The following is a 55,513-nucleotide window of genomic DNA, read 5'->3' on the forward strand; positions in this document are numbered from 1 at the left end:
CGGTCCCCGGCGGCGCGGCGGCGCGCGGCGGCGTCGGCCCGGTGGGGGGCGCGGGCGGACCGCAGGGCTTCGGCATGTACCCGCCGATGGCCCCCGGCGCCCGCGAGGAGGACGGCGAGCACCGCAACCGCTACGACAACGGCCTCGACCTGCTCGACGACCTGCCGCCCGCCTTCCCGCCGGTGCTGGGCGAATGAGCGACGGCTTCCCCGCCGACCGGTCCGGCGACGGCTTTTCCGCCGCCGACCGGCCCGGTGCCGCCGCGTCCGCCGCCGGCCTCCCCGGTGGCGGTGGCGGTGGGTTCTCGGCGGACCCCGCCGCCCTGGCGGCCTTCGCCGGCCGGCTCGACGAGGCCGCGGACGAGGTGCGCGCCGCCGCGGCGCTGCTCGCCGAGCCCGTCGGCGACCTCGGCCCCGAAGGTGTGACCGAAGCCGTCGAGCACCTCGTCGCGGAGTGGTCACGGGTGCTGTCGGGCCTCGACCTCGCGGCGGACGCGGACGAGGTGCGCGCGGCCGGCGAGACCTACCGCCGGGCCGATGAGCTGCGCCATGACTGACTACGCCGGGCTCGGCTTCGACCCCGTCCCCGGCAGCGCGGGCGCCGTCGCGGCGGCCTCCGAACGCTGCTCGGCGGCGTTCGCGGTGCCCGACGGACCACCCGGGCAGTGGCAGGGTGCGGCGGCGGACGGGTTCAGGACGCGGTTGGAGGCGGTGGTGTCGGAGTTGACGGCGGTGCGGCGCGCGATGAGGGCGGCGGCCGAGGTCCTCGACGGCTGGGCCACCACGCTGCTCGGCAACCAGCGGCGCGCCGAGGAGCTGGACCGGCGCGCGCTGCGGCTGCGCCGGGCGCTGGCCGAGGCCGCCGACGAGCTGGACCAGACCGGCGCCCTGGCCCGCTTCACCCCCGCGCACGCCGAGGCGCACGCCCGCGCCACCGCCCGGCACGACGAGCTGCGCGGCCTGCTGGACGAGGTCCTCGACGAGGCGCGCCTGCTGGAGCGGGACCACCGCGCCGAGGCGCGCCGGGTCGCCCAGCGGCTGCGCGCCGAGGAACCGTCCACGCTGGTCGCCGATACCCTCACCGGGTTCTCGGCGTTCACCGCGGAGCTGGCGTCGGTGCTGCTCGGCCCACCTCGACCGGCGTCCGGCAGGGGCGCGGCGGCGGCGTTCCGGGCGGGCCTGGGGTGAGACTCGCACCCGTGCCGGGGGTGACCCCGGTGCCGCTGGGCACGCCCGAACGCACCGCGGCCGAGCTGCTGACCGTCCTGCGCCGCGTCAAGGGCACGCTCGACCCCGGCCTGGAGGTCTCCGCGACGCAGGCCGCCGAGATGGCGCACCGGCACGGCGCGGGCCTGCTGGCCGTGGTCGAGCACCCGGACGCGGACCCGGCGCTGCTGGTCGCGGCCGTGGTGCCGGTCGACCGGCCCGCCGACCCCGTCGAGCTGGGCACGCACCTCGACGGTCCGGAGATCCGCGACGTGACCCGGGGCGAGACGGCGACCGGCTACCCGGTGGTGATCGTGGAGCGCATCCCGGCGACCGGGCCGGGCGCGCAGCTCCAGGTCGTGGTGACCGACCCGGACCACCCGCGCGTCGCGGTGTTCACGCTGCACTCGCCGACCGGGCGCGGCTGGCTCGACGTGGCGGGCCTCGCGGGCCGGTTCGTCTCCGGGGTCGAGTTCGCCCCGCCCGCCGTCACCGCGCCCGGTACTCGCTCGGCGTCGACCCCACGACCTGGCGGAACGTCCGGGAGAAGTGCGCCGCGCTGACGAACCCGCAGTCCCGGGCGATCTCGCCGATGCCCCTGCCCGCCTTCGCCGGGTCGGCCAGCAGCGCCTTCGCCCGGTCGATCCGCAGTCCCCGGATGCGCTCCGACACGCCCTGCCCGTCGTCGAACAGCTGGTAGAGCCGCCGCCGGGAGATGAACAGCGCCTCGGCGACCCGGTCCGCGCCCAGCTCCGGGTCGGCCAGGTGCTCCCGGATGTACTCCAGCGCCTCGCGGCGGCGCGCGGCCAGCGCGTCCACCCGGTCCAGCTCGGCGCGCAGGGCGCTGCGCAGCACCAGCTCGGCCAGCCCCACGAGGTGGTGGGCCAGGCCGTGCGGGTCGAGCACGTGCGCGGCGGCCAGCACGTGCGCCACCGCGCCGGAGAACACCGAGCGCAGCGCCGGGTCCACCGGCACCGGCTGGAACATCAGCGGCTTCAGCTCGCCGAACCCGACCGTCAGCCGCGCCTCGGCCACGGTCAGCATCACCACGCCCGCCGGCAGCACGTGCAGCGAGCAGTCGGGGAACCGGAGCTGCGCGCCCCGCGCCCCGTCCCGGACGCCGGCGGGCACCGCGCAGCGCAGCAGCAGCTGGATGTGCTCGGGTGTCGTCGCGCCCCCGGTGAGCGCCGCTTTCGCGGCGGCGGCGCCGGAGGCGCGGACGGTCAGCACCCCACCGGCGACGTCCACGTGCGGCAGCCTAACCACCGGTTGTGCCCAACCCGCCGCGCGAACGCGGCCGGGCCACTACCTTCTGGCAGCATGGCGCGACGTTCGACCACCGCGGTGGTGCTGTCCCACCTGGAGTTCGACCTGCTGTGGGAGGACTTCGGCGAGGGCGACCCGCCGTACCCGCTGGAGGTGCCCTCGCACGGCGGGACCGAGGACGAGCGCGACGAGCTGGGCGCGGCCGTGCTGCGCACCCTCACCGAGGCGGGCCTGGCCGACGGCGACGACGTCTCGCCCGAGCTGGAGGACCTGTTCGGCCTGCTGGCGCACGGGTCGCCGAGCATCGACGCCCTCGTGTTCCGCCCGACGCCGTGGCGCGTGCTGGCGACCACCCGGGGTGCGCGCGGCGTGCTGGCCGTGCTCAACGACAGCGAGGTGGCCCTGGAACCCGTCGCCGACCCGGTGGCCGCCGTCCTCAGGGTCGTGGGCGACGCCGCGCCCGGCCCCGGCGACCCGGTCTCCCTGCCGCGCCCGGCGTTCTCCGCCGCGGTGGACGCCTACGCCACGCAGGGGCACGCGGCCCTCGAACGCACCCTCGCCCGAGCGGGCGTCACCGGCCGCGCGACCCGGGCGATCACCACCCTGGTCGACGCGCCCCGGGTCGCCACCGGCCAGCTCGCCGCCACCGGTCGCACCGGCCGTTCCCCGGTCCTGAGCTGGACCGACACCGCCGCCGGCCGCTACGCGCTGACCACCGAGCGCTCGGGCGCCGAGCAGTGGGTCCGGATCTCCCCGGCCGACACCGCCTGGCTGACCCGCCACCTGGCCGGCCTGGTCGACGCGGTGCGCTGAGGCGACGGCCCGACCGGCGGGGTGACGGCCCGGTGCGCTGGGACGACGGTCCGGTGCGTAGGGGTGACGGCCCGGCGCGGGGGCGGCCGTCCACTAGCATCTGCGCATCTGCCGGGGAGGTGCCGCGTGACGGGGGAGCAGGAGTCGCCGACGGGGTTCGCCCGCCGGCTGGACCGCCTCTTCCGCGCCGTGCACCCGGCGGGCCGCGAGCACACCTACGAGGAGGTCGCCGCGGCCATCCGCGCCGACGGCGTCACGATCTCCCACACCTACGTGTGGCAGCTGCGCAAGGGGCTGCGGGACAACCCGACCAAGCGGCACATGGAGGGGCTCGCCAAGTTCTTCGGCGTGCCCACGTCCTACTTCCTGGACGAGGACACGTCGGACGTGGACGCCCAGCTCGAACTGCTGGTCGCCCTGCGCGACAACTCGGTCCGCGCGGTGGCGCTGCGGGCGGCGGGCCTGTCCGAGGTCAGCCTCAGGGCGATCATGGGCATGGTCGAGCACGCCCGGTCGATCGAGGGGCTGCCGCCGGTGGACGACGAGGGCGGCCCGGGCTGAGGGCCGCGCGGGGGGACCGGGCGAGGCGGCGCCGGCTGCGCCGCGACTGCCGGGCGAGGCTCGCCGGCGTCGCGGTGCCGCGCCCCTTCACGGTGGAGGCGCTGTGCGCCGAGGTGGCTCGCCTGCGGGGGCGCGCCCTGCACCTGCACCCGCTGCCGTTCGCCGCCGCGCCCGGCGTGCCGTGCGGCCTGTGGGTCGCCACCCGCGACGCCGACCACGTCTTCCACGCCCGCGGCGCGAGCGCGCTGCACCAGCGCAACACCATCCTGCACGAGATCGGCCACGTGCTCTGCGACCACGGCCTGGAGGGCGGTCCCGCCGGCCTGCTGACCGACCTGGACCCCGAGGTGGTGCGGCGCGTCCTGGGCCGCACCACCTACTCCACGCCGCAGGAGGAGGAAGCGGAGATGGTGGCCGCGCTGCTGCTGGAGCGGGCGGGGTGGTCGACCGCGGACGACCGGCCGCCCGGTGTCCTCGGCCACCTGTCCGACGTGTTCGTCCACGGGAACCGCTGATCCCCGGTGGTCTTCGTCGAGATCGCCGTGCCGGGCGTGCTGTGGCTGCTCGCCGTGCTCCGCCTGCCGTGGCTGCGCGGCCCGGCGCGGCACCGGGCGACCGCCCGGCTGTTCCTGGCGCTGGCCCTGGCGGGCACCCTGGTGGACCGGACCGCGCGCCGGGTCGTGGACTCGGCGGCGGGCGTGCCCGACCTGGCGATCCTGCTCGGGCACCTGTCCGCCCTGGTGGCCCTGCACGCCGCGGTGCGGCTCACCTCGGAGGGCACGCGGTCCACGCGGCCCGCCGGCGCGGCGCTGCTCGTGGCGGCGGTGTGCATGACGGGGTTGTTCACCGCGCTGCCCCGGCGGCACGACCGGCCGGACTTCGGCCTGTGGCACGCAGGCGACCCGCGCGTGATCGCCTACCAGGGCCTGTTCCAGGCGTGCCTGGCCGTCGGCCTGCTCGCGACCGCACTGTTCCTGGCGCCGAGGTGGCGGGCGGCGCCGCGCGGCCCGCTGCGCACGGCGCTGCTGCTGCTGTGGGGCGGTGCGGCCGTCGGCCTGGTCTACGTGGCCGGCCGCCTCTGGTACGTCGTCACGCACGGCCTGGGCGTCCGGACGCCGATCTCCGGCCCGGTCTACGGCGCGGTCATGTCGCTGCTGCTCGGCGTGGCGCTGCTGAGCGCGGCGGCGGCCGGCCTGGTGCGGTTCGGCCTGCGCCTCCACCGGCACCGCGCCCACCGCGCGCTGCGTCCGCTGTGGGAGCGCCTCACGGCCGCCGTCCCCGGCGCGGTCCTCGAACGGCCGCCGCACCGGCTGGTCGAGCTGCTCCCGTCCGGGTCGACGGACCTGCGGCTCTACCGGCGGGTCGTGGAGATCCGCGACGCGCAGCTGGAGCTGATCGGCCGCGTCCCGGCCGACCTCCGCGCCGCCGCTCGCGCGGTGTCGGGGGACGGGCGCGCGCTGGACGCCTGCCTGCTGCGGATCGCGCTGTCGCCGGACCTCGTCGCCGTGCCGCCGGGGGAGAACCCCGGCGCGTCGGCGTGGCAGGCGGACGCGGGGCTCGACGCCGAGGTCCGCGACCTGCTGGCGCTGGCCCGGCTGTTCGACGACCCCGGTGTCGTCGCGGCGGCCGGAGCGGTCGTGGCCGGTGCCGCGGTGGCCGATGCCGGGTGACCGACGCCGGGGTGGCCGACGCCGGGTGACCGACGCCGGGATGGCGCGCACCCCCCGCTAGAAGAGGTCCGACTCGTGCACGTACCCGGTGAGGTTCTTGTGGACGTTGTCGTGGTCGAGCACCAGCGCCCACCACGTGTTCTCGAAGAACCGGCTCTCCAGGTACGCGAGGTCGTGCCCGGCCTGCATGACGCCGTAGCCGCACTGCATCAGCGGGCAGCTGTGCGCCCACAGGTCGTAGGCGGGCCGGTTCGGCCCCCGGCCGACGGTGTCGCACGAGTTCGAGACGTCGTAGAGGTTCAGGGCGTTCGCGTCCACGAAGCCGGCGATCGGCACCGAGGAGTTGAACGGGTGGGTGGCGACCACCATGTTCCACCAGATGCCCTAGTTGGAGGTGGAGCAGTGGACGCCGACCTGCTGACCCGCCGGGATGGAGTGGTAGCCGCAGCTCAGGGTGGCGCACTGGCGCACCCACGTGGTCGTCAGGGTGGTGGCCCAGAAGAGCGGGCCGTCCATGGCGGCCGACGCGGACGCCGGGGCGCCGGGCGCCGGGGCCGGGACGCCGGAGGAGGGGGCCGGGGCGGCGGTGGCCCCGGCCGTGGGCGCGAGGACGAGCGCCAGTGCCGCCGCCAGGGCGCCCGTCAACAACCTGAACCTGCGCATCAGCCGTTCCTCCGAGGAAGCGCGGCGCCGGGGGGCCCAACGCCGAGTTGATGTGAACTGGAGACTCGTAAATCTGAGTTGATACGAGTCCACATCGTGTCGGCGCGGTCCCGCCGCCGTCAACGCGCTTGTCCCGCCGGGCGGGCACGGCCACCCGCGCCGGCTACCTCCCCGGCAGGCCCTCCGGCAGGCCCTCCGGCACGACCTCGGCGACCAGGGCGGCGCCCTCCGCCAGCGCCCTCCCCGCGGCCTCGGCGGCCAGGCGCTCCACGGTGCCCGCCAGCTCACCGGGCCGCACGGCCAGCGCGTGCCGCTCGAAGGTCAGGCCGACGAGCTTGCCGTGCAGGTCGACCACCACCGCCACGCCGTCCGCCGCCGCCTCGCCGCGCACCGCGTCCAACCGCTCGCTCAACCCCACGTCACACCCGCCACGTCTCGGGAGTCGTGTCCTCGACCGACTCGACCATGCGCTCCTGCACCGACATCCCCAGCGCGGACAGGTCGCCCAGCGCCCGCTGCGCCCGGGCGTTCGCCCGCGCGGTCGCGGTGTCGACCAGCGCCAGGACCGCCCCGGCCAACGCGGTGGGCCCGAGCCGCAGCGACCGGGCGTCGAGGGTCAGGCCGCGCAGGCCGCCGCCCGGCCCCACCTCGACCGCGATGCCGGTGTCCGGGTCGTGCGCGTTCGCCGTGATCACGGGTGCACCCCTCCGTAGAACGTGGCCGAGCTGAGCCGGTGCGTGTTGCGGCGCACCGCGTCACCGGAGTTGCCCTCGATCAGCGTCACCGTGCCGCCGGAGACCTTCTCCACGATCCCGATGTGCTTGCTGGTCGCCGGGCTCGACGGCCCCGAGCCGAACAGCAGCACGTCACCGGGCTTCACGGCGCTCAGCGACGTGTACGCCTTGCCGTTGCGCTGCCCCCAGCGGAACACGTCGCCGGTGAACGGCAGCACCGGGATGTCCACGCCCGCCTTGCGCCACATGGACGTGGCGAACGACGAGCACCACGCGGCCGTCGGGCCGTACGGGTTGCGGTTGCTGCCGGGCGGGCTCTCGCGCGTGCCCAGCTCGCGCCGGGCGGCCGAGACGATGGTGCGCGCCTTGCCCTTGCCCCGGGCGTTCGACGGCCGGGTGCGGCCACCGGCGCCGCCCCGGGTCCGCTCGGCCCGGCCGTCGGCGACCCCGTCGTGCTCGACGTCCTTCTCCAGCGCCCGCAGCTTCCGCGCCGCGTCCTTCAGCTCGCCGCGCACGTGCCGCACGGCCGCCGCGGTCTCCTTGGTGTACGCGGGCTCCAGGTCCGCCGCCCGGCCGACGGCCTTGAGCAGCGCGGCCTGCGTGCCCACCTTCAGACCCGTGTCCAGGATGCCGGTGGCCTTGTCCAGGTACTCGTCCACGGCCCGCCGCGCCCGCGCGTGCCCCATGGTCAGCGCGCTCGTGACGCCCGCGACGATCCTCTCCGCGTCCCGCGCGGCCTCGGCGGTGGTCCGCAGCTGCCTGCCGAGCCTTGCCGAGCGCCGCTCGAACCCCTCGGAGTTGTCGCCCCGCCAGTGCTCCAGCACGGTCCTGGTGGCCTTGTCCTGCTCCTCGACCTGGTCGGTGAGCCCGGCCGCGGTCCGGTTCAGCGCGTACTGCGCCTTCACCGCGTCCTCGGCCTTGCCCGCCAACGAGTTCCGGTGCCCGATCATGCTCCCGGCGAAGTGCCGGGCCATCGCGCGCGCGTCCATCACCCCTCGCCCCCGCCCGTGAGCCCGCCGCGGAACGAGCGCGCGACGTCGTCCTCCTGCTCCCGGTAGGCCCGCGCCGAGCGCCGGGCCGACGTGGCCAGCGCGTCGGTGTTGTGCGCGACCGCCTTGACCTGCTTGCGCAGCGCCGCGCCGAAGTCGTCCAGCGCGTCCGCGAACCCCGACTGCTTCCCGATCCGCCCGAAGCTGTCGTCGGCGATCTCCCGGACCTCCCGCACGTGCCGCCTGCCGAGCGCGGTCAGGTCGTCGGCGGAGTTCCCCGTGCGGCGGGCGTAGTCGCGCAGCACGCCCAGGTCGACGGAGAACCCGCCGCCCTCGCGCCCACCACGGCCACCGCCACCACCACCGCCGCCGCGCCCGCCACCGCCGGACCCGCCACTGCCGGACCCGCCGCCGCGCTTCAGCGCCTCCACGCCGCGCCGCGCCTCGTCCAGGTGCTTCTTGTACGCGCCGTTGGTGTACGTGCTCCACGGCGTCCAGTCGCGACCGTCACCGGAGATCCTGTTGGCGGCCCGCGCGTTCTCCGCCGGGTCGAACAGCTCGCGGTTCGCGTCCAGGCCGAACTCGCGCCGCCGCGCCGGGCCGAGCGCGCCCAGCATGTTGACCTGCCACAGGCCGTAGGAGTTGTCCGGCGGCGTGGCGTTGTGCGCGCGGGGGTCGCCACCGGACTCGGCCAGCGCGACCGCCACGGCGATCGTGAGGTCCTGGCCGCGGAACCCCGCGTCGTGGGCGTGCCGGGCTATCCGCTCCGGGCTCAACGTGCTCATGGCGCCCACCCTGCACCCGCCGCCACCTGCGGCGGAACCGCCGTTGCACACGTGGACAGCGGCAGTGCACAGGACGGCTACAGTCGAACGCGTGGACGAGGGGCTGTACGACGAGGGCTTGTTCGGCGCGACCGACGAGGAGCGCGCGGAGCGCATCGCCGCCAACGCGCCGCTGGCCGTGCGGATGCGCCCGCGCACCCTCGACGAGGTCGTCGGCCAGGACCACCTGCTCGGGCCGGGCGCGCCGCTGCGGCGGCTCGTGGAGGGCTCGTCACCGGCGTCCGTGATGCTCTACGGCCCGCCCGGCACCGGCAAGACGACGCTGGCCACGCTCGTGTCGCAGGCCACCGGCCGCCGGTTCGCCGCGCTGTCGGCGCTGTCGGCGGGCGTGAAGGAGGTGCGCGCGGTCATCGACGAGGCGCGCCGCCGCCTGGTGCGCTCCGGCGAGTCGACCGTGCTGTTCATCGACGAGGTGCACCGGTTCTCCAAGACCCAGCAGGACGCGCTGCTCGGCGCGGTCGAGGACCGGATCGTGCTGCTGGTCGCGGCGACCACGGAGAACCCGTTCTTCTCGGTCGTCTCACCGCTGCTGTCGCGGTCGCTGGTGCTCCAGCTGCGGCCGTTGACCGACGACGCGGTCCGGGTGCTGGTCCGGCGCGCGATCGAGGACGAACGCGGCCTGAACGGCGCCATCACCGTCGAACCCGAGGCCGAGGACCACCTGGTCCGGCTGGCCGGCGGCGACGCCCGGCGCGCGTTGACCGCCCTGGAGGCCGCCGCCGACGCCGTCGACGGGGGCGGTGTCCTCACGTTGGCCACCCTGGAGGCCACGGTCGACCGGGCGGCCGTGCGCTACGACCGGCAGGGCGACCAGCACTACGACGTGACCAGCGCGTTCATCAAGTCGATCCGCGGGTCGGACGTGGACGCGGCGCTGCACTACCTGGCCCGGATGATCGAGGCGGGGGAGGACCCGAGGTTCATCGCCCGGCGGCTCGTGATCCACGCCAGCGAGGACGTCGGCATGGCCGACCCGACCGCGCTGCCGGTGTGCGTGGCCGCCGCGCAGGCCGTGCAGCTGATCGGGCTGCCGGAGTGCGCGCTGAACCTGGCGCAGGCCACCGTCCACCTGGCGACCGCGCCCAAGTCGAACGCGGTGACCACGGCGATCGGCGCCGCCATGGCCGACGTCCGCAAGGGCGCGGTCGGCTCGGTGCCCGCGCACCTGCGGGACGGCCACTACGCGGGCGCGGCGAAGCTCGGCAACGCCCAGGGCTACCGCTACCCGCACGACGTGCCCGAGGGCGTGCTGACGCAGCAGTACCCGCCGGACGACCTCGTCGGCCGCGACTACTACGAGCCGACCGGCCGGGGCAACGAACGGGTGCTCGCCGAACGCGTGCCGAGGCTGCGCCGCGTCGTGCGGGGGCAGGAGCGGTAAACCCGTTTCCGGAACAATCGGCTCTCTGCCACGGTGTGGTCGTGACGGAAGTACCGCTGAACGGCCACGCCCTGCTCGACTTCAACTCCCCGCTCTCCGACGCCAAGGCGTACGGCCTGATCGGCGGCCTGCGCCTGGCCCCCGGGCAGTTGGTCGTGGACTACGGCTGCGGCTGGGCGGAGCTGCTGCTCAGGGCGGTCGAGCACCAGCCGGGCGTCCTCGGCATCGGTGTCGACAGCGACGAGCACGCCATCGCCCGGGGCCGCGCGAACGTCGAGTCCCGCGGCCTGGCCGACCGCGTCACCCTGGCCCTGGCCGACGTGACGGCCTTCGACACCGACCCGGCGGACGTGGCCGTCTCCATCGGCTCCTCGCACGCGTGGGGTGACGCGAAGGCCACCCTGGAGGCCGTGCACGCCCGCCTGAAGCCCGGCGGCACCCTCCTGCTGGGCGACGGCTTCTGGGAGCGCGAACCCAACGCGACCGCCCGCGAGATCTTCGGCGACGCGGTGCCCACCTCCCTGCCGGGCCTGGTCGACCTGGCTCTGACCAGCGGCTACCGCCTCCTGAACCTCACCACCGCCACCCTCGACGAGTGGGACGACTTCGAGTCCCGCTGGTGCGCCTCCCGCGAGCACTGGCTGCTGGCCAACCCCGACCACCCGGAGGCCGCCGCCGTCCGCGAGGTGGTCGACGACCACCGCGAGGGCTGGCTCAAGGGCTACCGCGCCACCCTCGGCTTCGCCTACCTCACCCTGGCCCGCCCCTAGGGCCCTCCGCCTGCCCGCCCGGCCGGGGATACCGGGCGGGCACCCACCCCCCCCGAGAGTCCAACGCTCAGGTCTCGAGAGTCCAACGCTCAGGACCCCTGAGTTCTCCGTTCCGCATACCGACCGGTCGGCCCGAACGAAGAACTCACCGGGCCTGAGCGTTGGACTCTCGAGGCCCGGGCGTTGGACTCTCGCGGGGTCAGGGGGTGTCGGGTGGGGGGATGGAGGGGGCGGTGTGGAGGGGGTTGGGGAGGGTGCCGGTCTTCGGGACCGGGGGGCGGGCGGTCAGGTCCCGGTAGCCCAGGGTGATGCGGTAGCTGTTGAGCGGGAAGCGGAGGAACTCCGGGGCGGTCAGGGAGCCCGCGTCCATGCGGTCCGCCAGGTCCGGGAAGCGGGCGCGGTAGGCGTCGACCTCGCCGCGGACCATGCCCCAGAAGGTGCCGGGCGGCAGGTCGAGCAGGGTGGACAGGGGGCGGAACACGCCGACCAGCAGGGCGTCCACGACGTACTGGCGCAGCACCGGCCACGGTTTGCGCGGCAGCACCGGGTCGTCGGTGTCCGGGTCCAGGCCGCGGGCCGGCACGCGGTCGACTGACACGTTCACGTCGTCCACCAGGTCCAGGATCGCCACGCGGACGGGCAGGTGGGACTCGTCCGTGATCACCACGACGTTCTCCCCGTGCGGGTTGAACGTGATCCCGTACGTGTAGAGGAAGTGCACCAACGGGCGGAACAACGCCCGCAGCAGGGCCGCGAACCAGGCCGCGGGATCACCCGAACCGATGAACTCGCGCACCAGCGGCTGGCCGGAGCGGTCCACGTGCAGCAGCGCCGCCAACGACCACGAGCGCTCACCGGGGCGCAGCGCCACCGGCGAGCGCCAGATGCAGCCCAGCGTCTCCAGCCACTGGTACGGCACCGCGCCCGCCCGCGACAGCCGCGGGTGCCGCACGGTCACCGACGCCACCTCGCCGAGCAGCGCCGTGCCCCACGACCGGATCAGCTCGTCGGACTCCCACAGGCCGGTCAGCCACTCCGTGACGACCGGCGCGGCCAGCGTGCAGTGCGGCGGGATGCCCCGGTACACCGAGGTGTTCAGCACCCGCAGCGGCAGCTTCACCTGGTAGCGGTCGGGCGAGTCCACGTTGGACAGCGTCCGGATCGCCTGCGTCGGCAGGTACCGGTCCGGCGCCTCGCCCAGCTCCACGATCCGCCCGGTCGCCAGCTCCGGCGCCCACAGCGTGCGCACGACGTGGTCGAGCTGCCACGGGTGCACGGGCAGCCACGCGTACGCCGCCGGGTCCGCCCCGGCCCCCCGCAGCACGTCGGTGAACCGCTCCACCACCTCCGGCCCCAGCTCGTGCGCCCGCACGGCCGCCTCCGACAGCGACGACGTGCCCCGGAACTCGGCCAGCCCCCGGTGCACGGCCAGCCACGGCACCCGCAGCGGCGTGCGCGACTCGGGCGCGTACCGGGCGACGTCGTCCGCCGAGAACCCGACCCGCCCCTTGTTCGCGATCAGCCACGGGTGCCCGGTCAGGTGCCCGTCCAGCTCCGCGTGCGGCAGGGCGACCAGCTCGGGGACCGGGCGGGCGGTCGCCGCCAGCGCCACGTCGGCGGTCAGCGTCGCGGTCACCTCGGCGAGGAACCCGGCGGTGGTGGCCGGGTCCACCCCCAGCGACCGGAACGCGTCCACCACGAACCGCTGCACGTCGTCGCACGGCTCGACCACGTCGTCGCCGAGGATGCCCGCCGCGCCCCGCCGCACCGACCCGGGCTCCACGACCCAGCCGCCGAACGCGGTCCGCGTCGCCGAGAACGCGTACACCGCGTCGTCGAACCGCAGCTCGTAGCCGGGTTCGGGCTCCAGCAGGCCCTCGAAGCACAGCTCGCCGATGGTCTTGGCGAGCAACGCGGCCGAGCACTCGCGCCACAGGTCAGTCAACGTCGTCCCCCGGTGCGGTGAAACTGGTGTAGGCGGTGTGCTCGGGCAGCGGGTACACCTCGCGGCCGGTCACCGCGTTGAGGATCGTGGCGTTGCGCACCGCCCCGATGCCCAGGTCGGGCGCCGCGACGCCGTGGCTGTGCAGGTCGGCGTTGGCCACGAACACCCGGCCGGTGACCGACGGGTCCAGCGCGATCGAGTGGTCCAGCGCCACCACGTACCGGCCGGCGTCGTCCCGGCGCACGAGCGGCTCCAGCGGCGCGAGGAACGGGGTCGCCGCCTGCCGGTACCCGGTCGCGGCCACCACCAGGTCGGTGACGTGCGTGAACGTCCGCCCGGTGTCGCGGTGCGCGCACGTCAGCTCCACGCCGGACGCCGTCACCCGCGACGACACCACGGCCACCCCGGGCCGCAGCTCCACGGGCGCCAGGCCGCGCTCCCACTCCCGCCGGTACAGCAGGTCGTGCAGCTCCTCGATGGTCTCCGAGGAGATCGCCCGGTAGTGGCGCCACTGCTCGGCGCGCACCGCGTCCCGCCGCTCCCGCGGCAGCGAGTGGAAGTGCCGCACGTACGCCGGCGTGGTCATCTCCAGCACCAGCTTGGTGTAGTCGAGCGGCGCGAACACCGGGGTGCGGGTCAGCCACGTCACGGCGGGCCCGCCGGTGGACAGGTTGCGCCGCAGCAGGTCCAGCACGACCTCCGCCCCGGACTGCCCGGACCCGACCACGGTCACCCGCGCCGCGCCCACGTCCCGGTGCAGGTACTCGGAGGTGTGCACGACGTCCACCCCGTCCAGCGCGGCCGGCACGTGCGGCTCCGTGCCCACGCCCAGCACCAGGTGCCGGGCTTCGAGGGAGAAGCTCTCGCCGGACGCCGGAGACCCGGACGCCGGAGACCCGGACGCCGGAGACCCGGACGCCGCGGACCCGGACACCACGAACCGGTCGTCCTCCCACCGCACCGAGGTCACCGGGTGCGAGAACCGCACGGGCAGCCGCGACGCCGCCCACCGCAGGTAGTCCTCGTACTCCCGGCGCGTCGGGTGGAACCTCTCCCGCACGTAGAACGGGTAGAGCCGGTCGGCGTCGCGCAGGTACTCCAGGAACGACAGCGGGTGCGTCGGCGCGACCATCGTCACCAGGTCGGCCAGGAAGCTGACCTGCAGCACCGCGTCGTCGAACATCATCCCGGAGTGCCAGCGCAGCTCCGGCCGCGCCTCCAGCACCACCACGTCCACGTCGTCCACCGTCGACGCGAGCGCCGCCAGCCCCAGGTTGAACGGCCCGCAGCCGATCGCGAGCACGTCCACCGACTCGCGGGCGGTCACCGCGTGCGCACCATCAGCAGGGCCACCTTGTCCGGCAGCAGCACCTCGCCGACCGGCGCGAACCCGCCCGCGGTGAACGAGCTGATCGCCCGCCGGTTGCGCACGTCGGGCTCCAGCACCACCCGCGTGCACCGCGGGTCGGCGGCGAACAGCGCGTCGGCCAGCACCGGCAGCAGCGACCGCACGAGACCCCGGTCGGTCATCGCCAGGTCCCCGACGGCGAGGTGCACGCCGAGGTCGTGCGGCCGGGCCGGGTACGCGGTCGCGACGACGTCCCGCGCCGCCCGGTACACCTCCACGTACAGCAGCGGGTCGTCGTCGCGGCCGACCAGCAGCGGCAGCGAGTGCACGCCGGCCAGCTGCCCGCGCAGCTCGGCGTCCCACCGCTCGCGGGGCCACGCCTGGTGCCAGAACGCGACCACGTGCGGCGCCTGCATCCAGCGGTGCACGAGGTTGAGGTCCCGGTCGGGGTCCACGGCCCGCGCGCGCCACCCGTCGGCGAGCACCGGCAGCGGGGGACCGGGCACCCCGGACAGGTCGTCGGTCGGCCGGTAGGCGTCGAGGTGGGTCACCGGGCGCACCTGCCCTCCCGCAGCGGGTTGGGGGCGTCGAAGTACACCGACTGGGCGTCCAGCGGCGCGAGCACCTCGTCGATGCCCCGGAGCCTGGTCATCAGGTTCGCCTTGCACGGCAGCGAGTCCGCCGTCAGCCACCGCCGCGCCAGCCGGTCGCCGTCGGGGCCGGCCTCGGCGAGCGCGGGCAGCGCCGACTCCAACCGGGACGCCACCACGGCCAGCAGGGCGCGCTCGTCGGCCAGCCCCTCCACACCCAGGCAGCCGACCACGGCCAGCGCCTGGTTGCGCAGCAGGTAGTAGGTGAGCCGGTCGTCCACGACCGCGTCGTCCACCACGGCCAGCGCGGAGGACGCGACGCCCAGCCGCTCCAGCACGTCCGGCAGGCGCGAGGACGCCAGGTAGTAGCCCTGGTTGTCCCGGTACCGGCCGCCGACGACGCGTCCGGCCGGGTCGAGCCGCACCAGCGTGTTCTGCTGGTGCGCCTCCAGCCCGATGCCGGTCTCGGCGTAGAGCCGCAGCATCGGCACCAGCACGTGGTCGGTGTAGGAGGCGACCCACTCGGCGGCGTCGAGCCGCATCACCAGCTCGCCCAGCAGGCTGCGCCCGATGCCCGGCCGGGGCGCGACGAGACCGGCGAGGCAGCGCGAGTCGCCGATGCCGTCGGGCACCTCGCGCACCGCCACGTCCAGGCCGGTGACCTCGCCGCCCTCGTCGACCGCGAGCCACGACGGGTCGCGCACGACCGAGAACTCCGGGTGCGCCTTCTCCGTGCCGGCCGCGTACCCGGACTCCAGCAGCAGGTGGACCTCCGACCCGCGGCGCAGCTCGGTGGACGTCGACTCGCGCCGCGAGTTGGTGATCCGCAGGCCCAGCGACAGCTTCAGCATCACCGGCGCGCCCGTGCGGTACACCGTGCGCAGGCTCGACGTGGGCGACCAGGCGGGCCCGAACTCGCCCAGCGGCTCCAGCAGGCCCCGCGACACCAGCGAGGCGGTGCGCGGCCGGCGCAGCAGGTCGTGCGCCTGCCACGGGTGCGCGGGCACCAGCACACGACCCGGTTCGGGGGCGCGGCCGGCGAGCGCCGACATCAACGACGGCGCGTCCGGCCCGGCGACCGAGCCGTGCGACACGACTTCCTCGGCCGCGGCGAACCAGAACAGCGGGAACGAGCCGCGCAGCTCCGGCGCGAACCGGGCGTTGTCGGCCTCCGACAGCCCGTCGCGGCTCTTGGGCGCGGGGTGGTGCAGGTGGCCCAGCATGAGGCGCTGCTCGGCGTCGAGGAACCGGTCGGCGGGACCGACCGGCGTGCGCCTGCGGTGCGCCACGAACCCGGCCACCCGGCGCACGGACTCGGCGGTGCGCTCCACCAGGTCGGCGACCTCGCCACCGGCCCCGTCGCCCGCCAGCTCGGCGGCGACCAGCGCGACCGCCACCACCGGGTCGGCGGGGCGGCCCGCGAGCGTCACCGGGCCGAACCGGTGCCACCCGGTCGCCGAGCGGTACCGGACGTCGGCCTCCAGCGGCACGCCCAGCGCCTCGATCCGCACCCGGTCGCCCACCGGCACGCCCCGCTCGCGCACCCAGCAGCGCAGCAGGGCCTCCAGGTGGGCGTGCTCGGCGGTCGACCGCGGGTCGTCGCCCTCCAGCGGGTCAGGTCTCATGCCACTCCCTCCAACAGCCGTTCGGCGGCGGAGCCGGCCTCGCGGACCAGCGCCAGCAGCGCCGCCAGGTCCGCCTCCCGGGCGTTCGGGTTGAGCAGGGTGAACTTCAGGCAGGTCGCCTTGTCGACCTCGGTGCGGCCGATCAGCGCCTGGCCCGAGCGCAGCAGCCGCCGGCGCAGCCGCGCGTTCACCTCGTCCGACCGCGACTCGTCCGCCGGTCGGTAGCGGAACACCACGGTGGTCAGCGTCGCCCCGCCGACCAGCTCGAACGCCGGGTCGGCGGCGATCAGCGCGGCGGCGTGGCGGGCCAGCTCGTGGCAGCGGTCCACCAGCGCGCCCAGGCCGGTGCGCCCCAGCGCGAGCAGCGTGGCGGCGACCTTCACCGCGTCGGGGCGGCGCGTGGTCTGCAACGTGCGGCCCAGCGTGCCGTCGTAGCCCTCGGCGCGGTCGTCCTCGGGGTTGAGGTAGGCCACGGACCGCTCCAGCGCGTCGAACGACGCCGCCGACCGCACCAGCAGCAGGCTCGCCGCGGCGGGCTGCCAGCCGATCTTGTGCAGGTCGGCGGTGACCGAGTCGGCCAGCGCCAGGCCGTCGACGAGCCCGGCGAGCTTCGCGGAGAACACCGCGCCGAAGCCGTAGGCGGCGTCCACGTGCAGCCACGCGCCGTGCTCGCGCGCCACCTCGGCCACCTCGTGCAGCGGGTCGACGGAGCCGAAGTCCGTGGTGCCCGCGGTGGCGACCACGGCGACCGGCGTGCCGCCCGAGCGCAGCTGCGAGGCCAGCGCGTCGGGGCGCATCCGCCGGTTCGAGTCCACCGCCACCTGCCGCACGGCCCGCTCGCCGATGCCCAGGGCCGCGCAGGCCCGCTGCACGGAGAAGTGCGCCGCCTCGGAGCAGAGCACCACCGGGTCGGGCAGGGCGGCCACGCCGTCGGAGCGCACGTCCACGCCGATCCGGGCGGCGGCGGCGTCCCGGGCCAGGAGCAGCGCGGTCAGGTTGGACAGCGTGCCGCCGGGGGTGAACACGCCGTCCGCGCCCGCCCCGAACCCGGCCAGCCGGGCCAGCGCCGCCACGACCCACCGCTCGACGGCGATGGCGCCGGGCCCGGAGTCGTAGGTGTCGAGCGAGGCGTTGCCCGCGGCGGCCAGCGCGTCGGCCGCGACGGCCACGGCCAGCGGCGGCGGTTGCAGGTGGGCGGCGGCGAACGGGTGGGTGAGGTCCACGCCGTGCTCGACCAGCACCTCGGTGATCACGGCCAGCGCCGCGTCGGCGCCCAGGCCGTGCTCGGGCAGGTCGCCGAGGCGGGCCGCCGCGGCGGCGAGCACGTCGTCGGGGCGGCCGGGCGGGATCGGTCGTCCGGAGGGACTGGCGGCGAACACGGCACCTCCGACGATTGGCTAAGGCTAGCCTTACCTCATCTACTCGGCGTGGTGTGTGTCAAGCGCTCCGACGGACATGACGATCACTCCGGTGTCACGCTAGCCGCCGGGCGCACGATCGAATCGACCGCCAAATGGGGGGTCTTGGCCGGCCGTCCCACCCCGTGGCACGACGTGCGGGCGATCTCGTTCGGACCCCCCGGACCGCGCGCGGTAGCCTTGGCCCCCACCCGAGTCTTGTCAGAGCCACCAGGAGGGCCCGTGTCGCCAGGGCAGATCGCCGCGCTGGTCGCCGCCGGCGCGTTCGTGCTGCTTGTGCTGCTGCTGGCGATCCCGTTGATCAAGCTGGGCCGGACGCTGGACGAGGCCACGATCGCCATCCGCAAGGCCCACCAGAACAGCGACCCGATCTTCACCGGCGCGAACACGACGATCACGCACGTCAACACGCAGCTGGAGCGGGTGGACGGGATCACCGCCAACGCCCGCGCGGTCACCGGGAACGTCTCCGCGCTCACCTCGCTGTTCACCGCCACCCTCGGCGGCCCGCTGGTCAAGGCCGCCGCGCTGTCCTACGGCGTGAGCAAGGCCGTCCGCGCCCGCCGCGCCGCCAAGGAAGTCCCCGGCAAGCACCTCCGGCGCAGGGGCGGGCGATGAAGCGGATCTTCTGGTTCGGCCTCGGCATCGCCGCCGGCGTCTTCGCCACCCGCAAGGCCGGGCAGGCCGCGCACGCCGCCACGCCCGCCGGCATCGGCGAGAACGTCGGCCAGGGGCTGCGCGAGCTGGCGGGCGCCCTCGGGTCCTTCGGCGCCGACGTGCGCGCCGGCATGTCCGAGCGCGAGCAGGAGCTGCACGACACCGTGGAGCGGCAGACGGGCCACACCACCGGTCGGCGAGCGCGCAGGGCGAACGACTGAACGAGGGTCGTTCGCCTCGCCACGCCCACCCACCACGCACTTCGTAAGGAAAGCCCGTGCAGACCCACGAGATCGTCAAGCGCTTCCGCGAGCACTTCGAGAACGCCGGCCACACCGTGGTCCCCAGCGCGTCGCTGCTGCTCGACGACCCCAACCTGCTGTTCGTCAACGCCGGCATGGTGCCGTTCAAGCCGTACTTCCTCGGCGAGGCCCCGCCGCCGTACGAGCGCGCCACCAGCGTCCAGAAGTGCGTGCGCACCCCCGACATCGACGAGGTCGGCAAGACCACCCGCCACCTCACGTTCTTCCAGATGGCGGGCAACTTCAGCTTCGGCGACTACTTCAAGGAAGACGCCATCCGGCTGGCCTGGGAGCTGGTCACCGGGTCCCAGGACGACGGCGGCTACGGGTTCGACCCGGAGCGCCTGTGGGTGACCGTCTACCTCGACGACGACGAGGCCGCCGAGCTGTGGCAGAAGGTCGCCGGCCTGCCGCCGGAGCGCATCCAGCGCCGCGGCGTCGAGGACAACTACTGGTCGATGGGCGTGCCCGGCCCGTGCGGCCCCTGCTCGGAGATCTACTACGACCGCGGCCCCGAGTACGGCGCCGAGGGCGGCCCGGTCGTCGACGAGGACCGGTACCTGGAGATCTGGAACCTCGTCTTCATGCAGAACGAGCGGGGTGCGGGCGGGGCCAAGAAGGACTACCCGATCCTCGGCGAGCTGCCCGCCAAGAACATCGACACCGGCATGGGCGTCGAGCGGGTGGCGTTCCTGCTCCAGGGCGTCGACAACGTCTACGAGACCGACCTCGTGCGCGCCGTCATCACCGCCGCCGAGGAGCTGTCCGGCCGCCGCTACGGCGACAACGAGGTCGACGACGTGCGCTTCCGCGTCATCGCCGACCACGCCCGCTCCGGCGTGCTGCTCGTCGGCGACGGCGTCACCCCCGGCAACGAGGCCCGCGGCTACGTCCTGCGCCGCCTGCTGCGCCGCATCATCCGCTCCTCGCGCCTGCTCGGCGTCACCGAACCCGTGCTCAACCGGTTCGCCGCCGTCGTCCGCGACACCATGGGCCCGACCTACCCCGAGCTGGTCAGCGGCTTCGCCCGCATCGAGCAGGTGCTCAAGGCCGAGGAGGAGACCTTCCTCCGCACGCTCGACGCCGGCTCGCGGATCTTCGAGACCGCCGCCGGCGCGGTGAAGGCCGAGGGCCGCGCCACCCTGCCCGGCGACAAGGCGTTCCAGCTGCACGACACCTACGGCTTCCCCATCGACCTCACCCTGGAGATGGCCGCCGAGGCGGGCCTCACCGTGGACGAGGCCGGCTTCCGCAAGCTGATGGCCGAGCAGCGCGCCCGCGCCAAGGCCGACGCCGCCGGCAAGAAGACCGGCCACGGCGACCAGACCGTGTACCGCGAGCTGCTGGAGCTCGGCGCCACCGAGTTCACCGGCTACTCCGAGCTGGCCAGCGAGGCCACCGTGCGCGGCATCGTCAGCGGCGGCAAGCGCGTGCGCACGGCGAAGGAGGGCGACATCGTCGAGGTCGTCCTCGACCGCACCCCCCTCTACGCCGAGTCCGGCGGCCAGGAGAGCGACGCGGGCACCATCGTCACCGGCGGCGCCGAGCTGGAGGTCGTCGACGTCCAGAAGGTCGCCCGCAAGCTGTGGGTGCACCAGGTGCGCGTGGTCAGCGGCGAGATCGCCGAGGGCGAGCACGTCGAGGCCCGCGTCGACCCCGAGTGGCGCGTCGGCGCCCGCCAGGGCCACTCCGGCACGCACGTCGTGCACGCCGCCCTGCGCCAGGTGCTCGGCCCGTCCGCCCTCCAGAGCGGCTCCTACAACAAGCCCGGCTACCTGCGGCTCGACTTCGCCTGGACCGGCGGCCTGTCCGACGCCACGCGCAGCGAGATCGAGGAGGTCTCCAACCTCGCGGTCCGCAAGGACCTGCCGGTGCAGGTCGTCTACACCGACATGGGCGGCGCCCAGGAGATGGGCGCGGTCGCCCTGTTCGGCGAGACCTACGACGAGACGGTGCGCGTCGTCGAGATCGGCGGCCCCTGGTCGCGCGAGCTGTGCGGTGGCACGCACGTCGAGCACTCGTCCCAGATCGGCCCGATCACGGTCATCGGCGAGTCGTCCGTCGGCTCCGGCGTGCGCCGGCTGGAGGCGTACGTCGGCATCGAGGCGTTCCAGTACCTGGCCCGCGAGCGGGCCCTCGTGCAGAACGTCGCCACGCTGCTGAAGGTGCCCGACGCCGAGGTGCCCGCCCGGGTCGAGGCCCTGGTCGAGCGCCTGCGCGCGGCCGAGAAGGAGCTGGAGAAGGTCCGCGCCGCCCAGTTGCTGTCCTCCGCCGGGTCCCTGGCCGAGCAGGCCCTGGACGTGCGCGGGCTGTCCCTCGTCGCGCTGGCCCTGCCCGAGGGCACGACCGCCGCCGACGTGCGGTCGCTGGCCGGCGAGGTGCGCAACCGGCTCGGCGCCAAGCCCGGCGTCGTCGGCCTGTTCGCCCCGGACGGCGACAAGGTCAGCTTCGTGGTGGCCACCACGGCCGCCGCCCGCGACCTGGGCCTCGCCGCCGGCAAGCTGGTGCCCGCGTTCGCCCCGGCCGTCGGCGGTCGCGGCGGCGGCAAGCCGGACCTGGCCCAGGGCGGCGGCACGAACCCGGCCGGCGTGCAGGAGGCCGTGGCCGCCCTGCGGGCCGAGGTGGATCGCGCCCTTGAGCAGCGGTGACCGCGCCGGCGTCGACGACCCCGGCCTCGGGCGGAGGCTGGGCGTCGACGTCGGAGCGGTGCGGGTCGGGGTCGCCCTGAGCGATCCCGGGGCCTTCCTGGCGACGCCCCTGGTTACCCTGTCCCGTGACGAGAAGGCCGGTCGGGACCTCAGCGACCTGGTCGGCCTCGTCGCCGAGCACGACGTGGTCGAGGTCGTGGTCGGGCTGCCCCGCACGCTCGCGGGCAGGCACGGGCCGGCGGCGGAGAAGGCGGCGGCGTACGCTGCGGCGTTGGCCGAGCGCGTCGCCCCGGTGCCGGTGCGGCTCACCGACGAGCGGCTGACCACCGTCACGGCGAGCCGGGTGCTCGCCGAACGCGGTGTGCGAGGCAAGAAGCAACGTGCTGTCGTGGACCAGGCTGCCGCGGTCGAGATCCTGCAGTCCTGGCTGGACGCACGAGCGCGACACGTGGCCCGTTCCGCCGACGAGGGACGAGCCCCCGGAGCTAAGGACGGCTCGTGAACGACGACCTCGGGTTGTTCGCCGATCCCGACGCGCGCGCTGACGAGCGGACGCGCGGCAAGAAGAGCGCCGCCGCCGCGGCGGCCCGCCGGGCCAGGGCCAAGCGCAAGCGCACGATCCTCTGGGTCGTCGTGGCGCTGGTGCTCGCGGGCGGCGCCGGTGGCGCCTACTACGGCTACCGGGTGCTGAGCGGCATCGGCTCCTACGAGGACTACAGCGGCACCGGCGAGGCCGACGTGGTGGTCGAGGTCAAGGACGGCGACTTCGTGTCCTCGATCGCCACCACCCTCCAGGAGCAGGGCGTCGTGGCGAGCGCGCGGGCGTTCACCGAGGCGGGCGCGCAGGACGACCGGCTCACCGCCATCCAGCCCGGCTTCTACCTGATGAAGACCAAGATGTCGGGGGCCGCCGCGGTCAGCCGCATGGTCGACTCGACGTCGAAGATCACGCCGCTGGAGGTCAAGGGCGGCAACGTCCTGCACGACCTCACCGCGCCGGACGGCTCCACCACCAAGGGCATCCTCTCGATGCTGTCCGACGCCTCGTGCGTCGAGCTGGACGGCACCAAGAAGTGCGTGCCGGTGGAGCAGTTGCGCGACGTCGCCGACAACGCCGACCCGCAGGCCCTGGGCATCCCCGACTGGGCGATCCCGGCGGTCAACGCCGCGCCCCGGGAGAACCGCCTCGAAGGGCTCATCGTCCCCGGCCTGTACCACCTCGACCCGGGCGCGAGCGCCGCCGACCTGCTGCGCGCCGTCATCACCACGTCGCTGGGCCGCCTCCAGAGCTACGGCATCCCCTCCGGCTCGGGCGCGACCGGCTTCAAGCCCTACGAGGTGCTGGTCGTCGCGTCGCTGGTCGAGAAGGAGGGCAAGACCAAGGACTTCGGCAAGATCGCCCGGGTCGTCTACAACCGGCTCGCCAAGGGGCAGATCCTCGAACTCGACTCCACGGTCAACTACAAGCTCGACCGGCCCATCATCACCACCAGCGACGAGGACCGCGCGCGGTCCGGGCCGTACAACACCTACAGCGCCGACACGAAGGGCCTGCCGCCCACGCCGATCGGGTCGCCGGGCATGGAGGCGGTGAAGGCCGCCATCAACCCCGAGGCGGGGGAGTGGCTGTTCTTCGTCAAGTGCGAGACGGACGGCACGACGTGCTTCAACGTCACGTTCGACGAGCACGACGCCGCGGTGTCCGAGGCCAGGCGGAAGGGCGTCTTCTGACGTGACCCGCCGTGCGGCGGTCATCGGCTCGCCGGTGGCCCACTCGCTGTCGCCCGTGCTGCACAACGCCGCGTTCGCCGCGCTCGGCCTCGACTGGGCGTACACGCGCGTCGAGTGCGTCGCCGACGAGGTGCCCGCCCTGGTCGGGGGTTTGCCGGCGGAGTGGGTCGGCCTGTCCGTGACCATGCCGAACAAGCGCGCCGCGCTGGCCGCCGCGACGTCCGCGACGTCCCGCGCGACCCTCGTGGGCGCCGCGAACACCCTGGTCCGCGCCGAGGACGGCTGGCGCGCCGACTGCACCGACGTGGACGGCGTGCTGGGCGCGCTGAGCGCGGCGTGCGGCTTCACCTCCGGCACGCGCGCCGTGCTGCTCGGTGCGGGCGGCACGGCGACGGCCGCGCTGGTCGCCCTCGCCTCGGTGGGCGTGCGCGCGGTGACCCTCGTCGTGCGGTCGGTGTCGCGGGCGGCCGAGGCCGAGTCCTGCGCGTCCCGCCTCGGCGTGGCGCTGGAGGTCGTGACCTGGGACGACGCCGACTTCGCCGCCCTGGCCGCCGCCTCGGACGTGCTGATCAGCACCGTGCCGCCGGACGCGACGGAGCCGATCGCGCCCGCGCTGGCCGAGTCGCCGTGCGTCCTGGACGTCATCTACCACCCCTGGCCGACGCCGCTGTCGTACGAGGTGGAGAAGCACGGCCGCACCCTGGCCACCGGGCTGGACATGCTGCTGCACCAGGCGTTCGGCCAGTGCGAGCAGTTCACCGGCCACCCCGCGCCGCGCGAGGAGATGCGCCGCGCGCTGCGCGAGGCGACCGGCGGCATCCTCCCCCTGCCCCTCTAGGGGGAGCCCCGGTCGGCCCGGGCGCGTTCCGGGTCGCTCACCTCGGCGGAGACCCGGCCCGCCCGGGGCAGCTCGCGCAACCGCCGCTGCCGGAACGCCTCGGCCGGCACGAGGAGCACCGCCTGCCGCAGGTCGGCCGGCAGCGGTGCGACCAGCTCCGGCCGCAGGTCCGGCCCGGTGGGCTCGGCGACCGAGTCGGTGTCGTCCGACCAGCGCCGAGGTGCCCACAGCGCCATCAGCCCACACGGCCATCTGCCCACACTGCCGTCACGCTCACGCCGCCGTCCCCCGCACGCGCCGCGGGGCCCTGCTCGCGCGAGGTGCGAGCAGGGCCCCGTGACGGGTGGGTGGGATCAGCCCCCGTCGTGGTCCGTGGCGATGATCCCCGCGATGGCCTCCAGCGCGGCGTCCGCGCCGTCGCCCTCCGCGGTGAGCACGACCTCGTCGCCGTGCATCGCGCCGAGCGTCATCAGGCCCAGCACGCTCGCCGCCTCGACCGGCTGGCCGTCGTCCTTGCGGATGGTGACCGTGACCGGCTGCTCCTTCGCCGCCTTGGCCAGCAGTGCCGCCGGGCGCGCGTGCAGCCCGACCTTGCTCGCCACCGTGACCCGTCGCTCAGGCATTCCCGTGTTCTCCGTCGTGCTCGTCGTTCGGGGTGCGGTCGCGGCGGGGCCGTTCGCCCGCCGCCCCGGCGGTCGCCGGCTCGACCGCGCTCTGGTCGGCCTCCGGGTCCTCGTCGGCGTCGCGGCCCGGCGTCTTCAGGTTCCACTTGGTGATGACGAAGCGGAACAGGAAGTAGTAGATCGCCGCGTAGATCACGCCCAGCACGAGGATCAGCAGCGGCTTGGTCGCGATGTTGAAGTTCAGCAGGTAGTCGATCGCGCCCGCGGAGAACCCGAAGCCGTCGTGGATGCCCAGCGCGTTGCTGACGGCCAGCGAGGTGCCGGTGAGGAACGCGTGGATCAGGTACAGCGGCCACGCCACGAACATGAACGCGAACTCCAGCGGCTCCGTGACGCCCGTGATGAACGCGGTCAGGGCCGCCGAGCCCATGATGCCGGCGATGATCTTCTTCTGGCCCGGCCGGGCGGTGTGCACGATGGCCAGCGCCGCCGCCGGGAGGGCGAACATGAAGATCGGGAAGAAGCCGGTCTGGAACGTGCCGGCGGTCGGGTCCCCGGCGAGGAAGCGGGGGATGTCGCCGGTCTTGCCCTCGAACTCGCCGAACTGGAACCACAGCACGTTGTTGACGATGTGGTGCAGGCCGAGCGGGATCAGCAGCCGGTTGACGAAGCCGTAGAGGCCCGCGCCGATGATCGTGCTCCCGGTGATCGCCTCGCCGACGTTCTCCAGGCCCGCCGCGAAGACCGGGTACACCAGGCCCATCAGCACGCCGATGACGACCACGACGCCCGCGACCAGGATCGGCACGAACCGCCGCCCGCCGAAGAACGCCAGGTACGGGGGCAGCTTGATGCGGTGGTACTTCTGCCACAGCACGGCGGTGAGCAGACCCACGACGATGCCGCCGAGGACCTTGTAGTCGATCAGGTTCGCCTTGGCGGCCGGGTCGTCCGGCTGGTCGAGGACCAGCGGCGACATCGCCTTGAACACCCCCTGGAGCACGACGTAGCCGACCACCGCGGCCAGACCGGTGGAGCCGTCGCCGCGCCGGGCGAAACCGACCGCGATGCCGACCGCGAACAGCAGCGGCAGGTTGGCGAACAGCGCGTCACCCGCGTTGCCGATGACCGCCGCGACCTTGTTCCAGCCGAGGCCGTCCTCGCCCAGCATGTCGGCCTGGCCGAGTCGCAGCAGGAGAGCGGCCGCGGGCAGCACGGCGATCGGCAGCATGAGGCTGCGACCGAAGCGCTGCAAAGCGGCCAGTCCCTTGATCTCACGACCGCCGGTCGCCTGGGGGGCGCTGGCGCTCATGGGGTACCTCCCTCGTGGGAACGGTGCGGTCCGGACTCCGGGTCGGTCCGGTCCAATTGCATGGTCACCTGGTAGAGATCGCCCCGGTACCAGGACGTCATGTCCTCGACGGGCGTGCCCCGGGAACCGGCCACCCTGCGGAAGACGAGCAGCGGGGAGCCCGTGCGGACGCCCAGCAGCTTCGCGGTCTCGGGGTCCGCGCCCTCGGCCCACACCGTCTGGCCGGCGTGGTCGAGCCGGACCCCGTAGGCGTCGGCGATCAACGCGTAGAGCGAGGTCGTCAGGTCGTGGGTGGGCAGCCCCGGCACGACCCGGGGGCTGTACCAGCCGCGTTCGACGGCCAGCGGCACGCCGTCGGCGCGGCGCAGGCGGACGAGCCGGTACGCGGGCTCGCCCTGGTCGAGGCCCAGGGCGGCGGACGCCGCCGCCGGCGGTTCCCCCTCGCCGCACGACAGCACCTCGGTCGCCGGGCTCAGCCCGCGCTTGTGCATGTCGTCGGTGAAGGACTCCAGGTGCGGCCGCACGTCCACGCGGCGGCGGGCGGTGAACGTGCCGCGCCCCTTCGCCCTGGTCAGCAGGCCCTCGGCGACGAGCTGCCCGACGGCGGCGCGGACCGTGATGCGGGACACCCGGTACCGCTGGGCCAGGTCGCGCTCGGACGGGATCGGCGAGCCGGGCGGCAGTTCCCGCTCCGCCGCGCGCCGCAGGATGTCGCGGAGCTGGGCGTGCTTGGGCTTCGGCCCGTCGACGATCTCCGTGCGGTCCACTCACCCTCCCCCGGCGCTCGCGGGTCAGGACCGAGATTGGTACTTTCCGGTCTAGACCAGTTGGTGCGGGGAGGATGCTCCGCGCGCCGACCGGGTGTCAACCGCCGTTACGGGACCGTGCCCGAGCGGTGGCACCCTCAGGGCCGGATGCCCTCGGGGCAGGTGTCGAGAGAGGACTTGAAGTGGCGGACGACAAGGCTGAGAAGATCCTCGCCGCGCTCGGCGGCGCGGACAACATCGTGGAGATCGAGCCCTGCATCACGCGCCTGCGCTGTGAGCTGGAGGACGGTTCCCTGGTGGACGAGAAGGCGCTGAAGGGCCTGGGCGCGCACGGCGTGATGCGGTCCGGCAACGTCGTCCAGGTCGTCGTGGGCCCGGAGGCGGACACGATCGCCAGCGATATCGAGGACCTGCTGTGACGCTGCGCGTGACGAGCCCGGTCAGCGGGCGCGCGGTGCCGCTGAGCGAGGTGCCCGACCCGGTGTTCTCCCAGGCCATGGTCGGACCGGGCGTCGCGGTCGAGCCCGACCGGGTGCGCGCGGACGTGGTGTCCCCGGTGGACGGCGTGGTCGTGACGCTGCACCCGCACGCGTTCGTCGTGGCGACGGACGGGGGCGCCGCGGTGCTGGTGCACCTGGGCATCGACACGGTGAAGCGCAAGGGCGAGGGCTTCACGCTGCACGTGGTCAAGGGCGAGACCGTGCGGGCCGGTCAGCCCGTCGTCACCTGGGACCCGGCCGAGGTCGAGGCCGCCGGGTTCGCCCCGATCTGCCCGGTCATCGCGCTCGACGCGGCGGCCGAGGTGCTCCGGGACCAGGCGGGCGGTCCGGTGACGGCCGGCGACCACCTGTTCTCCTGGCCGCGCTGAGCCGGGGTCCCGGTCGCGTCGGGGTCCTCGCGGGACCGGTGCGGGTGAATGGTCCATTCACCCGCACCTCTCCTTGAACCGCCACCGCACCCCGCGCACGCTGGACCCATGACCCCGACCACGCCCGGTTCCCGTGTTTCCGCACCACATGACCGTTTCCTCCGCCCCGCCCGGCGGGCGACGGAGGTCCACCGGCCCGCCTGCGCCGCGCTCACGGTCGCGCTCTGGTGGCCGACCGCGCTCCTGGTGCCGCCCCGGTGGCTGCCCGTCGCCCTGCTCGTGGCCTGGCTGGGCGTGCTGCTGTCCATGCTGGACTTCCGCCACCGCCGCCTGCCCGACGCCGTGACGCTGCCCGCGTACCCGCTGCTCGGCCTCGCCCTGTGGTGGGCGGGCGCCGACCCGGGGCGCGTCCTGGCGGGCGCGGCGGTGTTCTTCGCCTTCCACCTGGCCGTGCGGCTGCTCGCGCCGTCCGCGATGGGCGGCGGCGACGTGAAGCTGGCGGGCGCGCTGGGCGCGGTGCTCGCGCCGGTGTCGTGGTGGGCGCTGCCCGCGGCGCTCGTGCTGTCCTGCGCCGTCACCCTGGCCCTGGCGCCGTGGTTCCGCACCGGCGGCGTCCCCCACGGCCCGGGACTGCTGACCGCGACGTGGCTGGTGGTGGTGTCAGCCGCCTGACGCCGCCGAGGAAGCCGAGCGGCATCCCGGGCGCGTTCACGACGGGTTGCCGCGGGAGCGGCTGGTCGGTGCTGCGCGTGCTCAGCGGCGGCCGGGATGCCGCAGGCGAGCAGCGTGCCCGCCAGGTCGGCGAGCAGGTCGCCGCGGTGGACTTCAGCTCGCCGGTCGGCGCGCCGCGGGGCGCGGTCGCGATCTGATCGTCCACCTGTCGGGACGCGGCCACCGTCGCTGACCTGCGCACACCCCCGCACCCCCGCTGTGGAAGGATTCACGCGTGCTGCGCTGGATCACCGCTGGTGAGTCTCACGGGCCCGCTCTCGTCGCCGTGCTGGAAGGCATGGTCGCCGGGGTCGAGGTCACCACTGCCGACCTGACCGCTCAACTGGAGCGCCGCCGACTGGGGTTCGGGCGGAGCCCCCGCATGGGGTTCGAGGCCGACGAGGTGGAGATCCTCGGCGGTGTCCGCCACGGCCTCACCCAGGGCGGTCCGATCGCGGTCCGGATCGGCAACACCGAGTGGCCGAAGTGGCAGAAGGTGATGTCCGCCGACCCCGTCGACCCGTCCGAGCTGAAGCCCACCGGCCGCAACGAGGCGCTGACCAGGCCCCGGCCCGGCCACGCCGACCTGCCCGGCATGCAGAAGTTCGGCTTCGACGAGGCGCGTCCCGTGCTGGAGCGCGCCAGCGCCCGCGAGACGGCGGCCCGCACCGCGCTGGGCACCGTCGCCCGCCACTTCCTCAAGCAGGTGTTCGACGTGGACGTGATCAGCCACGTCGTGTCGATCGGCGGGGCGAGGACGCCCGAGGACGCCGCCGTGCCCGGTCCCGGCGACCTGGCCGCGGTCGACGCGAGCCCGGTCCGCGCGTTCGACCGGCGGGGCACGGACGCGATGGTCGCCGAGGTCGAGGCGGTCAAGGAGGCCGGCGACACGGTCGGCGGCGTCATCGAGGTCATCTCCTACGGCCTGCCGCCGGGCCTCGGCTCGCACGTGCACTGGGACCGCCGCCTCGACGCGCGGCTCGCGGGCGCGCTGATGGGCGTGCAGGCGATGAAGGGCGTGGAGGTCGGCGACGGGTTCACCACCGCCCAGCGGTGGGGCAGCCAGGCGCACGACGAGATCGACCGCGGCACCGGCCCGAAGGGCGTCACCCGGCGCTCCAACCGGGCGGGCGGCCTGGAGGGCGGCATCACCAACGGCGAGCCGCTGCGCGTGCGCGTCGCCATGAAGCCGATCTCGACCGTGCCGCGCGCCCTGTCCACGGTGGACGTCCGCACGGGGGAGCCCGCCGTGGCCATCCACCAGCGCTCGGACGTGTGCGCCGTGCCGCGCGCGGGCGTGGTGCTGGAGTCGGTGGTGGCGCTGGTGCTCGCCGAGGCGGCGCTGGAGAAGTTCGGCGGCGACTCGATCGCCGAGACCAAGCGCAACGTCGCCTCCTACCTGGAGGCCCTCGAAGCCCGGTGGGCGGGGCTGTGAGCCCGAGGTTCGTCGTCCTCGGCCCGCCCGGAGCGGGCAAGACGACGGTGGGGCCGCTGCTCGCCGAACGCCTCGGCGTGGCCTTCCGGGACACCGACGACGACGTCGTCGCCACCGCGGGCAAGCCGATCTCCGACATCTTCACCACCGACGGCGAACCCGCGTTCCGGGCGCTGGAGGAGCGGGCCGTCGCGGACGGGCTGGCGGACCACGACGGCGTGCTCGCCCTCGGCGGCGGCGCGGTGCTGTCCGCGGCCACCCGGGAACGCCTCGCCGGGCACACCGTCGTGTTCCTCAACGTCGGCACGGCCGAGGGCGTGCGGCGGACCGGCCTGTCCACCGCCCGGCCGCTGCTGGCCGGGGTGAGCCCGCGGTCGACGTTCAAGGCCCTGCTCGAAGCGCGGCTGCCGCTGTACCGGGAGGTGGCCACGATCGAGGTGCTCACCGACGACCTGGACCCGGCGGGTGTGGTCGACGCCGTGCTCGCCCGGGTCACCTGAACCCGGGCCTGCCGAACCCGGGCCGGCCGAACCGGTGCCGCGAGCGGTCGTGGTCGAATGGTGAGCGACGAAGGGGAGTGGTGATGGGCGAGCCGGTGCGCATCCGCGTGGCCGCGGAACGACCGTACGACGTGGTGGTGGGGCGAGGTCTGCTCGGCGACCTGGTCGAGACCCTGCGGGGCACGGCGAAGGCGGCGATCGTCCACACGCCCACGCTCGCGGAGACCGCCGAGGCGGTCCGCGAGGAGTTGGCGGCAGCGGGCGTCGAGGCGCACCGCGTGGAGGTGCCCGACGCGGAGGACGGCAAGGACCTGCGGGTCGCCGGCTACTGCTGGGACGTGTTCGGGCGCATCGGCCTGGGCCGCGCGGACACCGTCATCGGCCTCGGCGGCGGCGCGGTGACCGACCTCGCCGGGTTCGTCGCCTCCACGTGGATGCGCGGCGTGCGCCTCGTGCACGTGCCGACGACGCTGCTCGGCATGGTCGACGCCGCGATCGGCGGCAAGACCGGCATCAACACCGACGCGGGCAAGAACCTCGTCGGCACGTTCTACGAGCCCACCGCCGTGCTGGTCGACCTGGCCACGCTGGAGACGCTGCCCCGCAACGAGCTGGTCGCGGGCATGGCCGAGGTGGTCAAGGGCGGGTTCATCGCGGACCCGGCGATCCTCGACCTGATCGAGGCCGACCCGGCCGCCGCGCTCGACCCGGCGGGCGACGTCATCGAGGAGCTGGTCCGCCGCAAGATCCAGGTCAAGGCCGACGTGGTGTCCACCGACCTGCGCGAGTCCGACCTGCGCGAGATCCTCAACTACGGCCACACCCTCGGTCACGCCATCGAGCGCCGCGAGCGCTACCGCTGGCGGCACGGCGCCGCGGTCAGCGTCGGCCTGGTGTTCGCCGCCGAGCTGGCCCGCCTGGCCGGCCGGCTGGACGACGCCACCGCCGACCGCCACCGGTCGGTCCTGTCCTCGCTGGGCCTGCCCACGAGCTACGACCCGGACGCCCTGGGGCAGCTCATGGAGGGGATGCGCAGCGACAAGAAGAACCGCGCGGGCGTGCTGCGCTTCGTCGTGCTCGACGGCCTGGCCAAGCCCGGTCGCCTGGAGGGCCCGGACCCGTCGCTGATCGCCGCCGCGTACTCCGCCGTCGCGTCCGAGGGGCGCAAGCCGGGCGGGAGCGTGCTGCTGTGAAGGTCCTGGTGCTCAACGGGCCCAACCTCGGTCGCCTGGGCACGCGCGAGCCGGACGTCTACGGCCGCACCACCTACGCCGACCTCGTGGCGCTGTGCGAGGCGACGGGGCGCGAGCTGGGCGTCGAGGTCGAGGTCCGGCAGACCGACTTCGAGGGCGAGATGCTCGGCTGGCTGCACCGGGCCGCCGACGAGGCCCTGCCGGTGGTGCTCAACCCGGCGGCGTGGACGCACTACTCGGTGGCGGTGCGCGACGCGTGCTCCCAGCTCACCGCGCCGCTGGTCGAGGTGCACATCTCGAACGTGCACAAGCGCGAGGAGTTCCGCCGGCACAGCTACATCTCCGAGGTCGCCGAGGGCGTCATCGCCGGCCTGGGCATCGGCGGCTACGCGCTGGCCATCCGCCACCTGGCCGCCAAGGGGTGAGCGCGGGCGAGGTGCCGGCGGGCGCGCTGCACCACGTCGAGCTGTGGGTGCCCGACCGGGCCGGGGTCGACCGCCTGGTCGCCGAGTCGGTCGACCACGGGTGGTCGCCGCTGTTCGCCGACGCTTACCCCCACGCGGGTGGACCCGACCACTACGCGGGCTACCTGGAGAACACGGACGGTTTCGAGGTCGAGCTGGTGGCCACGGACCGGTGACACCCGTACGCAGTACGGGCTCTCTACACTGAACCGGAGCCGGGTGCCGCGCGTCTTCCCCGGTACACGCCCCCGTGCCAGAAGTGGAGACCCGCCCCGCATGCGCAGTCCCGTCGTGGGAGCGAGGCTGTTCGGCTCCGCGCTCGTCGTCGCGCTGCTGGTCGCCTGCGCGCCGAGCGCCGCCGACCCCGCGCCGGTCACCTCCGCCACCAGCGAGGACGCGCCGGTCGGCACGACCGCGGCGGCGCCCGAGGCCGACCCGACCCCGGTCGCGCTCGCCACCGACCGCGGCAGGCAGGGCCCCGGCGTGGTCGCCTCCGGCGGCGACTCGCCCTACAACTACGGCCCGACGGTCATGCTCGACGGCGGCCGGCACCGCATGTGGTGGTGCGGCCAGCTCCTGGCCGCCGCCCCCGCGGGCGACGACGTCCTCTACGCCGAGGGCCCGTCCGCGGACGGCCCGTTCGGCGCGCCCGGCGGCGGCCCCGCCACCCCCGTGCTCTCGGGCAGCGTCGGCGGCTTCGACGGCGTGCACACGTGCGACCCGTCCGTGATCAAGGTCGCCGGCACCTACTACCTCTACTACACCGGCGCGGCCGGCGACCACGCGCACGGCAACGCCATCGGCGTCGCCACCAGCACCGACGGCCTCACGTGGACCCGCGCCGCGGGCGGCGCCCCGATCCTGAGCCCGTCCTACGACAACACGCGCGAGAACACCTACGGCGCGGGCCAGCCCTCGGCGCTGTGGCTGGACGGCTGGTTCTACCTGATGTTCACCGACACCACCGGCGCCGCCGCCGGGTGGAACGGCGCGGGCCAGTTCGTGCTGCGGTCCAAGGACCCGGTGTTCGCCTCGGGCGTGCAGGCGCTGGGCGAGAAGGGCTTCACCCCCGTCGCGGGCACCCGCGAGCCGCGCACCCGGTCCGTCGTGGACGCGTTCAGCGCCGACCTCGTGTACGTCGACGCGCTGCGGGCGTTCGCCATCGCCCACGAGACCGAGCACGGCACCACCCTGACCTTCTGGGACCGCGGGTTCACCACCAACCCGCACCCGCCGGTGCTCGTCCCCGGCCCGTGGCGCGAGGGCCCCGGCCTGGTCCGCACCACGATCGGCCACGTGCCGGTCGTGCCCGAGGACCCGTGCGGGCGCATCCCGTTCGACCTGGTGCGCGCCACCGCGATCGACGGCCGCTCCGCCGCGCCGACCGACCTCGCCCACTTCGGCCTCGACCTCGCGAACGCGCCCGGCTGCGCCACGAAGGACGCGGCCCGGGTGCTGGAGGGGTTCGCCGTGCCGTCCCCGGAGAACACCGTCGACCTGGTGCTGGGCGGCAAGGTGGTGCGCGTCGAGCGGCGCTCGGTGACGGACCGGCTCGCCACCCGCGTGCTGGACCGCCGCCCGGCGGTGGTGGACGAGCTGGAGGTCGTCGCGCGCATCCCGGCGGGCGTGGAGGCGCTGCGCGCGCCGGACGGCCGCGTCGGGCTGCTGCTGGCCGACGACCGGCTGTGGGTCGTCCGCGCGGCCGAGGTCGCGGCGCTCAACTCCTCGCCGGTCACCGACGTCTCGCAGACCGCCTGGGACGCCCACGAGAAGGTCAACGACCCGAAGCGCTAGCCCGCCCTCCGCCGGCGGAGGGGTCCCGCGGTCAAGAGGCTTCGCGGGGCTGCGGCAGCGCGCCGCCGAGGGCCGCGCCGACCGCCGCGACCGCCATCACCAGCAGCGCGGTGAACGCCGCGCCCCCGGTCAGCGCCGGCCCGAGCGCTTCCAGCCCCGTCCGGTCCACCCACGACCGGCCCACCACGCCGACCAGCCCCGCCAGCGGCCCGGCGACCAGCCCGGCGAAGAACCACGCCATGCCCCGCCCCTCCAGCCCGCGCCACGCGTCGAGCGCGGCCCACAGCAGACCGGCCGCGACGAGCAGGCCGAGCGCGATGTACCGCACCGAGGGCGCCGCGCCGGGGCTGTGCACGGCGATCGCCGAGGTGCCGACCTGCACCCCGCCGTGGAACAACCCCGTCCAGGACCCCCGGGTCAGCCACACGCGCATGGGCCCAGCGTAGGCCGACCCGTTCGGCCCATCGAGCGGTCCGGTGGAGCGCCGCCGGTGGCCCTAGGCTGCGGGTCGTGCCCCACACCACCCGCCGGGCCGCGCTGCGCGCCGCGCTCCGGGAGCGCGAGCTGGACGCGCTGCTGGTGACCAGCCTGCCCAACGTCCGCTACCTGACCGGCTTCACCGGGTCGAACGCCGCGCTGCTGGTGCGCGCCGACCCCGACGAGGACGCGGTGTTCTGCACCGACGGCCGCTACCGCACCCAGGCCGCGGCGCAGGTCCCGGACCTGGAGCGGGTCGTCGACCGGTCCTGCGGCACGGCCCTGCTCACGCGGGTCCGGGGCGCGGACCGGATCGGGTTCGAGAGCCACCGCGTCACCGTCGACGACCTCGACGCGCTGACCGACGCCCTGGCCGGCGCGGCGGGCGACGCCCGGCTGGTGCGGGCGTCCGGCCTGGTCGAGGAGCTGCGGCTGGTCAAGGACGACACCGAGGTCGAGGCGCTGCGGATGGCGTGCGCCGCCGCCGACCGGGCGCTGGCCGGGCTGGTCGAGCACGGCGGCCTGCGGCCCGGCCGCACCGAGCGGGAGATCGCGCGCGAGCTGGAGGGCCGCATGCTCGACCACGGCGCGGCCGGTCCCTCGTTCGAGTCGATCGTGGCGGCGGGAGCGAACTCGGCCGTGCCGCACCACCGGCCGACCGACGCCCCGGTCAGGGCGGGCGACCTGGTCAAGCTCGACTTCGGCGCGCTCGTCGACGGCTACCACTCCGACATGACGCGCACCCTCGTCGTCGGCCGGGCCGCGGACTGGCAGCGGGAGCTGTACGAGCTGGTGGCGGCCTCGCAGGCGGCCGGCCGGGCGGCGCTGGCGGTCGGCGCGCGGCCGGCCGACGTGGACGCGGCGGCGCGCGGCGTGGTCGAGCGCGCGGGGTACGGCGAGCAGTTCCCGCACGGCCTCGGCCACGGCGTCGGCCTGGAGATCCACGAGGCTCCAGCGCTGTCGAAGGCGGGTGACGGTACACTTCTGCCCGGTATGGCGGTCACCGTCGAGCCCGGTGTGTACCTGGCCGGGAGGGGTGGTGTCCGCATCGAGGACACGCTCGTGGTGCGCGCAGGCGCCCCGGAGCTCCTCACCCTGACCACGAAAGAGCTCGTGGTCGTCTGATGTCGGATCGCCGGTCCCGCCGGCGCTCGCCCTCACCTACGCAACAGGAGAGCCCACCACCGTGGCCACCACCAACGACCTGAAGAACGGCCTGGTGCTGAACCTCGACGGCCAGCTCTGGACCGTCACCGCGTTCCAGCACGTCAAGCCGGGCAAGGGTGGCGCCTTCGTGCGCACCACGCTGAAGCACGTCCTCACCGGCAAGGTCGTGGACAAGACCTTCAACGCGGGCACCAAGGTCGACACGGCGACCGTGGACAAGCGCGGCATGACCTACCTGTACAAGGACGGCACCGACTTCGTCTTCATGGACGGCGACACGTTCGACCAGATGAGCGTCCCGGCCGAGACGGTCGGCGACGCCGCGAACTACATGCTGGAGAACCAGGAGGCCGTCGTCGCCGTGCACGAGGGCGTCGCGCTCTACGTCGAGCTGCCCACCTCGGTCGAGCTGGTCATCCAGCACACCGACCCGGGCCTCCAGGGCGACCGCTCCACCGGCGGCACCAAGCCCGCCACGCTGGAGACGGGCGCGGAGATCCAGGTCCCGCTGTTCGTCACCACCGGCGAGAAGATCAAGGTCGACACGCGCGACGGCCGGTACCTGGGCCGCGTGAACGGCTGATATGGGCGCACGCAGCAAGGCGCGGAAACGCGCCGTCGACGTCCTCTTCGAGGCGGACCTGCGGGGCATCGACGCGGTGACCCTGGTCTCCGAGCGCGTCGGCTCGACCGACGTCCCCCCGGTGAACGACTACACGGTCAGCCTCGTGGAGGGCGTCACCGCGCACCGCGCGCGGATCGACGACCTGATCTCCGAGCACGCCGAGGGCTGGACCCTCCAGCGGATGCCCGCGGTCGACCGCGCGGTGCTGCGGCTGGGCCTCTACGAGCTGCTGTGGGCGGCCGACGTCCCCGACGCGGTGGCGATCGACGAGGCGGTGGAGCTGGCCAAGGGCCTGTCCACGGACGACTCGCCGCGGTTCGTCAACGGCGTGCTGGGCCGGATCGCGGTCATCGCCGACCAGCTCCGCGCGGTCCTCTAGCGCGGCTCCCCGGCACCGCCCCCGGCGGGCACCGCCGGCACCCGGACACGGGAGAACGGCCCGACCGCTCCGAACAGGGTCGGGCCGTTCTCGCGCGCCTTCAGTCCTCCTTGGCCGGGCGGGCCTCGGGAGGCAGCACGCCCCAGTCGATGAGCTGCTCGGTCAGCTCGCCCGGCGTCATGTCGTAGATGATGGCGAGGGACCGCAGGTCCTCGGTCCGGATCGACAGCACCTTGCCGTTGTAGTCACCGCGCTGGCTCTGGATGGTGGCCGCGTACCGCGCGAGCGGCCCGACCTTCTCCGCCGGCAGCTGTTGCAGCCGTTCCAGGTTGATGACGATCTTCGTGGCGGGCTCCGCCCCGGACGGCACCCGCCCCTCGGGCAGCAGTTCGGCCACCGGCACCCCGTAGAAGTCGGCCAGTTCGGCCAGCTTCTGCACGGTGACGGCGCGGTCGCCGCGCTCGTACGAGCCGACGACCACGGCCTTCCAGCGACCGCCGGACTTCTGCTCGACGCCGTGCAAAGACAAGCCCTGCTGCTGGCGGATCGCGCGGAGCTTTGCCCCCAGCGCCTTGGCGTAGTCGCCCATGTGGCGGTTCTCCGTTCATTCGCCCCGTCAGCCGGTAGGGGACTGCCGCGGGGAGGCTTAGATCAATACGCAGAGTAATGATTGCTCTCCGTGGTCACCAGGTCAAGCTGATCTCGTCGGTCCAGGTGGGGGAGACCACGCGGACCACCCGGAAGATTGACCGCCCGAGCCTGATACGGTGCTGGTCAGCCCGGTCGCAGCCGGGTGTCCGACGTCCTTTAAGGACCCGTCCAGCGAGGCGGGGAAGGAGGTCCAACCGTGGCGCCACGTCAACGTGGCGCGACGGACCCGGCCGGGGAGCGCGAGCTTCTCTCGGCCGGCGACGTCGCGCGCACCGTCGCCCGAATGGCCCATCAGATCATCGAGAAGACCGCTCTCGATGCACCCAGCGCACCCGAAGTAGTCCTGATGGGGATTCCGAGTCGGGGTGCCCCCCTGGCCCGCAGGCTTGCGGTGCGGATCGCCGAGTTCAGCGGTATCGAGGTGCCGACCGGGACCCTGGACGTGACCCTCTACCGGGACGACCTGCGCCGCGGCCCCACCCGGCCGCTGGAGGCGACGAAGCTGCCCGAGGGCGGTGTCGACGACCGCCTCGTGGTCCTCGTCGACGACGTGCTGTTCTCCGGCCGCACGATCCGCGCCGCGCTCGACGCCCTGCGCGACCACGGCCGCCCGCGCGCCGTCCAGCTGGCCGTCCTGGTCGACCGGGGCCACCGCGAGCTGCCCATCCGCGCGGACTACGTGGGCAAGAACGTGCCCACCGCGCGCACCGAGGAGGTCCACGTGCTGCTGGAGGAGTTCGACCAGCGCGACGGGGTGGTGCTGAGGTGAAGCACCTGCTCACCACCGAGGGCATCGACCCGGCCCAGGCGACCGCGATCCTGGACACGGCGGCGAACCTCAAGCAGTCCCTCGAAGGCCGTGAGGTGCGCAAACTCCCCACGTTGCGCGGACGCACGGTCATCACGATGTTCTACGAGAACTCGACCCGCACCCGCGTGAGCTTCGAGATCGCGGGCAAGTGGATGAGCGCGGACGTGGTGAACGTCTCGTCGTCCGGGTCGAGCGTGTCCAAGGGCGAGTCCCTGCGCGACACGGCGCTCACCCTGGCCGCCGCCGGCGCGGACTGCGTCGTCGTGCGGCACCCGGCCTCGGGCGCGGCGCACCGCCTGGCGGGCTGGCTGCGCGAGGCGGGCACGTCCGTGGTCAACGCCGGCGACGGCATGCACGAGCACCCCACCCAGGCCCTGCTCGACGCCGCCACGCTGCGGGAACGCCTCGGCGACCTGCGCGACAAGCGGGTGGCGATCGTGGGTGACGTGCTGCACAGCCGGGTCGCCCGGTCCAACGTGCACCTGCTCACCGCGCTGGGCGCGGAGGTGACGCTGGTCGCACCGCCGACGCTGCTGCCCACCGGCGTGCGGAACTGGCCGGTGCACGTGTCGCACGAGCTGGACGCCGAGCTGCCCGGCCAGGACGCCGTCATGCTGCTGCGCGTCCAGGCCGAGCGGATGCACGGCGGGTTCTTCCCGTCGGCCCGCGAGTACTCGATCGCCTACGGCCTGAACGACAACCGGCTCAAGCTGCTGCCCGAGCACGCCGTGGTGCTGCACCCCGGTCCGATGCTGCGCGGCATGGAGATCGCCTCGTCGGTCGCCGACTCGCCGCGCGCCGCCATCACCGACCAGGTGCGCAACGGCGTCCACGTGCGCATGGCCGTCCTCTACCACCTGCTTGCCCACGAGGAGGAGACCCCGTGAGTCCCTTGATCATCAGGGGAGTACGACCGTACGGCGAGGGCGACCCGGTCGACGTGCTGGTCCGCGACGGCGTCATCGCCGCGATCGGCGAGGTCACCGAGGAGGGCGATGAGCTGGACGGCGCGGGCGCGGTCCTGCTGCCCGGCTTCGTCGACCTGCACACCCACCTGCGCGAACCCGGCCGCGAGGACACCGAGACCATCGCCAGCGGCTCGGCCGCGGCGGCCCTCGGCGGCTACACGGCGGTGTTCGCCATGGCCAACACGAACCCGGTCGCCGACAACGCCGTGGTCGTCGAGCACGTCGCCCGCCGCGGCCGCGAGGTCGGCCTGGTCGACGTGCACCCGGTCGGCGCGGTCACCGTGGGCCTGGCCGGCGAGAAGCTCGCCGAGCTGGGCACGATGGCCAAGGCCGGCGTGCGGGTGTTCTCCGACGACGGCCACTGCGTGCACGACCCGCTGCTCATGCGCCGCGCCCTGGAGTACAGCAAGGCGCTGGACGTGGTCGTCGCGCAGCACGCCGAGGAGCCCCGGCTCACCGTCGGCGCGCAGGCCCACGAGGGGGAGCGGGCGTCCCGCCTGGGCCTGCAGGGCTGGCCCGCCGCCGCCGAGGAGGCGGTCGTGGCCCGCGACTGCCTGCTCGCGAAGCAGGTCGGCGCCCGGCTGCACGTGTGCCACGTGTCCACCGCGGGCACCGCGGACGTGCTGGCCTGGGCCAAGGCCCGCGGCACGGAGGTGTCCGCCGAGGTCACCCCGCACCACCTGCTGCTCACCGACGAGCGCCTGGCCACCTACGACCCGGTGAACAAGGTCAACCCGCCGCTGCGCACGAGCGACGACGCGGAGGCCCTGCGCCGGGCGCTGGCCGACGGCGTCATCGACTGCGTGGCCACCGACCACGCGCCGCACGCCGTCCAGGACAAGGACTGCGAGTGGTCCGCCGCCCGACCCGGCATGCTCGGCCTCCAGACCGCGCTGTCGGTCGTGGTGGAGACCATGGTGAACACCGGCCTGCTGGACTGGCGCGGTGTGGCGCGGGTGATGAGCGAACGGCCCGCCGCCATCGCGGGCCTGCCCGACCAGGGTCGCCCGATCGAGGTGGGCGAGCCCGCGAACCTGACCCTCGTCGACCCGGGCGCCACGTGGGTGGTGCGCGGTGCGGAGTTCGCCAGCGTCGCCGCGAACACCCCCTTCGAGGGCATGGAGCTGCCCGGCCGGGTCGTCGCGACCGTGCTGCGCGGGCGCGTGACCGCGACCGGCGGGAGGGTCCCCGCATGAGCCGCGTGCTGCTGTCCCTGGCCGTGCTGGCGATCTTCCTGCTCTGCCTCTACGGCATGTGGCGCGGCTGGCAGGGCCGCAAGCGCAGGCAGGAGGGCGTGCTGGCGGAGTTCCCGCAGCCGCCCGCCGACCCCGGCGCCACCGTGCTGGAGACGACCGGCGTGTACGTCGGCACGACGATCGGCGACGACTGGCAGGACCGGGTCGTCGTCGGCGACGTCGGCCACCGCGCCGACGCGACGCTGAAGCTCACCGACCGGGGCGTGCTGGTGGACCGCGAGGGCGCGAGCCCGCTGTGGATCCCCTCGGCCCGGGTCGAGGGCGCCCGGACCGCACGCGGTCTGGCGGGCAAGGTGATGACGGCGGACGGCCTCCTGGTCGTGCGCTGGAAGCTCGGGGACCAGGTGTTCGACACCGGGTTCCGGGGCGACGACAAGGACGTGTACGAGCAGTGGGTGCAGGCGCTGGGAGGCAAGCGATGACGAACGCGGCACTGGTGCTGGAAGACGGCCGCGTGTTCCGCGGCGAGGGCTACGGCGCCACCGGCGCCAGCCTCGGCGAGGTGGTGTTCTCCACCGGCATGACCGGGTACCAGGAGACCCTGACGGACCCCTCCTACCACCGTCAGATCGTGGTGCAGACCGCACCGCAGATCGGCAACACCGGCTGGAACGACGAGGACGACGAGTCCGGCCGCATCTGGGTCGCCGGGTACGTGGTGCGCGATCCGGCGCGCGTGCCGTCGAACTGGCGTTCGCGCCGGGGCCTGGACGAGGAGCTGGCCCGGCAGGGGATCGTCGGCATCGCCGGCATCGACACCCGGATGCTCACCCGCCACCTGCGCGAGCGGGGCGCGATGCGCGCCGGCGTGTTCTCCGGCGACGAGCTGGGCACCGACGCGGAGATGCTGGAGCGCGTCCGCACCGCGCCCGGCATGAAGGGCGCGGACCTCGCGGGCGACGTGACCACGCCCGAGACCTACGTCGTGGAGGCCGTCGGCGAGCGCCGGTTCACCGTGGCCGCCCTCGACCTGGGCATCAAGTCCAACACGCCGCGGATGATGGCCGCCCGCGGCATCGAGGTGCACGTCCTGCCCCTGACCTCCACCATCGACGACATCGCCGCGCTGGCCCCGGACGGGGTGTTCCTGTCCAACGGTCCCGGCGACCCGGCCACCCAGGCGCACGCCGTCGAGCTGACCCGCGCCGTGCTGGAGCGCCGTACGCCGCTGTTCGGCATCTGCTTCGGCAACCAGATCCTCGGCCGCGCCCTGGGCCGCGAGACCTACAAGATGCGCTACGGGCACCGCGGCCTCAACATCCCCGTCATCGACGTGGCGACCGGCAAGGTGGCCATCACGTCCCAGAACCACGGGTTCGCGCTGGAGGGCGAGCCGGGGGAGGAGTTCTCCTCCGACTTCGGCCGCGTCCAGCTCAGCCACTTCTGCCCGAACGACGGCACCGTGGAGGGCGTGCGCGCGCTCGACGTGCCCGCGTTCAGCGTGCAGTACCACCCGGAGGCGGCGGCCGGCCCCCACGACGCCGCCCCGCTGTTCGACGAGTTCTGCAACCTCATGGCCGGCAACGCCGGTGGACAGACGACGAGCGAGGGCCGCTGACATGCCGAAGAGGACTGATCTCAAGCACGTTCTGGTCATCGGCTCCGGCCCGATCGTCATCGGGCAGGCCTGCGAGTTCGACTACTCCGGCACCCAGGCGTGCCGCGTGCTGCGCGAGGAGGGCCTGCGGGTCTCCCTGGTGAACTCCAACCCGGCGACGATCATGACCGACCCGGAGTTCGCCGACGCCACCTACGTCGAGCCCATCACCCCGGAGTTCGTCGAGAAGGTCATCGCCGCCGAGCGGCCCGACGCCATCCTCGCCACCCTGGGCGGCCAGACCGCCCTGAACACCGCCATCGCCCTGCACGAGCGGGGCGTGCTGGAGAAGTTCGACGTCGAGCTGATCGGCGCGGACATCGACGCCATCCAGCGCGGCGAGGACCGGCAGGTCTTCAAGGACCTGGTGCGCCGGATCGGCGCCGAGGTGCCGCGCAGCGCCGTCTGCAGGAGCATGGAGGAGGTCCGCGAGACCGTCGCCGACCTGGGCCTGCCGGTCGTCATCCGGCCCTCGTTCACCATGGGCGGCCTCGGCTCGGGCATGGCGCACACCCCCGAGGAGCTGGAGCGGCTCGCCGCCGGCGGTCTCGCCGAGTCCCCGGTCACCGAGGTGCTGATCGAGGAGAGCGTGCTCGGCTGGAAGGAGTACGAGCTGGAGCTGATGCGCGACCGCAACGACAACGTGGTCGTCGTCTGCTCCATCGAGAACATCGACCCGATGGGCGTGCACACCGGCGACTCGGTGACCGTGGCCCCGGCGATGACGCTCACCGACCGCGAGTACCAGCACATGCGCGACGTCGGCATCGCGGTCATCCGCGAGGTCGGCGTGGACACCGGCGGCTGCAACATCCAGTTCGCGATCAACCCCGAGAACGGCCGCATGGTCGTCATCGAGATGAACCCGCGCGTGTCCCGCTCGTCCGCGCTGGCGTCGAAGGCCACCGGCTTCCCGATCGCCAAGATCGCCGCGAAGCTCGCCATCGGCTACACGCTCGACGAGATCCGCAACGACATCACCGGCGAGACGCCCGCGTCCTTCGAACCGACGCTGGACTACGTCGTGGTGAAGGTGCCGCGGTTCGCGTTCGAGAAGTTCCCCGGCGCCGACCGCACCCTCACCACGACCATGAAGTCCGTCGGCGAGGCCATGTCGATCGGCCGCAGCTTCATCGAGGCCCTCGGCAAGGCGTTGCGGTCCATGGAGACCAAGGCCGCCGGCTTCTGGACCACGCCCGACCCGGACGAGACGCTGGAGTCCACCCTGGACGCCCTGCGCGCGGGCCACGACGGGCGCCTCTACACCGTCGACCGCGCCCTGCGGCTCGGCGCCACCGTCGAGCAGGTGCACGCGGCGTCGGGCATCGACCCGTGGTTCGTCGAGCAGATGGCGTGGCTGGTGGAGCTGCGCCGCGAGATCGAGACCGCGCCCGTGCTCGACCAGCACCTGCTGCGCAAGGCCAAGCGCGCCGGCCTGTCCGACCGCCAGCTGGCCGCCCTGCGCGACGAGCTGGCCGGCGAGGACGGCGTGCGGGCGCTGCGCCACCGGCTCGGCGTGCGCCCGGTCTACAAGACCGTCGACACCTGCGCCGCCGAGTTCGCCGCGAAGACCCCGTACCACTACTCGGCCTACGAGCTGGACCCCGACGCCGAGACCGAGGTCACCGCGCAGCCCGACAAGCCCAAGGTGCTCATCCTGGGCTCCGGCCCGAACCGCATCGGCCAGGGCATCGAGTTCGACTACTCGTGCGTGCACGCGGCCATGGCGCTGCGCGCCGCCGGGTACGAGACCGTGATGGTCAACTGCAACCCGGAGACCGTCTCCACCGACTACGACACCTCGGACCGGCTCTACTTCGAGCCGCTGACCTTCGAGGACGTGCTGGAGGTCGTGCACTCCGAGCAGCGGTCCGGCACCGTCGCGGGCGTCATCGTGCAGCTCGGCGGCCAGACGCCGCTGGGCCTCGCGCAGCGCCTCGCGGACGCGGGCGTGCCCATCGTGGGCACCCCGCCGCACGCCATCCACCTCGCCGAGGACCGCGGCGCGTTCGGCCAGGTGCTGACCGACGCGGGCCTGCCCGCCCCGAAGTACGGCACGGCCACCTCGTTCGCCCAGGCCAAGGCCATCGCCGACGAGATCGGCTACCCGGTGCTGGTGCGGCCGTCGTACGTGCTCGGCGGCCGCGGCATGGAGATCGTCTACGACGAGGAGTCGCTGCACGGCTACATCGACCGCGCGACCGAGGTCAGCCCGGAGCACCCGGTGCTGGTCGACCGGTTCCTCGACGACGCCATCGAGATCGACGTGGACGCCCTCTTCGACGGCGAGGAGGTGTTCATCGGCGGTGTGATGGAGCACATCGAGGAGGCCGGCGTGCACTCCGGCGACTCGGCGTGCACGCTGCCCCCGATCACCCTCGGGGACACCGACATCGACAACGTGCGCCGCTCCACCCTCGCCATCGCGCGGGGCATCGGCGTGCGCGGCCTGCTCAACGTCCAGTACGCCCTCAAGGACGACGTGCTCTACGTCCTGGAGGCCAACCCGCGCGCCTCGCGCACCGTGCCGTTCGTGTCGAAGGCGACCGCGGTGCCGCTGGCCAAGGCCGCCGCCCGGATCATGCTCGGGACCACCGTCGCGGAGCTGCGCGCCGAGGGCCTGCTGCCGGCCACCGGCGACGGCGCCAAGCTGCCCCCGCACGCCCCGGTCGCGGTCAAGGAGGCCGTCCTGCCGTTCCACCGGTTCCGCACGCCGGAGGGCAAGGGCGTGGACTCGCTGCTCGGCCCGGAGATGAAGTCGACCGGCGAGGTCATGGGCATCGACGTGTCGTTCGGCATGGCGTTCGCCAAGTCCCAGACCGCCTCCTACGGCTCCCTGCCCACCTCGGGCCGGGTGTTCGTGTCGGTCGCCAACCGGGACAAGCGGGCCATGATCTTCCCCGTGAAGAGGCTCTCCGACCTGGGCTTCGAGGTGCTGGCGACGTCGGGCACGGCCGAGGTGCTCCGGCGCAACGGCATCCCGTGCACGGTCGTCCGCAAGCACTTCGAGGGCGCCGGGAACGTGGTGGAGGCGATCCTCGACGGCACCGTCGACCTGGTCATCAACACCCCGTACGGCAACGCCGGGCCGCGCGTGGACGGCTACGAGATCCGCACCGCGGCGGTGGCCAAGGACATCCCGTGCGTGACGACCATCCAGGGCGCGGCGGCGGCCGTGCACGGCATCGAGGCCGCGATCCGCGGTGACATCGGCGTGCGGCCCCTCCAGGCCCTCCAGGCGGCCCTGCGGGGTGGCGAGTGAGGTTCGGGGCGCGGCTGGGGGCGGCGGTCGCGGAGCACGGGCCGCTGTGCGTCGGCATCGACCCGCACCCCGGCCTGCTGGAGTCCTGGGGGCTGCCCCGGGACGCCTCCGGGCTGGAGCGGTTCGCGCTGACGTGCGTGGAGGCGTTCGCGGGCCGCGTGGCGCTCGTCAAGCCGCAGTCGGCCTTCTTCGAGGCGCACGGTTCACGCGGCGTCGCCGTCCTGGAAAGGGTCATTTCGGACCTCCGGGACAGCGGCACGCTCGTGCTGGTCGACGCGAAGCGCGGTGACATCGGTTCGACGATGGCCGCCTACGCCGCCGCCTACCTCACCGAGGGCTCGCCGCTGGCCGGCGACGCCGTCACCGTGTCGCCGTACCTCGGGTTCGGGTCGCTCGACCCGGCCCTCGACACGGCCGTCGCGAACGGGCGCGGAATATTCGCGCTCGCGTTGACTTCCAATCCGGAAGGGCCCTCCGTGCAGCGCGCGATGGGCCCCGACGGGCGCTCCGTCGCGCAGGCCGTCGTGGACGCGGCGGCCCGCGCGAACGCCGGCGCCGACCCGCTCGGCGATGTCGGCCTGGTGATCGGCGCGACCGTGGGCGATCACCGCCTGGACCTCTCTGACCTGCACGGATACGTTCTCGCGCCGGGCTTCGGGGCGCAGGGGGCGACCGTGGCGGACCTGCGTTCGGTGTTCGGCCCGGAGCTGTCCGGAGTGCTCCCGACGTCCTCCCGGGACGTGCTCGGGCACGGTCCCGGGACCGCAACTCTGCGGTCTGCGGTGGACGCCGTGAAGCGGTCTCTGGAGATGTGATCACGATCAAATCGCGACGCGGTTCACGTGGTCCGCTCACCAGCGCAAACGGTGCCTGGTACGGTCCTGCCCACCGGCAGGTCGGACCACCACCGAGCGCATACCACACAGGTCGTGCGCAAGGCGTTACCGGTGGCGGTGGTTGACCTGTTGGGGGGTGTTGGTACTACTACCACCCGCCGCTCCGCACTGGCGCTGAAGGATTCACCTGACTGGGACCCACGTTGTACCCAGGCAATTGCGCTCGGTACGGTCGCGGCACCGATCCAGAATTGAAATTCCCACACCACGGAGGAAATCGTGGCCCTTCCCCAGCTTACCGAGGAGCAGCGGGCCGCAGCGCTGGAGAAGGCTGCTGCCGCTCGTCGCGCTCGCGCTGAGCTCAAGGAGCGCCTCAAGCGTGGCGGCACGACCCTGACGGACGTGCTGAAGGCCGCCGAGAGCGACGAGGTCCTTGGCAAGATGAAGGTGTCCGCGCTGCTCGAGGCGCTTCCGGGCGTCGGCAAGGTGCGTGCGCAGCAGATCATGGAGCGCCTTGAGATCGCTCCGTCCCGTCGGTTGCGCGGCCTGGGTGAGCGGCAGCGCAAGGCGCTGCTCACCGAGTTCAGCGGCGAGTGAGTGATGGCACCGGGGCGGGGTCGGGCGCACGCGCCCGGCCCCGCCTCACCGTCCTCTCCGGGCCCTCCGGCGTCGGCAAGTCCAGCGTGCTGGCCGAGCTGCGCCGCATGGGGCCCGACATCCACTTCAGCGTCTCGGTGACCACCCGGAAGCCGAGGCCGGGCGAGGTCGACGGGGTCCACTACCACTTCGTGGACCTGCCCGAGTTCCGCAAGATGGTCGGGAACGGCGAGCTCCTGGAGCACGCCGAGTTCGCCGGCAACTGCTACGGCACCCCCCGCACCCCCGTCGAGCGCGCGCTGGCGTCCGGCAAGCCGTCCCTGCTGGAGATCGAGCTGCAGGGCGCGCGCCAGGTCAGGGCCGCCATGCCGGAGGCCCAGCTGGTCATGCTGGCCCCGCCCTCCTGGGAGGACCTGGTGGGCCGGCTGACCGGCCGCGGCACCGAGGACCCCGCCGTGGTGGCCCGCCGGCTGGAGATCGCCAAGGAAGAACTGGCGGCCGAACCGGAGTTCGACGAGGTCGTGGTGAACGCCGACGTGCGGTCGGCCGCCACGAGCTTGCTAAACTTGGTGGTCGGCCCGGTGCCCGGCGCGTGAGCGACCGCGCGTCGAGCGGCACGGGACGACCCAGGAGGGATGCCTCCCCCCGACACGCACCACCTGAGACACACCAACCGCAGGAGCGTTGACGAGTGACCACGCACACCGAGCTGGGCCCGCTGTCGGGTTCCCCGGAGGGCATCACCAACCCGCCGATCGACGACCTGCTCGAGCAGGTCAGCTCGAAGTACGCGCTGGTGATCTACGCGGCCAAGCGGGCGCGGCAGATCAACGACTACTACGCCCAGCTCGGCGAGGGCCTGCTGGAGTACGTCGGCCCGCTGGTCGAGCCGGGCCCGCGCGAGAAGCCGCTGTCCATCGCGCTCCGGGAGATCCACGCGGGCCTCCTCGAGCACACCGAAGGCGAGTGACCGGGAACGCAGGTGCCCCCGACCGACCCAGGGTGATCCTCGGGGTGGGCGGGGGCATCGCCGCGTACAAGGCGTGCGAGGTGCTGCGCCGGCTCACCGAGTCCGGCCACTCCGTGCGCGTCGTGCCCACCGACGGGGCGCTGAAGTTCGTCGGGGCCGCCACGTTCGAGGCGCTCTCCGGGCAGCCCGTGCAGGCGGGCGTGTTCGAGGACGTGCCCTCCGTGCCGCACGTGAAGCTGGGGCAGACCGCCGACCTGGTCGTCGTCGCCCCCGCCACGGCCAACCTCCTCGCCAAGGCCGCCCACGGCCTCGCCGACGACCTGCTCACCAACACGCTGCTCACCGCGCGCTGCCCCGTGCTGCTGGTCCCCGCCATGCACACCGAGATGTGGGAGCACCCGGCCACGCGGGCCAACGTGGCGCTGCTGCGCTCGCGCGGCGTCGTCGTCGCCGAACCCGCCAGCGGCCGGCTCACCGGCAAGGACACCGGCAAGGGCCGGCTGCCCGAACCCGCCGAGATCGTCGACCTGGCCCGGTTGCTGCTGGCGCGCCCCGACGCGCTGCCGCGCGACCTGGAGGGCCTGCACGTCGCCGTGTCCGCCGGCGGCACCCGCGAGGCGCTCGACCCCGTCCGCTACCTGGGCAACCGCTCGTCCGGCCGGCAGGGCTGGGCGCTCGCCCGCGTGGCCGCCCAGCGCGGCGCGCGCGTCACCCTCGTCGCCGCCCACACCGCCGACCTCGTCACGCCCGCCGGCGTCGACCTGGTCCGCGTCGGCTCCGCCGCCGAGCTGCGCTCGGCGATGCACACCGCCGCCGAGACCGCCGACGTGCTCGTGATGGCCGCGGCCGTGGCCGACTTCCGGCCCGTCGCCCTCGCCGAGCACAAGATCAAGAAGTCCGACCGGGACCCCGACCCCGTGGCGCTCACCCGCAACCCCGACATCCTCGCCGAACTCGTCGCCGCCCGCCGCCCCGGCCAGGTCGTCGTCGGGTTCGCCGCCGAGACCGGCGACGCCACGACGGGCGTCCTGGAGTACGGGCGGGCGAAGCTGAAGCGGAAGGGCTGCGACTGGCTCGTGGTCAACGCCGTCGGCGACGGCCGGGCGTTCGAGGTCGAGGACAACGCCGGGTGGCTGCTGTCCGCCGGCGGCGCCGAGACCCCTATCCCGCACGGCTCCAAGGCGCAACTCGCGTCCGCTGTGTGGGATGTCATCGGGCGACCCGAAGAACTTTGAGCCGTCCTCCGACGAACGCTCAGTAAGCTTGACTAGCTTGGGGCCATACCCGAGATCCGTACAGTTAGGGAGTGCCGTGGGCCAGCACAGCAGCAGGCTGTTCACCAGTGAGTCGGTGACCGAGGGGCACCCCGACAAGATCAGCGACGCGATCAGCGACTCGATCCTGGACGCCCTGCTGTCGAAGGACCCCCGTTCGCGCGTGGCCGTGGAGACGCTGGTCACGACGGGTCAGGTGCACGTCGCGGGCGAGGTGACGACCGAGGCGTACGCGGACATCCCGTCGATCGTGCGGGAGAAGATCGTCGAGATCGGCTACGACTCGTCGGCGAAGGGCTTCGACGGTTACTCCTGCGGGGTGAACGTCGCGATCGGGTCCCAGTCCCCGGACATCGCCCAGGGTGTGGACACCGCCTACGAGGAGCGCCTCGGCGACGCCTCCGACGACATCGACAAGCAGGGCGCGGGCGACCAGGGCCTGATGTTCGGCTACGCGTGCACCGACACGCCCGAGCTGATGCCGCTGCCGATCGCGCTGGCGCACCGGCTGTCGCGGCGGCTGTCCGCGGTGCGCAAGGACGGCACCGTGCCGTACCTGCGACCGGACGGCAAGACGCAGGTGACGATCGAGTACGCGGGCGACCAGCCGGTGCGGTTGGACACGGTGGTGGTCTCCACCCAGCACGCGGACGGCATCGACCTGGAGAAGCTGCTCGGGGTGGACGTGCGCGAGCACGTGGTGGCCCCGGAGATCGCCTCGCTGGGCCTGGACACCTCGAACGTGCGGCTGCTGGTGAACCCGACGGGCCGGTTCGTCATCGGCGGTCCGATGGGCGACGCGGGCCTGACCGGCCGCAAGATCATCGTGGACACCTACGGCGGCATGGCGCGGCACGGCGGTGGCGCGTTCTCGGGCAAGGACCCGTCGAAGGTGGACCGCTCGGCGGCGTACGCGATGCGCTGGGTGGCGAAGAACGCGGTGGCGGCGGGCCTGGCGACGCGCATCGAGGTGCAGGTGGCGTACGCGATCGGCAAGGCGGCCCCGGTGGGCCTGTTCGTGGAGACCTTCGGCACCGAGACGGTCGACCCGCTCAAGATCCAGCAGGCGATCACCGAGGTCTTCGACCTGCGCCCGGCCGCGATCATCCGCGACCTGGACCTGCTGCGCCCGATCTACGCCCCGACCGCCGCCTACGGCCACTTCGGCCGCACCGACGTCGACCTCCCCTGGGAGAACACCGACCGCGCGGACGCCCTCCGCGCCGCCGCCGGCGCCTGACCACCCGCGAGTCCGACGCTCACGACCCGCGAGTCCAACGCTCACGACCCGCGAGTCATGCGCTCATGACCGGTGTGTCATGCGCTCGCGACCCACGAGTTCGACATCCGGCTCCACGCCTCCACGGCGCTGAAGCTGACGCAGGGGTCCCCTCCCGGGGGACCCCTGCTGTCATTTTCCTCCCAAGCACCGACAAATCCGGCCGCCCACCATCGCCTGGCACACCGCAGCACGGCGCCCTGCCGTCCCCGCCCGCGTCGTCACGAACGCCGCCTGCGCGAGGACGTCCACCCCTGTGATCACCCGATCGTGATCTTGCAGTAATCGAACACAGGTTCGATACTGGTTCCATGACCCTCACACCACAGCACCAAGCCCTCCGTCCCTCCGCCGGCTCCCCGCATCGCCGCCCCGACAGCGTGCGGGACGGGCCCGACGTGCCCACCCGGGTCGACAACCGCCACACCGGTCTCTGGTAGACCTCCACTCGTGGCGGCGGGTAAGGCGAGCGCAAGGCGCGGGGAGCGGGTCCCCGCCGCCTCGCTGCCGGTTGCCCGCGTGTCCGTCGACGTGCCGTTGGCGCACCTCGACCGGCCGTTCGATTACCAGGTGTCCACCGAGCAGGACGCGGACGCGGTGCCGGGCTGCCGGGTGCGCGTGCGGTTCGCCGGGCAGTTGGTCGACGGCTACCTGCTGGAACGGGTCGAATCCTCGGAGTACGGGCGCAAGCTCACGTTCCTTGACAAGATCATATCGCCTGAGCCGGTGCTCTCGCCCGAGGTGGCGGAGCTGGCGCGCGCCGTGGCCGACCGGTACGCGGGCTCGTTGATCGACGTGCTGCGGATGGCCGTCCCGCCCCGGCACGCCCGGGTCGAGGCGAGGCCGTCGGGTGAGCCCGCGCCCGTGCCCGAGGCCCCGCCGGACACGGGGTGGGCGCGGTACCCGTTCGGGTCGAACCTGCTCGACGCCCTGCGGTCCGGCCGTGCCGCGCGAGCGGTGTGGCAGGCGCTGCCCGCCGAGGACTGGCCCGCCCGGCTGGCCGAGGCGGCGGCGTCCGTGGCGAGCACGGGGAGGGGCGCGCTGGTCGTCGTGCCCGACCACCGCGACCTGGCGAGGCTGCACGCGGCGTGCGCGGCGCTGGTCGGCGAGGCCGGCGTGGTGGCGCTGTCCGCCGACCTCGGGCCGTCCGAGCGGTACAAGCGGTGGCTGGCCGTGCGGCGGGGCGTGGTGCGGATCGTGCTGGGCACGCGCGGGGCGTCGTTCGCGCCCGTGCACGACCTCGGTCTGGTCGCGGTGTGGGACGACGGCGACGACCTGCACGTCGAACCCAGGATGCCTTACCCGAACGTCCGGGACGTGCTGGTGCAGCGCTCCCACCTGACGGGGGCGTCGCTGCTGGTCGGCGGGTTCGCGCGGACCGCCGAGGCGCAGCTGCTGGTGGACAGCGGCTGGGCGCACGAGGTGGTGGCGGCCCGCGAGACGCTGCGTGCCGCGGCCCCGCGGGTGGCCGCGGTCGGCGACAACGACTGGCAGGAGGTGAAGGACCCGGCGGCGCGCTCGGCGCGGCTGCCGTCCATCGCCTTCGACGCGGCCCGGGCGGCCCTCGCGGCCGACACCCCGGTCCTGATCCAGGTCCCGCGGCGGGGGTACGTGCCGGCCCTGGCGTGCGGGCAGTGCCGGGCGCCGGCCCGCTGCCGCCGCTGCGCCGGCCCCCTGGCCCTCCCGGGCGGCACCCAGGACGGGGTGCCGAGGCCCGCTTACTGCCGCTGGTGCGGTGCCACCGAGGCCGCGTTCCGCTGCCCGGCCTGCGGCTCCCGACGCCTCCGGGGGCAGATCATCGGTGCCCGCCGCACGGCGGAGGAACTGGGCCGGGCGTTCAGCGGCGTCCCGGTCCGCACCTCGGGCGGGGACGAGGTGCTGTCCGCCATCCCCAGAGGGTCGTCCCTGGTCGTCTCGACCCCCGGCGCCGAACCGGTGGCCGAGGGCGGCTACGGCGCGGCCCTCCTCCTCGACGGCTGGGCGCTGCTCACCCGGGCCGACCTGAGGGCCTCCGAGGAGGCGCTGCGCCGCTGGATGACCGCCGCCGCCCTGGTCCACGAGGCGGGCAGGGTGGTCGTCATCGCCGACTCGTCCCTCGCGCCGGTCCAGGCCCTGGTCCGCTGGGACCCGGTCTGGCACGCCCGCCAGGAACTGGCGGCCCGGGTGGAACTGGGCTTCCCCCCGGCGGTCCGCATGGCCACCGTCGACGGCACCCCGGAAGCCCTGGCCGGCCTCCTCGGAGAACTCCGCCTCCCCGACTCGGGCGAGATCCTCGGCCCCGTCCCCCTGGCCGACGACCGGGAACGAGCCCTGGTCAGGGTCCCGAGGGCCGAAGGCCGAGCCCTGGCGGCCACCCTGAGCGAAATCCAGGCCATCCGCAGCGCCCGAAAAGAACCGGAAGCCGTCCGGGTGAAACTGGACCCCCTGGAAGTCCTCTGACCGGGCACGGCGCGGGCAAGGGTCGATCTTGACAGCAATCACTCGGTGCCAAATACTCGGTTCCGAGTGATTGGAGGCGAGTCGATGGCTGCACGGGAACGACGTCCGGCGTCCAACCCACTGGGGTTGGCGGTGCTGGGCTTGTTGTTGGAGGCGCCGATGCACCCGCACGCCATGGTCGCCACACTGCGGGAACGCGGGATGGACCGGGCTTTCAAGGTGACCACCGGCTCCCTGTACGACGTGGTCCGGGCGCTGGAACGGGCCGAGTGGATCGAGGCGCGCGAGACCGTCCGGGTCGGCGCACGACCGGAACGGACCGTCTACCAGCACACCGAGGTGGGGCGTCGGGAGTTCGTGCGCTGGGTCGACGAGCTGATCCGCGTCCCGGCGGACGAGTACCCGAAGTTCCTGGCGGCGGTCAGCTACCTCGGCGCGCTCGGGCCGGACGGTGCCCTGGAGGCGCTGCGGGAGCGGGCCGAACGGACGCGGGCGTCGCTGGCGGACGTCCGGCGCGGGCACCGGGAGGTGCTGGAGGCCGGTGAGGTGCCGCGCCTGTTCGTGGTCGAGGCCGAGTACGCGGTGCGGATGCTGGAGGCCGAGTTGGGCTGGCTCGACGAGATCACCGACGACATCGCGGCCGGGCGGCTGGCCTGGCCGGAGGCGGTGACCGGGTGGGTCGGCGGCGACGGCGGGGCCGGGTGAGCCCGGCGGTCCGGGGCACGCCGACCGGGGGACGTCGGCACGGAGGACGTCGGCACGGGGAACATCGACGCGCGGGACGGGGCACGCGGTGACGGTGCTGGTGGTCGGGGCGGGCCCGGCCGGGTTGATGCTGGCGGCGGAGCTGGCGTTGGCCGGGGTCGAGGTGGAGGTGGTGGACCGGTTGCCGCGGCGGTCACCGTTCTGCCGGGGCTTCACGCTCAACGCCCGCAGCCTGGAGCTGCTGGACCGGCGCGGTGTGGTCGACCGCTTCCTCGCGGAGGGGCCGACGGTGCCGTACGGGATGTTCGCCGATCCCCGCCGGCCCCTGGACCTGAGCACGATGGACACCGATCACCCCTACGTGCTCGGCATCGCGCAGACCCGGGTCGAGGAACTCCTGGAGGAGTGGCTGGCCGAGCTGGGCGTGCCGGTGTCGTGGGGCCACGAGGTGACCGGCCTCGACCAGGAAGGTGACGGGGTCGACGTGACCACCCGGGTCGGCGACGGCCACGAGCGCAGGCGGGTCGGCCACCTCGTCGGGTGCGACGGCAGCCGCAGCGTCGTGCGGAAACTCGCCGGGATCGGCTTTCCGGGCATCGCGGCCGCCGCGTTCAGCCTGCTCGCGGACGTGGAACTGGCGGACCCGGACGCCCTGCCGTTCGGGGTGACGGCCGGTGAGCGGGGCGCGGTGTTCGTGATCCCGCGGCCCGGCTACGTGCGGATCGTGCTGGACGAGCCGGTCCCGCCCGCCGACCGCGACGGGCCGGTGGAGCCGGCCTACTTCCAGCGGGTGCTGGACGAGACGCTCGGCCGGTCGGTGGAACTCCGCGATCCGCGCTGGCTCACCCGGTTCTCCGACGCGGCCAGGCAAGCGGACCGCTACGTCGCGGGCCGGGTCGTCCTCGCCGGGGACGCCGCGCACATCCACCCGCCGGCGGGCGCGGTGGGGGTGAACGTGGCGTTGGCGGACGCGGTCAACCTGGGCTGGAAGCTGGCCGCCACCGCGCTCGGCCATGCGCCGGCCGGGCTGCTGGAGAGCTACCACCGGGAGCGGCACGAGGTCGGGCTCCGCCTGCTGCGGACCACGCGGGCGCAGTCGATCCTCGGCCGGTCCCGTCCCGACCTCGACCCGGTCCGGGACCTGTTCGGCGAGCTCGCCGCCCTGCCGGCGGTCGGCACGCACCTGGCCGAACTCGTCGCGGGGGTGGACACCCGGTACGGGCCCCGGGTTCCCGGAGAACACCCGTGGACGGGCAGGCTCACGCCGAACCTGGCGCTGGTGGTCGGCGGGGAGCGCACCAGCGTCGCGGAACTGCTCCGGCCCGCGCGTCCGGTGCTCCTCCGACCCGGTGACCGCTTCCTGCCGGTCGGCGCGGGCAACGAGGTCGGCGCGGCCGGCGGGATCGACGTCCACGACGCCCGGTGTCCCGAGCACCCCGACCTCGAAGGTCTGCTGATCCGTCCCGACGGGCACACCGCCTGGGTCTCCACGACGACCGATCCGCAGCCCGACGCCACCCTCCTCACCGCGTGGAGCACCTGGTTCGGCACCGGGGCCCTCTCGGGGGCGTGAAGGGCGGTGTGGCGCGTGGCGGTCGGTGGGACCATGAGGGACATGGGGGACCTGAGCTGGGCGGAGGAGACGGCGGTGATCGTGCCGGTGCCCGCCGCCGACCCGGTGGTCGGGCGGTACCGGCGGCGGTTGGACCGCTCGGCCGGGTGGGGTGTGCCGGCGCACGTCACCGTGCTCTACCCGTTCGTGCCGCCGCACCGCGTCGACGAGCTGGGTGTGCTCGACGCGCTCGGCGAGGTGGTGGCGGGTGCCCCGGCCTTCGGGTGCGCGTTCCGGCGGACCGAGTGGTTCGGGGAGGACGTGCTCTGGCTGGCGCCCGAGCCCGCCGCGCCGTTCCGGGCGTTGACCGAGGCGGTGTGGCGGCGGTTCCCCGACTGGCCGCCGTTCGGCGGGGCGTTCGCCGAGACGATCCCGCACCTCACCGTGGGCACCACCGAGGTCGGCGACCCGGCGGGGCTGCGGGACGCCGAGCGCGAGTTGGCCGGGGTGCTGCCCCTGCGGACGCGGATCGGTCAGGTCCGGCTGATCGCGGGCAGCGCCCGCGCCGACTCGTGGCGGACGGTCGCGGAGTGGGACTTGCTACCTCGGACGGTGCACAGTCCGCCCGGGGTGGAGTAGAAGGGAACGATGCTCCGGTCGACTGCTGTCAGCGTCCTCGCATCCCTCCTCCTCGTCCCGCTCGTCACCAGCCCCGCCCAGGCCGCGCGGGACGCGCCGCGCCTGCCCGAGGCGGTGGGCAGCGGCGGGGTGGTGGCCAGCGTCGACCCCGACGCCTCGCAGATCGGGGTCGACGTGCTCCGGCGCGGCGGCAACGCGGTGGACGCCGCCGTGGCCGTGGCGGCCGCGCTGGGGGTCACCGACCCGTTCTCGGCGGGCATGGGCGGTGGTGGGTTCCTCGTCCACTACGACGCCCGCACCAAGCGCGTGTCCACCCTGGACGGTCGGGAGACGGCGCCCGCGTCGGCCGACGCGGAGCTGTTC

General features: G+C 74.1%; 63 protein-coding genes and 1 pseudogene (1 of these 64 cut by a window edge). 46 read left to right on the plus strand and 18 right to left on the minus strand.

Features of this window, described 5'->3' with window-relative positions:
• From ACR807_RS11935 to ACR807_RS11950, 4 genes and pseudogenes are all read left to right on the plus strand, one after another.
• Positions 1 to 197 (plus strand): annotated as a pseudogene (locus tag ACR807_RS11935) (WXG100 family type VII secretion target); the annotation flags it as partial.
• Complete coding sequence (locus ACR807_RS11940; protein WP_438921327.1) at positions 194 to 556, plus strand: hypothetical protein; 363 nt, start codon at positions 194 to 196, stop codon at positions 554 to 556. The pseudogene ACR807_RS11935 and the gene ACR807_RS11940, both read left to right, overlap by 4 nt.
• On the plus strand, positions 549 to 1,187 hold the full coding sequence (locus tag ACR807_RS11945) for a hypothetical protein (protein WP_438921328.1): 639 nt from the start codon (positions 549 to 551) through the stop codon (positions 1,185 to 1,187). Before ACR807_RS11940 ends, ACR807_RS11945 begins: the two co-directional genes overlap by 8 nt.
• Positions 1,188 to 1,198: 11 nt before the next feature.
• The gene (locus tag ACR807_RS11950) at positions 1,199 to 1,768 is read left to right on the plus strand and encodes a hypothetical protein (protein WP_438921329.1); all 570 of its coding nucleotides are present in this window, start codon (positions 1,199 to 1,201) and stop codon (positions 1,766 to 1,768) included.
• Here the strand turns inward: ACR807_RS11950 and ACR807_RS11955 are convergent.
• Positions 1,695 to 2,453 carry a helix-turn-helix transcriptional regulator gene (locus ACR807_RS11955; protein WP_438921330.1) on the minus strand — a complete coding sequence of 253 codons (759 nt, stop codon included), beginning with the start codon at positions 2,451 to 2,453 and terminating at the stop codon, positions 1,695 to 1,697. The two genes, ACR807_RS11950 and ACR807_RS11955, sit on opposite strands and share 74 nt — an antisense overlap.
• A 72-nt stretch (positions 2,454 to 2,525) precedes the next feature.
• On the opposite strand from ACR807_RS11955, the gene ACR807_RS11960 reads away from it, so the two are divergent.
• The 4 genes from ACR807_RS11960 to ACR807_RS11975 all read left to right on the plus strand — a co-directional run bounded on the left by ACR807_RS11960 (position 2,526) and on the right by ACR807_RS11975 (position 5,515).
• On the plus strand, positions 2,526 to 3,284 hold the full coding sequence (locus ACR807_RS11960; protein ID WP_438921331.1) for an ESX secretion-associated protein EspG: 759 nt from the start codon (positions 2,526 to 2,528) through the stop codon (positions 3,282 to 3,284).
• A gap of 126 nt (positions 3,285 to 3,410) precedes the next feature.
• Positions 3,411 to 3,845 carry an XRE family transcriptional regulator gene (locus tag ACR807_RS11965; protein ID WP_438921332.1) on the plus strand — a complete coding sequence of 145 codons (435 nt, stop codon included), beginning with the start codon at positions 3,411 to 3,413 and terminating at the stop codon, positions 3,843 to 3,845.
• Between the two features lie 74 nt (positions 3,846 to 3,919).
• A complete protein-coding gene (locus tag ACR807_RS11970) occupies positions 3,920 to 4,360 on the plus strand; it encodes a M48 family metalloprotease (protein ID WP_438921333.1) in 441 nt (146 codons plus the stop codon).
• Positions 4,361 to 4,366: 6 nt separating this feature from the next.
• Positions 4,367 to 5,515, plus strand: coding sequence for an MAB_1171c family putative transporter (locus ACR807_RS11975; protein ID WP_438921334.1), 1,149 nt, complete (start codon positions 4,367 to 4,369; stop codon positions 5,513 to 5,515).
• 57 nt (positions 5,516 to 5,572) lie between these two features.
• Here ACR807_RS11975 and ACR807_RS11980 read toward each other — a convergent pair whose 3' ends face one another.
• The 6 genes from ACR807_RS11980 to ACR807_RS12005 form a co-directional block, all read right to left on the minus strand.
• Complete coding sequence (locus ACR807_RS11980; protein ID WP_438921335.1) at positions 5,573 to 5,884, minus strand: hypothetical protein; 312 nt, start codon at positions 5,882 to 5,884, stop codon at positions 5,573 to 5,575.
• A 15-nt stretch (positions 5,885 to 5,899) separates the two neighbouring features.
• Complete coding sequence (locus ACR807_RS11985; protein ID WP_438921336.1) at positions 5,900 to 6,178, minus strand: hypothetical protein; 279 nt, start codon at positions 6,176 to 6,178, stop codon at positions 5,900 to 5,902.
• 163 nt (positions 6,179 to 6,341) lie between these two features.
• Positions 6,342 to 6,596, minus strand: coding sequence for a hypothetical protein (locus ACR807_RS11990; protein WP_438921337.1), 255 nt, complete (start codon positions 6,594 to 6,596; stop codon positions 6,342 to 6,344).
• A 1-nt stretch (position 6,597) separates the two neighbouring features.
• Complete coding sequence (locus tag ACR807_RS11995; RefSeq protein WP_438921338.1) at positions 6,598 to 6,873, minus strand: YbaB/EbfC family DNA-binding protein; 276 nt, start codon at positions 6,871 to 6,873, stop codon at positions 6,598 to 6,600.
• The gene (locus ACR807_RS12000; RefSeq protein WP_438921339.1) at positions 6,870 to 7,901 is read right to left on the minus strand and encodes a CHAP domain-containing protein; all 1,032 of its coding nucleotides are present in this window, start codon (positions 7,899 to 7,901) and stop codon (positions 6,870 to 6,872) included. Before ACR807_RS12000 ends, ACR807_RS11995 begins: the two co-directional genes overlap by 4 nt.
• Positions 7,901 to 8,686, minus strand: coding sequence for a type VII secretion target (locus ACR807_RS12005; protein ID WP_438921340.1), 786 nt, complete (start codon positions 8,684 to 8,686; stop codon positions 7,901 to 7,903). Before ACR807_RS12005 ends, ACR807_RS12000 begins: the two co-directional genes overlap by 1 nt.
• A gap of 91 nt (positions 8,687 to 8,777) precedes the next feature.
• On the opposite strand from ACR807_RS12005, the gene ACR807_RS12010 reads away from it, so the two are divergent.
• Positions 8,778 to 10,127 carry a replication-associated recombination protein A gene (locus tag ACR807_RS12010; protein ID WP_447008771.1) on the plus strand — a complete coding sequence of 450 codons (1,350 nt, stop codon included), beginning with the start codon at positions 8,778 to 8,780 and terminating at the stop codon, positions 10,125 to 10,127.
• 41 nt (positions 10,128 to 10,168) lie between these two features.
• Positions 10,169 to 10,897, plus strand: coding sequence for an SAM-dependent methyltransferase (locus tag ACR807_RS12015; protein WP_438921341.1), 729 nt, complete (start codon positions 10,169 to 10,171; stop codon positions 10,895 to 10,897).
• A gap of 199 nt (positions 10,898 to 11,096) precedes the next feature.
• On the opposite strand, the gene ACR807_RS12020 is transcribed toward ACR807_RS12015, so the two are convergent.
• The 5 genes from ACR807_RS12020 to ACR807_RS12040 are packed head-to-tail and all read right to left on the minus strand — an operon-like array spanning position 11,097 to position 17,784.
• Positions 11,097 to 12,842 carry an IucA/IucC family protein gene (locus tag ACR807_RS12020; protein ID WP_438921342.1) on the minus strand — a complete coding sequence of 582 codons (1,746 nt, stop codon included), beginning with the start codon at positions 12,840 to 12,842 and terminating at the stop codon, positions 11,097 to 11,099.
• The gene (locus tag ACR807_RS12025; protein WP_438921343.1) at positions 12,835 to 14,169 is read right to left on the minus strand and encodes a lysine N(6)-hydroxylase/L-ornithine N(5)-oxygenase family protein; all 1,335 of its coding nucleotides are present in this window, start codon (positions 14,167 to 14,169) and stop codon (positions 12,835 to 12,837) included. The genes ACR807_RS12020 and ACR807_RS12025 overlap by 8 nt, the downstream gene beginning before the upstream one ends.
• Complete coding sequence (locus tag ACR807_RS12030) at positions 14,166 to 14,741, minus strand: GNAT family N-acetyltransferase (protein WP_438921344.1); 576 nt, start codon at positions 14,739 to 14,741, stop codon at positions 14,166 to 14,168. The genes ACR807_RS12025 and ACR807_RS12030 overlap by 4 nt, the downstream gene beginning before the upstream one ends.
• Entirely contained in the window at positions 14,738 to 16,405 is a 1,668-nt protein-coding gene (locus ACR807_RS12035) for an IucA/IucC family protein (RefSeq protein WP_438921345.1), read from the minus strand. The genes ACR807_RS12030 and ACR807_RS12035 overlap by 4 nt, the downstream gene beginning before the upstream one ends.
• On the minus strand, positions 16,402 to 17,784 hold the full coding sequence (locus ACR807_RS12040) for a pyridoxal phosphate-dependent decarboxylase family protein (RefSeq protein WP_438921346.1): 1,383 nt from the start codon (positions 17,782 to 17,784) through the stop codon (positions 16,402 to 16,404). The genes ACR807_RS12035 and ACR807_RS12040 overlap by 4 nt, the downstream gene beginning before the upstream one ends.
• A gap of 261 nt (positions 17,785 to 18,045) precedes the next feature.
• Here ACR807_RS12040 and ACR807_RS12045 point away from each other — a divergent pair, with 261 nt between their 5' ends.
• From ACR807_RS12045 to ACR807_RS12070, 6 genes are read left to right on the plus strand one after another with little or no spacing between them, the layout of a single operon-like run.
• Positions 18,046 to 18,441 carry a DUF948 domain-containing protein gene (locus tag ACR807_RS12045; RefSeq protein ID WP_438921347.1) on the plus strand — a complete coding sequence of 132 codons (396 nt, stop codon included), beginning with the start codon at positions 18,046 to 18,048 and terminating at the stop codon, positions 18,439 to 18,441.
• The gene (locus ACR807_RS12050) at positions 18,438 to 18,701 is read left to right on the plus strand and encodes a hypothetical protein (RefSeq protein ID WP_438921348.1); all 264 of its coding nucleotides are present in this window, start codon (positions 18,438 to 18,440) and stop codon (positions 18,699 to 18,701) included. Before ACR807_RS12045 ends, ACR807_RS12050 begins: the two co-directional genes overlap by 4 nt.
• Positions 18,702 to 18,757: 56 nt before the next feature.
• The gene (gene alaS, locus ACR807_RS12055; RefSeq protein ID WP_438921349.1) at positions 18,758 to 21,430 is read left to right on the plus strand and encodes an alanine--tRNA ligase; all 2,673 of its coding nucleotides are present in this window, start codon (positions 18,758 to 18,760) and stop codon (positions 21,428 to 21,430) included.
• On the plus strand, positions 21,417 to 21,932 hold the full coding sequence (ruvX, locus tag ACR807_RS12060; protein ID WP_438921350.1) for a Holliday junction resolvase RuvX: 516 nt from the start codon (positions 21,417 to 21,419) through the stop codon (positions 21,930 to 21,932). Before alaS ends, ruvX begins: the two co-directional genes overlap by 14 nt.
• The gene (mltG, locus tag ACR807_RS12065; protein WP_438921351.1) at positions 21,929 to 23,161 is read left to right on the plus strand and encodes an endolytic transglycosylase MltG; all 1,233 of its coding nucleotides are present in this window, start codon (positions 21,929 to 21,931) and stop codon (positions 23,159 to 23,161) included. The genes ruvX and mltG overlap by 4 nt, the downstream gene beginning before the upstream one ends.
• 1 nt (position 23,162) lies before the next feature.
• Positions 23,163 to 23,999 (plus strand): shikimate dehydrogenase, encoded by an 837-nt coding sequence (locus tag ACR807_RS12070; protein ID WP_438921352.1) that lies wholly within the window; start codon positions 23,163 to 23,165, stop codon positions 23,997 to 23,999.
• Here the strand turns inward: ACR807_RS12070 and ACR807_RS12075 are convergent.
• From ACR807_RS12075 to ACR807_RS12090, 4 genes are all read right to left on the minus strand, one after another.
• Positions 23,996 to 24,235: a hypothetical protein gene (locus ACR807_RS12075; RefSeq protein WP_438921353.1), complete on the minus strand. Its 240-nt coding sequence runs from the start codon at positions 24,233 to 24,235 to the stop codon at positions 23,996 to 23,998. The two genes, ACR807_RS12070 and ACR807_RS12075, sit on opposite strands and share 4 nt — an antisense overlap.
• A gap of 117 nt (positions 24,236 to 24,352) precedes the next feature.
• Positions 24,353 to 24,622 carry an HPr family phosphocarrier protein gene (locus ACR807_RS12080; RefSeq protein WP_438921354.1) on the minus strand — a complete coding sequence of 90 codons (270 nt, stop codon included), beginning with the start codon at positions 24,620 to 24,622 and terminating at the stop codon, positions 24,353 to 24,355.
• Positions 24,615 to 25,934, minus strand: coding sequence for a PTS transporter subunit EIIC (locus ACR807_RS12085; protein WP_438921355.1), 1,320 nt, complete (start codon positions 25,932 to 25,934; stop codon positions 24,615 to 24,617). Before ACR807_RS12085 ends, ACR807_RS12080 begins: the two co-directional genes overlap by 8 nt.
• Positions 25,931 to 26,701 carry a GntR family transcriptional regulator gene (locus tag ACR807_RS12090; RefSeq protein WP_438921356.1) on the minus strand — a complete coding sequence of 257 codons (771 nt, stop codon included), beginning with the start codon at positions 26,699 to 26,701 and terminating at the stop codon, positions 25,931 to 25,933. Before ACR807_RS12090 ends, ACR807_RS12085 begins: the two co-directional genes overlap by 4 nt.
• Positions 26,702 to 26,883: 182 nt before the next feature.
• On the opposite strand from ACR807_RS12090, the gene ACR807_RS12095 reads away from it, so the two are divergent.
• The 10 genes from ACR807_RS12095 (at position 26,884) to ACR807_RS12140 (ending at position 33,666) form a co-directional block, all read left to right on the plus strand.
• Entirely contained in the window at positions 26,884 to 27,120 is a 237-nt protein-coding gene (locus ACR807_RS12095) for a PTS sugar transporter subunit IIB (protein ID WP_438921357.1), read from the plus strand.
• Positions 27,117 to 27,569 (plus strand): PTS sugar transporter subunit IIA, encoded by a 453-nt coding sequence (locus tag ACR807_RS12100; protein WP_438921358.1) that lies wholly within the window; start codon positions 27,117 to 27,119, stop codon positions 27,567 to 27,569. Before ACR807_RS12095 ends, ACR807_RS12100 begins: the two co-directional genes overlap by 4 nt.
• 108 nt (positions 27,570 to 27,677) lie before the next feature.
• A complete protein-coding gene (locus ACR807_RS12105; RefSeq protein WP_438921359.1) occupies positions 27,678 to 28,241 on the plus strand; it encodes a prepilin peptidase in 564 nt (187 codons plus the stop codon).
• Positions 28,242 to 28,309: 68 nt separating this feature from the next.
• Positions 28,310 to 28,438 carry a hypothetical protein gene (locus tag ACR807_RS12110; protein ID WP_438921360.1) on the plus strand — a complete coding sequence of 43 codons (129 nt, stop codon included), beginning with the start codon at positions 28,310 to 28,312 and terminating at the stop codon, positions 28,436 to 28,438.
• Positions 28,439 to 28,515: 77 nt separating this feature from the next.
• Entirely contained in the window at positions 28,516 to 29,715 is a 1,200-nt protein-coding gene (aroC, locus tag ACR807_RS12115) for a chorismate synthase (RefSeq protein ID WP_438921361.1), read from the plus strand.
• A complete protein-coding gene (locus ACR807_RS12120; protein WP_438921362.1) occupies positions 29,712 to 30,215 on the plus strand; it encodes a shikimate kinase in 504 nt (167 codons plus the stop codon). The genes aroC and ACR807_RS12120 overlap by 4 nt, the downstream gene beginning before the upstream one ends.
• Positions 30,216 to 30,298: 83 nt before the next feature.
• Positions 30,299 to 31,408: a 3-dehydroquinate synthase gene (gene aroB, locus ACR807_RS12125; protein WP_438921363.1), complete on the plus strand. Its 1,110-nt coding sequence runs from the start codon at positions 30,299 to 30,301 to the stop codon at positions 31,406 to 31,408.
• Positions 31,405 to 31,833, plus strand: coding sequence for a type II 3-dehydroquinate dehydratase (gene aroQ, locus ACR807_RS12130; protein WP_438921364.1), 429 nt, complete (start codon positions 31,405 to 31,407; stop codon positions 31,831 to 31,833). Before aroB ends, aroQ begins: the two co-directional genes overlap by 4 nt.
• Positions 31,830 to 32,048, plus strand: coding sequence for a VOC family protein (locus ACR807_RS12135; RefSeq protein ID WP_438921365.1), 219 nt, complete (start codon positions 31,830 to 31,832; stop codon positions 32,046 to 32,048). The genes aroQ and ACR807_RS12135 overlap by 4 nt, the downstream gene beginning before the upstream one ends.
• Before the next feature lie 100 nt (positions 32,049 to 32,148).
• Entirely contained in the window at positions 32,149 to 33,666 is a 1,518-nt protein-coding gene (locus tag ACR807_RS12140; RefSeq protein ID WP_438921366.1) for a glycoside hydrolase family protein, read from the plus strand.
• 31 nt (positions 33,667 to 33,697) lie between these two features.
• Here the strand turns inward: ACR807_RS12140 and ACR807_RS12145 are convergent, their stop codons facing one another.
• Positions 33,698 to 34,099, minus strand: a complete 402-nt coding sequence (locus ACR807_RS12145) for a hypothetical protein (RefSeq protein WP_438921367.1) — start codon at positions 34,097 to 34,099, stop codon at positions 33,698 to 33,700.
• A 77-nt stretch (positions 34,100 to 34,176) separates the two neighbouring features.
• Here ACR807_RS12145 and ACR807_RS12150 point away from each other — a divergent pair, with 77 nt between their 5' ends.
• The 3 genes from ACR807_RS12150 (at position 34,177) to nusB (ending at position 36,314) form a co-directional block, all read left to right on the plus strand.
• Complete coding sequence (locus ACR807_RS12150) at positions 34,177 to 35,268, plus strand: M24 family metallopeptidase (RefSeq protein ID WP_438921368.1); 1,092 nt, start codon at positions 34,177 to 34,179, stop codon at positions 35,266 to 35,268.
• Between the two features lie 61 nt (positions 35,269 to 35,329).
• Positions 35,330 to 35,893, plus strand: a complete 564-nt coding sequence (gene efp / locus ACR807_RS12155) for an elongation factor P (protein ID WP_438921369.1) — start codon at positions 35,330 to 35,332, stop codon at positions 35,891 to 35,893.
• Between the two features lies 1 nt (position 35,894).
• Positions 35,895 to 36,314 (plus strand): transcription antitermination factor NusB, encoded by a 420-nt coding sequence (gene nusB, locus ACR807_RS12160; RefSeq protein WP_438921370.1) that lies wholly within the window; start codon positions 35,895 to 35,897, stop codon positions 36,312 to 36,314.
• A gap of 100 nt (positions 36,315 to 36,414) precedes the next feature.
• Here the strand turns inward: nusB and bldD are convergent, their stop codons facing one another.
• A complete protein-coding gene (bldD, locus tag ACR807_RS12165; protein WP_015103676.1) occupies positions 36,415 to 36,903 on the minus strand; it encodes a transcriptional regulator BldD in 489 nt (162 codons plus the stop codon).
• 258 nt (positions 36,904 to 37,161) lie between these two features.
• Here bldD and pyrR point away from each other — a divergent pair, with 258 nt between their 5' ends.
• From pyrR to ggt, 17 genes are all read left to right on the plus strand, one after another.
• Positions 37,162 to 37,734, plus strand: a complete 573-nt coding sequence (gene pyrR / locus ACR807_RS12170) for a bifunctional pyr operon transcriptional regulator/uracil phosphoribosyltransferase PyrR (RefSeq protein WP_316032739.1) — start codon at positions 37,162 to 37,164, stop codon at positions 37,732 to 37,734.
• Positions 37,731 to 38,663: an aspartate carbamoyltransferase catalytic subunit gene (locus ACR807_RS12175; RefSeq protein ID WP_438921371.1), complete on the plus strand. Its 933-nt coding sequence runs from the start codon at positions 37,731 to 37,733 to the stop codon at positions 38,661 to 38,663. The genes pyrR and ACR807_RS12175 overlap by 4 nt, the downstream gene beginning before the upstream one ends.
• Positions 38,660 to 39,940 carry a dihydroorotase gene (locus ACR807_RS12180; RefSeq protein WP_438921372.1) on the plus strand — a complete coding sequence of 427 codons (1,281 nt, stop codon included), beginning with the start codon at positions 38,660 to 38,662 and terminating at the stop codon, positions 39,938 to 39,940. Before ACR807_RS12175 ends, ACR807_RS12180 begins: the two co-directional genes overlap by 4 nt.
• The gene (locus tag ACR807_RS12185) at positions 39,937 to 40,422 is read left to right on the plus strand and encodes a PH-like domain-containing protein (RefSeq protein WP_438921373.1); all 486 of its coding nucleotides are present in this window, start codon (positions 39,937 to 39,939) and stop codon (positions 40,420 to 40,422) included. The genes ACR807_RS12180 and ACR807_RS12185 overlap by 4 nt, the downstream gene beginning before the upstream one ends.
• Entirely contained in the window at positions 40,419 to 41,558 is a 1,140-nt protein-coding gene (carA, locus tag ACR807_RS12190; RefSeq protein ID WP_438921374.1) for a glutamine-hydrolyzing carbamoyl-phosphate synthase small subunit, read from the plus strand. Before ACR807_RS12185 ends, carA begins: the two co-directional genes overlap by 4 nt.
• A 1-nt stretch (position 41,559) precedes the next feature.
• Positions 41,560 to 44,859, plus strand: coding sequence for a carbamoyl-phosphate synthase large subunit (carB, locus tag ACR807_RS12195; protein WP_438921375.1), 3,300 nt, complete (start codon positions 41,560 to 41,562; stop codon positions 44,857 to 44,859).
• On the plus strand, positions 44,856 to 45,674 hold the full coding sequence (gene pyrF / locus ACR807_RS12200; protein ID WP_438921376.1) for an orotidine-5'-phosphate decarboxylase: 819 nt from the start codon (positions 44,856 to 44,858) through the stop codon (positions 45,672 to 45,674). The genes carB and pyrF overlap by 4 nt, the downstream gene beginning before the upstream one ends.
• 300 nt (positions 45,675 to 45,974) lie before the next feature.
• Positions 45,975 to 46,292, plus strand: coding sequence for an integration host factor, actinobacterial type (gene mihF / locus ACR807_RS12205; RefSeq protein WP_033427832.1), 318 nt, complete (start codon positions 45,975 to 45,977; stop codon positions 46,290 to 46,292).
• Positions 46,289 to 46,888, plus strand: a complete 600-nt coding sequence (gene gmk / locus ACR807_RS12210; protein WP_438921377.1) for a guanylate kinase — start codon at positions 46,289 to 46,291, stop codon at positions 46,886 to 46,888. Before mihF ends, gmk begins: the two co-directional genes overlap by 4 nt.
• Before the next feature lie 95 nt (positions 46,889 to 46,983).
• Complete coding sequence (rpoZ, locus tag ACR807_RS12215) at positions 46,984 to 47,262, plus strand: DNA-directed RNA polymerase subunit omega (protein WP_015103666.1); 279 nt, start codon at positions 46,984 to 46,986, stop codon at positions 47,260 to 47,262.
• A 32-nt stretch (positions 47,263 to 47,294) separates the two neighbouring features.
• Positions 47,295 to 48,497 (plus strand): bifunctional phosphopantothenoylcysteine decarboxylase/phosphopantothenate--cysteine ligase CoaBC, encoded by a 1,203-nt coding sequence (gene coaBC / locus ACR807_RS12220; RefSeq protein ID WP_438921378.1) that lies wholly within the window; start codon positions 47,295 to 47,297, stop codon positions 48,495 to 48,497.
• Positions 48,498 to 48,573: 76 nt separating this feature from the next.
• Positions 48,574 to 49,776 carry a methionine adenosyltransferase gene (metK, locus tag ACR807_RS12225; protein ID WP_438921379.1) on the plus strand — a complete coding sequence of 401 codons (1,203 nt, stop codon included), beginning with the start codon at positions 48,574 to 48,576 and terminating at the stop codon, positions 49,774 to 49,776.
• Positions 49,777 to 50,265: 489 nt separating this feature from the next.
• Complete coding sequence (locus ACR807_RS12230; protein WP_438921380.1) at positions 50,266 to 52,254, plus strand: primosomal protein N'; 1,989 nt, start codon at positions 50,266 to 50,268, stop codon at positions 52,252 to 52,254.
• Positions 52,255 to 52,338: 84 nt separating this feature from the next.
• Positions 52,339 to 52,959 (plus strand): PadR family transcriptional regulator, encoded by a 621-nt coding sequence (locus ACR807_RS12235; protein WP_438921381.1) that lies wholly within the window; start codon positions 52,339 to 52,341, stop codon positions 52,957 to 52,959.
• An 88-nt stretch (positions 52,960 to 53,047) separates the two neighbouring features.
• The gene (locus tag ACR807_RS12240) at positions 53,048 to 54,532 is read left to right on the plus strand and encodes an FAD-dependent monooxygenase (RefSeq protein ID WP_438921382.1); all 1,485 of its coding nucleotides are present in this window, start codon (positions 53,048 to 53,050) and stop codon (positions 54,530 to 54,532) included.
• Positions 54,533 to 54,574: 42 nt separating this feature from the next.
• Positions 54,575 to 55,150, plus strand: a complete 576-nt coding sequence (locus ACR807_RS12245) for a 2'-5' RNA ligase family protein (protein ID WP_438921383.1) — start codon at positions 54,575 to 54,577, stop codon at positions 55,148 to 55,150.
• 9 nt (positions 55,151 to 55,159) lie between these two features.
• Positions 55,160 to 55,513, plus strand: the 5' portion of a protein-coding gene (gene ggt, locus ACR807_RS12250; protein WP_438921384.1) for a gamma-glutamyltransferase. It continues 1,431 nt past the right edge of the window; 354 of the gene's 1,785 nt are visible here — the first part of the coding sequence; it begins with the start codon at positions 55,160 to 55,162; the stop codon falls past the right edge of the window.

This window comes from Saccharothrix sabaoui (assembly GCF_051756985.1).
In the GTDB taxonomy this organism is placed as follows: Bacteria; Actinomycetota; Actinomycetes; order Mycobacteriales; family Pseudonocardiaceae; genus Actinosynnema.

What these genes read in the sequence shown, in the direction of transcription:
- ACR807_RS11940 (WP_438921327.1), top strand. Translation starts at nt 194, where the DNA reads ATGAGCGACGGCTTCCCCGCCGACCGGTCCGGCGACGGCTTTTCCGCC.
- ACR807_RS11945 (WP_438921328.1), top strand. Translation starts at nt 549, where the DNA reads ATGACTGACTACGCCGGGCTCGGCTTCGACCCCGTCCCCGGCAGCGCG.
- ACR807_RS11960 (WP_438921331.1), top strand. Translation starts at nt 2,526, where the DNA reads ATGGCGCGACGTTCGACCACCGCGGTGGTGCTGTCCCACCTGGAGTTC.
- ACR807_RS11980 (WP_438921335.1), bottom strand. Translation starts at nt 5,884, where the DNA reads ATGGTGGTCGCCACCCACCCGTTCAACTCCTCGGTGCCGATCGCCGGC.
- ACR807_RS11985 (WP_438921336.1), bottom strand. Translation starts at nt 6,178, where the DNA reads ATGCGCAGGTTCAGGTTGTTGACGGGCGCCCTGGCGGCGGCACTGGCG.
- ACR807_RS12000 (WP_438921339.1), bottom strand. Translation starts at nt 7,901, where the DNA reads ATGGACGCGCGCGCGATGGCCCGGCACTTCGCCGGGAGCATGATCGGG.
- ACR807_RS12005 (WP_438921340.1), bottom strand. Translation starts at nt 8,686, where the DNA reads ATGAGCACGTTGAGCCCGGAGCGGATAGCCCGGCACGCCCACGACGCG.
- ACR807_RS12035 (WP_438921345.1), bottom strand. Translation starts at nt 16,405, where the DNA reads ATGAGACCTGACCCGCTGGAGGGCGACGACCCGCGGTCGACCGCCGAG.
- ACR807_RS12050 (WP_438921348.1), top strand. Translation starts at nt 18,438, where the DNA reads ATGAAGCGGATCTTCTGGTTCGGCCTCGGCATCGCCGCCGGCGTCTTC.
- ACR807_RS12075 (WP_438921353.1), bottom strand. Translation starts at nt 24,235, where the DNA reads ATGGCGCTGTGGGCACCTCGGCGCTGGTCGGACGACACCGACTCGGTC.
- ACR807_RS12080 (WP_438921354.1), bottom strand. Translation starts at nt 24,622, where the DNA reads ATGCCTGAGCGACGGGTCACGGTGGCGAGCAAGGTCGGGCTGCACGCG.
- ACR807_RS12085 (WP_438921355.1), bottom strand. Translation starts at nt 25,934, where the DNA reads ATGAGCGCCAGCGCCCCCCAGGCGACCGGCGGTCGTGAGATCAAGGGA.
- ACR807_RS12105 (WP_438921359.1), top strand. Translation starts at nt 27,678, where the DNA reads ATGACCCCGACCACGCCCGGTTCCCGTGTTTCCGCACCACATGACCGT.
- aroB (WP_438921363.1), top strand. Translation starts at nt 30,299, where the DNA reads ATGGGCGAGCCGGTGCGCATCCGCGTGGCCGCGGAACGACCGTACGAC.
- ACR807_RS12140 (WP_438921366.1), top strand. Translation starts at nt 32,149, where the DNA reads ATGCGCAGTCCCGTCGTGGGAGCGAGGCTGTTCGGCTCCGCGCTCGTC.
- ACR807_RS12145 (WP_438921367.1), bottom strand. Translation starts at nt 34,099, where the DNA reads ATGCGCGTGTGGCTGACCCGGGGGTCCTGGACGGGGTTGTTCCACGGC.
- nusB (WP_438921370.1), top strand. Translation starts at nt 35,895, where the DNA reads ATGGGCGCACGCAGCAAGGCGCGGAAACGCGCCGTCGACGTCCTCTTC.
- bldD (WP_015103676.1), bottom strand. Translation starts at nt 36,903, where the DNA reads ATGGGCGACTACGCCAAGGCGCTGGGGGCAAAGCTCCGCGCGATCCGC.
- ACR807_RS12185 (WP_438921373.1), top strand. Translation starts at nt 39,937, where the DNA reads ATGAGCCGCGTGCTGCTGTCCCTGGCCGTGCTGGCGATCTTCCTGCTC.
- carA (WP_438921374.1), top strand. Translation starts at nt 40,419, where the DNA reads ATGACGAACGCGGCACTGGTGCTGGAAGACGGCCGCGTGTTCCGCGGC.
- carB (WP_438921375.1), top strand. Translation starts at nt 41,560, where the DNA reads ATGCCGAAGAGGACTGATCTCAAGCACGTTCTGGTCATCGGCTCCGGC.
- ACR807_RS12235 (WP_438921381.1), top strand. Translation starts at nt 52,339, where the DNA reads ATGGCTGCACGGGAACGACGTCCGGCGTCCAACCCACTGGGGTTGGCG.
- ACR807_RS12245 (WP_438921383.1), top strand. Translation starts at nt 54,575, where the DNA reads ATGGGGGACCTGAGCTGGGCGGAGGAGACGGCGGTGATCGTGCCGGTG.